The following is a 57,671-nucleotide window of genomic DNA, read 5'->3' on the forward strand; positions in this document are numbered from 1 at the left end:
TGGAGCGGTAGTTCAGTTGGTTAGAATACCGGCCTGTCACGCCGGGGGTCGCGGGTTCGAGTCCCGTCCGCTCCGCCATCATCTAAAATCCTTTTAATAAGTTGGCCTTCGCGAATTATCGCGATAACATGCCTTCCATTCATTCAATTATAATTAAAAGTTATCACATGGAAGACCTGCTAGTTTGTCAGGACATCAGTAAAACCTATCACGATGGTGAAAATGATACTGCTGTTTTAAGTAACGTCTCCTTCTCGGTCTCAACCGGCGAACATATTGCAATCCTGGGCAGCTCAGGCTCAGGCAAAAGTACATTGCTACATATAATGGGGGGGCTCGATACACCTTCTAACGGTAGAGTACTGTTTGATGGGAAAGCAATTGATTCGCTTAAATCAAAAGAACTTAACCAAATTCGCAATCAGCAAATGGGTTTCATATATCAATTTCACCATTTGTTGGGGGAGTTTTCAGCATTGGAAAACGTGGCGATGCCATTGTTGATAGGTGGCAGTTCTCGACGTAAGGCGAATTCAGCCGCTAAACATATGCTAGAACTTGTAGGTTTGGCGCATCGACTTGAACACAAACCTGCGGCCTTATCGGGGGGAGAAAGACAACGCGTGGCTATCGCCAGGGCGCTTGTATCGCAGCCTAAGTTGGTAATGGCAGATGAACCAACAGGAAATCTCGACCATAAAACAGGCTTAAGCGTTTATTCTTTATTAAAAGATATCAGCCGAAAATTAAACACCACCTTTATCGTTGTCACCCACGACAGAGAATTGGCAAACAAAATGGACCGCGTACTCACACTCCAAGATGGACATCTGCAGGCCGTGGAAAAAACACCGTCATGAAGCTCGCGTTATATTTTGCCGCACGTCTTCGTGGTGCTAAACAGTCGAACAGATATATTTCATTTATTTCACTTTCATCATCGGTGGGGGTTGGTCTTGGCTGTTTTGTACTCATTCTATTACTTAGCATAATGAATGGATTCGAGCGTGAGTTAACGCATAGGATCTTGTCGTTTATTCCCCATGGAGAATTGTTTGCAATTGATAGAAAAGGTATAGAAAACTGGCAGGCGCAGCAGGAAGAATTGAAAGCTGATCCGCGAATCAAAACGGTTACACCCTATACTAAAATTACCGGAATGGTGCAATTTAAAGGCAAACTGAAAGCAGCTGAAATAACAGGTATTGAAGTTGAAGAGCAACCGCGAGACTGGCCTACACAAGTGTCAGAGAAAACGTGGCAGGCTTTTCAGAATAACCCTTACAGTGTTCTTCTGGGTAAAGGGATCATGATGAAGCTGAATATTGTAAAAGGTGACAGTATACAGTTTTTAGTCCCTACACAAACCGCCGATCTTTCATTCAAGGCCCCGCAAACCGTATCTTTAGAAGTGGCGGGAAGTATTGCCATAGGCGGTGAACTGGATAATCTTATTGGTTTAATGCATCTGGATACTGCATCTTTAGAGTCAGGCATTGCTTCAGGTGCGCAAGGACTGCGTATAATGTTGCATGACCCGTTTGCCGCGAATTCAGTTATGCGCGAAATAGGGTATGCGTTTCCACAGGCTATTTACATGTCGGACTGGTCCCGCACTCAGGGACATCTCTATGAAGATATACAGTTAGTTCGCGTCGTGGTGTATATTGCGCTTACCCTCGTAATCGCAGTGGCTTGTTTTAACATTGTCTCAACGCTGGTCATGGCGGTAAGGGAAAAACGCAGTGCTATTGCCATTATGAAAACGATGGGCGCATCGGATACCTTGATAAAACAGATTTTCATGATCCAAGGACTATTGAATGGCTTGATGGGTATAGCCTTAGGTACTGGGGCCGCAGTGCTGGTGGCTCCAAAGCTTTCTACTATCGTAGGTTCAATTGAGAATGTGTTAGGTATAAAAGTGTTATCAGGGGATGTGTACTTTATTAACTTCCTCCCTTCAGAATTACACCTCACAGATGTGGTTTTGACTGTATTAGTCGCTACATTGCTATGTGTGCTGGCGACGTTGTATCCTGCCAGCAAGGCTGCTAAGGTTGCACCCGCTGCCGCCTTAAACGGGTAGGTAGGCCGCCAGCAGGAAAAACTGCTGGCGGTTGATCTCAGCTATTTTGATCAAAATGTTTTAAATCAACTTCCTCTTCTGCAATTCCGGCATTAGGATCGTAGAATATGGTTTCGTCTAATTCCCCCTCACTTTTTCCGACAATACACGCTACTGTGCAGTCGCCAGTGATATTTACCGCGGTCCGTGTCATATCGAGTAAACGGTCAACACCAATAATTAATGCAATCCCTTCAACAGGTAAATTCACCTGCTGTAAAACCATTGCGAGCATTATCAAGCCAACGCCTGGGACCCCTGCAGTTCCAATTGAAGCAAGTGTCGCGGTTAGCACCACCATTACATAGTCATTTAAAGCTAAGTCCACGCCGTAAACTTGTGCGATAAATACAGTTGCGACGCCCTGCATAATGGCAGTGCCATCCATATTAATGGTGGCGCCTAAAGGTAAACTGAATGAAGTCACAGATTTCCCCACACCCAATTTATTTCGTGCTGTTTCCATCGTCACGGGTAACGTAGCACTGCTCGATGAGGTACTAAAAGCGAATAATGCTGCTTCGCGCATTTTCTTAAATAGCATTAGCGGATTGAGGCCGGTAAATACTTTTAGCAACACGGGGTAAGTTACAAAAGCATGTATCGCCAATACAGCAAGTACCAACACAAAGTATTTAGCCAGACTGGCGATAGTTTCTAAACCGATAGTAGCGAATAGTTTTGCCATCAAAACGAATACGCCATAGGGCGCCAGGTTCATGATGATTGTAACTAAGCGCAAGATTACGGTATTGATATCTTCAAAAAATGAAGCCAGACGCTTTCCAGCATCGCCCACCATTGCCATCGCGATGCCAAAGAGTACGGCAAATACAATAATTTGCAGCATGTTGCCTTCAGCCATCGAATTGATGGGGTTGGTGGGAAACATATTTACAATCACCTGAGAAAACGAGGGAGCTTGCTTAGCTGTAAACTCGGCTTCAGTTGATAAATTCAGGTTTTCACCAGGGGAAACCATCAAGCCCAGACTGATAGCCAGTGTTACTGCGATGGCGGTAGTGAGAATATACAATCCAACTGATTTTATACCCAGACGGCCTAATTTGCTCGGTTCAGTCAGACTACTGGTGCCGCAAACAAGGGAGACAAAAACCAAAGGAACTACCAGCATCTTTAAACTAGCAATAAATATTTGGCCAACAGTAGAAAATATACCTTCTACAAGAATGTTATACGTGGATAGTTCGAATGAGAATATCGTAAAGCGTAAATCTCCGCTATCATCGAAAAGAGCCTGGAGGATGGCCCCGGTAATGATTCCGACGACCATGCCGATAAAGATTCTGGTAGTTAAACTATATTTATGTGAAGACTGAGACATGTATGTTCCCTGAGCATTCTGATTTTAGTTATTTGCTGATTATCAGATTCTATTGAGTTTTAAACACGAATACGACCCTAATGTGAACAAAAGAGGTCTGGGAAGACAATTATGAAAGCATTTGCCAAGTCGCTAACCTTCTTTAGTGTACTGTTTTTTCTTTTTGCATGTGGCGGTGGCGGTGAGCTAACGCGAGATAGTGACGGTGGAACAGCTACCCCGCCAGATGGTAGTGGAAATTCCAGTATTGCCCTTACTATGGTCGACCTAGCTGGGGAGACGAGTAACGAACTAGATTCCAGTAATCCGCTAAATGTACGTGCAACGGTCACAGATGCAGATGGCGCGGCAATGGAAGGAGAGTTGGTAACCTTTACATTGTCATCTGATACATTAGCGAGCTTCTCAAATGATACCGGAACCGCATTAACAAATAGTGATGGTGTAGCAACAATCGGCCTGGAAGTAGGCTCAGGTTCTGGTAGTGGAACGGTTACCGCAACCATCGACTCGGGTGAAACAGGTAATGTGGGTTTTACTTCCAGTGGTAGCGATGTTGCCCAAAATGATGCCGCATCATTAGACTTCTTTGCCAGCCAATCTCAATTGTCATCTGCGGGATCAGATACTATTGAATTATGGGCCGTGGTTAAAAATGAGCAAAACGTTTTATTACCTGATGTAAAAGTGAATTTTTCAGCTGATGCGAATGCATCTATTCAAGATGTCCAATCTACAACCGACGAAAATGGTGTGGCTCGAGTCAATTTAAGTACGGGCGGTGATTACGAAAATCGAATTATTACGGCTACCGCCTCTATATCGAGTTTGCCCGACCTAACAAAAACAATAGAAATTGCTGTAGTGGGCACTTCTGTCAATATTAATGGCTCTGATTCGGTAATTGTGAATGATAACGCCAGCTTGACGATTAGTTTAGCAGATTCCGATGGAAAAGGCGTGCGCGCGGAATCGGTCAGTCTTACTGCAACCGATTCTGTCGGAAATGATGTAACCGCAGAGTCACTAAGTTCATCTACTGTCACTACGGACAGCGACGGCCGAGCAACTGTTTTATTTAAATCTTCTTCCGCAGATGAATTTACTGTCTCTGCCTCAGCTTTGGGTACCATGGAGTCTTTTGTGGTTACCGTTCAACAAGATGAGTTCAGTTTCGTAAACCCACCCGATGTGGATAATGTCAATGACGATATCCCATTAGGAACCAGCGAAACGTTAACACTCCGTTGGTTGAAAGAAGGGCTTGCGTATGAAGGTGGTGCCGTGGCGTTAACGATTTCTCGTGGCACAATTACGCCCAACTCTGGTTTGACGAATGCAGAGGGTGAGCTTTCGGTTTCTGTCCAGTCAAGTAACGCCGGTGAAGCAACAATCGTCGCCACGGGCACGGATAGCGAGGGAGAACAGGTGTCAACGAGGTTAAACATTGCCTTTATTGCCACCGTGGCTGATACCATTGTAGTTGATGCTACGCCTGACTCGATAGGGCCAGATGGACAGACAAGTACAATCTCAGCGGTAGTCCGTGACAAAGATGGAAACCGTGTACGGAACAAGCTAGTTAATTTTAGCGTAAACGATGTATCTAATGGGTCATTAACGGATGCCCAGGCGCGCACTAACAAAAGCGGAATCGCCAGTACAGTGTATGTGTCTAACGCAATCACTGCTACAGAAGATGTCACGGTAACTGCAACAGTAAGTGATAACGCATCCGTTAGCGGTTCAACTATGCTAACCGTAGGTGACAGAGCGTTTGACATCACATTAGGTACGGGAAGTATCATAACTGCTCCAGATGATTCTTCGTACTTAAAAGAGTTTTCAGTGTTTGTTGTTGATGCGGATGGTAACCCCGTTTCTGATACGCAGATTACTTTATCAGCACTACCGCTAAGAACTAGCGAAGGTAACACCTTTTTTAAAGGGTTTTGGGACTGGGACGAGGTAGCTCGAATTTGGGAACAGCAGATCAATGAAAGCTGTACTAATGAAGATATTAACTATAACGGAATCTTAAACTTCACACCAGTGAATGAAGACACTAATGGCGATAATGAACTGACCCCGGGCATAATGACGTCTATTACGGATACCGTAACTACAGATGAAAATGGTCAAGCTAAAGTTTCATTGCGCTATGCGAAACAGTTTGGTGGCTGGGCAACGGTTAAGGTTACCGCAAGAAGTGAATCTGGAGGCTCTGAGTCAAGTGAAAGCATGTTCTTTCCGTTGGCGGTGGCGGCAGAAGATCTTACTAATGAAGCGGTGCGACCACCGAATAGCCCGTACGGATTGTTAGCAGACTGCGCGACTACAGATTAAATCCAATGATAAGAATAAAAAAACCGTGAATGTCGTGTTCACGGTTTTTTTATTAAAGTGTTTACCGACACAAGTTAATTTTGTGTGTATAACCCCAAAGCTAGAACTTAATCTTGTTGGAAGGGGTAAACAGAACCAAGTTTCATTAATTGTGTAAGCTCATCTAGGGCCGCACGCGATTCTTCAATAAGTTGAGGGTCACGTAAATCGTTTTCTGTTAGCGCGTCGCGGTAATGTTTATCAACCCATGCATTAAGTTTGCTGAATTGTTCATCATTCATCAAGGTATACGGGTTAACGGCGTCGAGTTCTTGCTCTGTCATCGCTACACGCAACCGTAAACATGCTGGTCCGCCACCATTACGCATACTCTGCTTCACATCAAAGTATTTCACTTCTTTAATAGGCGTACCAAGTGTGACTAATTCTTCAAGATATCGACTGACAGCAATGTTATCTTGACACTCTGTTGGCGCAATAATCGCCATGCTCTTATTGGGTAGAGTAATAATTTGGGTATTGAATAAATAGGTCTTAACTGCATCTTCAACCGAAACAGCATCCGTTTTCACTTCAATGAAATGTAACGGATGATCACCGAACTTCTGACGAATTTCATCAAAGGCAGACTGCGTATGTAAGAACGCCTGTTCATGGTAAAACAACACGTTTTGGTTACCAACAGCAATCACATCGTTATGGAATACCCCTTGGTCGATAACATCAGGGTTCTGTTGCATATATACCACCGATTCGTCACTTAAACCATGCAAACGGGCGATAGCCTGACACGCTTCCAATGTTTGTCTGGCAGGGAAGCGCTTAGGAGCCGGCTTAGAGGCGTCGAAAGCATGCCTACCGTAAACAAATAGTTCAAGCCCTGCATGGCCATAATCAGTACAAAGGCGCGTATGATTAGCTGCACCTTCATCACCAAAATGATCGTTGTCAGGTAAATGCGTGTGGTGGGCAAAATGTTTTTCATTAGCAAAGGTGGCTTTTAAAATATTGCCAGTCACCCTAGGCTCCAGCGAGCGGTGAAACTTGTTGGTTAAATTCGCTGGGGTAAAATGAACACGCCCGTCAGCCGTATCCGCACTGGGTGATACCGTTGCGGCATTAGCGGTCCACATACTGGAAGCTGAACAGCATGCCAAAAACACCTGTTTGGCCTGCTTGGCAGCGTTCTCTAAAACCGTGGCATCTGAGCCAGTAAACCCCAGACGTCGTAACATAGCGATGTCAGGACGCTCCTGTGGAGCCAAAATACCTTGTTGCATGCCCATGTCGGCTAACGCCTTCATCTTTGATAACCCTTGTTTGGCTGCTTCTTTAGGGTTACTGACCGCATTGGCATTATTAAGTGAGGCAACATTTCCGAATGACAGTCCGGCATAGTTGTGGGTAGGCCCAACCAGGCCATCAAAGTTAACTTCGTATTGCTTCATAAATCCCTCCGCGTAAATAAAGGTCGTATTGGCTGCCAAATGAGCAAACGGATACACGCATTTATTTTTGTCATTATTAACTATAATGGACGAGCGCAAACCTGCAATTTCAGCAATCAAATGTACATCAGTGGGCGGCATTATACGGGTTTTGCCGTGCTTGCCAATGTTAGTGGTTGATTTTCGGGCAGGAATTGGAGTGTATTACGATAAATGCGAGAATAAGTATGAAGAAGATCTTGTTTTCCATTCACTTTGTAGATATATGTTAAAAAAGCGCAGATACCCTACGGGTGTCCAATAACGATGAAAGTGGAACGGGTAAGAACGATTTACTCTAAATAAATCAACAGGCTAAGTTCACCTATATGACAAAATCATTGGTCATTGTCGAGTCCCCAGCGAAAGCGAAAACGATAAATAAATATCTCGGCAAAAATTTTATTGTGAAATCCTCTGTCGGACACGTTCGTGATCTACCCACCAAAGCATTGGGCAAAGTAGAAACGAAAAAAAGTGCCAAAGAGTTAAAACAATTGAGTGATGCTGAAAAACAAAATTACCTTCAGCATTATGAATATAAAAAGCTGGTCGACCGGATGGGGGTGGATCCGCAAGCGAATTGGAAAGCCCACTATCAGGTTCTTCAGGGCAAAGAGAAAGTTGTCAATGAGCTGAAAAAACTCGCCAAAGACGCTGACACTATCTATCTCGCAACCGATTTGGACCGCGAGGGGGAAGCCATTGCCTGGCATTTACGAGAATTACTGGATGCCAAAGATAAATCGTTTCAGCGTGTGGTGTTTAATGAAATTACCAAAAATGCGATACAAGACGCTTTCTCCCAACCGGGGGAACTGAATCTCGATCGGGTTAATGCCCAACAGGCTCGTCGTTTTCTTGATAGGGTGGTGGGCTTTATGGTTTCGCCGCTGCTATGGAAAAAAATTGCCAGAGGGTTATCAGCCGGACGCGTGCAGTCCGTGGCCGTTCGCTTGGTGGTTGAACGCGAACGCGAAATCAAGGCCTTTGTACCCGAAGAATTTTGGGACATTCATGCCGATTTGAATACGCAAAAGCAAGGTGTGCGTATGCTGGTCAATCGGTATCAGGAAAAACCATTTAAGCCTAACAATAAAGCGCAAACCGACGAAGCGCTTAAACGCCTTGAGTCGGCTAAATATATCGTTGCATCCAAAGAATCAAAGCCAACCCAAAGTCGTCCTTCGGCACCTTTTATCACCTCCACACTTCAACAGGCGGCCAGCACGCGACTAGGGTTTGGGGTCAAGAAAACTATGATGATGGCTCAGCGGCTTTACGAAGCGGGTCATATCACGTACATGCGTACCGATTCGACCAACCTGAGCAAAGAGGCTCTGGACAGTTGTCGGGAATATATCGACGATAATTTCGGTAATAAATATTTGCCGGACTCACCTAACCGATATGGCAGCAAAGAAGGCGCACAGGAAGCCCACGAAGCGATAAGGCCATCAAACGTTAATGTGCAGTCAAGTGCATTAGGTGATATGGAAAGGGACGCTCAGCGCCTGTACGAGCTCATATGGAGGCAGTTCGTGGCTTGCCAGATGACGCCTGCTAAATATGATTCGACCACCATTAAGGTGAATGCGGGTGATTATGAGTTGTCAGCAAAGGGTAGAGTGTTGCGATTTGATGGTTGGACAAAAGTTCAAACGCAAATTCGTAAGAAGGGCGATGAAGAGTTAACGTTACCGGATGTTAAGCAAGGCGAAGAGCTCACCTTGAAACAACTTGATCCGCAACAGCATTTCACGAAGCCGGTCGCTCGATTTAACGAAGCCTCTTTGGTAAAAGAGCTGGAAAAACGCGGCATTGGACGTCCTTCAACCTACGCTAGCATTATCTCGACCATTCAAGATCGTGGATACGTGCGTTTGGAAAATAAACGGTTTTACGCAGAAAAAATGGGTGAAATTGTTAACGACCGTTTACAAGAGAACTTTGAAGATTTAATGAGCTATGACTTTACGGCCAACATGGAACAACGGCTGGATGATATAGCTGAAGGCAAAAAAGATTGGAAGCAGGTTTTAGACGAGTTCTACCAGGATTTCTACAATAAATTGCTGACCGCGGAGAAAGACCTTGAAGAGGGAGGGATGCGGCCAAACCAAGCCATTCCAGCAGGGATCACTTGTGCTAAATGCGGGCGTGAAATGAATGTGAGAACCGCCAGTACGGGTGTATTCTTAGGGTGTTCTGGGTACAACTTACCGCCAAAAGAGCGTTGCACGAATACCATGAACCTTACCCCCGGGGATGAAGTGGTGAAGGTTGATGACGAAGAAGAATTAGAAACCGAAGCACTACGTGCAAAGCGCCGATGCCAAGTATGTGGTACGGCGATGGACAGTTATTTGGTCGATGAAACTCGTAAATTGCATGTATGCGGAAATGCGCCTGCTTGTTCAGGAACTTACGTTGAATCTGGAGCGTTCAAAATAAAAGGCTACGATGGCCCTATTATTGAATGTGACAAATGTGGCAGCGACATGGAGTTGAAAAATGGCCGCTTTGGTAAATATTTCGGTTGTACCAACGAAGAATGTAAAAATACGCGTAAGCTGTTACGTAACGGCGAAGCTGCGCCACCAAAAGAAGATCCGGTCGATTTGCCCGAATTAGAATGTGAAAAATCTGATGCCCACTTCGTTTTACGAGACGGTGCTTCGGGTATTTTCCTGGCTGCGCATAACTTTCCAAAATCGAGAGAAACCCGGGCGCCGAAAGTGACAGAGTTAGCCCGTTTTCGGGACCGAATTTCACAGAAATTCTATTATCTGGCCGATGCGCCACAGCAGGATCCTGATGGCAACCCGACAATTGTTCGCTACAGTCGTAAGACTAAGCAACAATATGTTATGTCAGAAAATGAAAATGGCAAAGCCACAGGGTGGTCAGCCTGGTATAAAGATAATAAGTGGGAGGTAAAAGACTCCCGTAAGAAGTCATAACAGAGGCAAAAATGGCATCGTTACAGGATCAATTGCTAAAAGCAGGCCTTGCAGATAAATCCAAGGCCAAACAAGTGCGCACTGAAAAGCGCAAAAAGCAGAAGCAAAAAAACAAACAGAAAGTTGAGCAAGTCGATGAAGCAACGGTAGCTGCGCGACAAGCGATTGAGGAAAAGAAAGCGAAAGACCGCGCTTTAAATGAAGCGCAGCAGCAGGAGCGTGAAAAACGCTCTATCGCTGCACAGGTGAAACAGCTTATCTCAATTAATATTCAGAAAAGAGGAAAGGATGAAACTGTTCTCAACTTTCCCCACGACAATGTAATTAAACGAATGCATGTGAGTAACGAGATTCACAAGCAAGTAACGAAAGGAAAGCTCGTTGTCGTTAAATTTGAAGATGGATACGAACTTATTCCTACACCGGTAGCGGATAAAATAGCCCAGCGCGATGAAGCCAGCATTGTTTATCGCGCAGATATCCAGGCAGCTACAGAGGAAACAACAAGCGAAGAAGAAGATTGGTACGCCGATTATCAAATTCCTGACGATTTGACTTGGTAATACTGTTCAACTTTAGTTTAAATAAGCCCGTGTCTCGCGGGCTTATTTATTTCGGCATTTCATAATGTAAAAAAATAGTGTTTTTAGGCTGACAAAAACGCCCGTTTTTCACTATGTATAAAATAATTGTAATGTTGGGGTGTTTAAACATGAGATCGAAAGCTTTTATAAATTTTCACTATAGAAATCGGGTAGATAGGACATACTCTACAAATACCAAAGGGGAATGCCCCCCAAAACTGGGAGTTTGTTTACCCCGCTTCTAATTCTAATAAATGTTAGGCATTTAAACACACCGCAATCACAGGATAATTATCAATGGGGAATAATGGTTCATCATTTAAGTTGTATGTTAAGCATTTAGGTACTGCGTACTTGATTTATATAATTTTAGGGATGTTTAATTCACTACTATTTAAGCAAGGTATATACAACTTTGGGGCCTTTGATGAGGTTGAGATAAAGTTCAGACTTGCTCAAACTATAGATATTATTATGTTTATAGCTGTTATTTGGGCTTCATGGGCACAGTACTTAGTTACTAAAACGATAAACAAAAATTTTGCTCTTGTGGCACTACTTTTCAGGTTTGGAGAAGGGCTTCTCGGCTTTGTCGCAACAATCATTACATTGGCAGTGATAGCAGTTTTAAAGAATCCAGAATTTTCAACTGTATTTCAAGATGAGCAGTTGCATACATTAGCTAGCATATTTGTGAAAATAAGTGGCTCGATGTGGGATGTTCTTTTAATTATCATGGGTATTGGTGCCACGATTTTCATGTATTTGTTCTACGTTTCCAATTACGTACCTAAGTGGTTGGTTCTTTGGGGACTATTCACTTATATTTCGATGGTGGTGTATGGTTTTTCAAATATTGTTCTACTTAATTCACCTCAAGTATTGAGTTACTTCATGATGCCGGGAGCTTTTTTTGAAATAACGTTTGGCCTTTGGTTGTTAATCAAAGGAATAGACACCCAACCTGATAAAAATCATGTCTAACAAGAGACTACGGTAAATGGGGTCAGGGTACTTTTAAGAGATAACGAGATAATAAATTCTGACCGCTTTAATCCTCTAGCCCTTAAATCTCAGTTTACCTCACTTGCCTATTGTCTAATTCAGTGAATGAAATTTTAAAGTTACTGATTATCATGAGTTTTTGTACATTTTATTATGAATTTGTGGAAAAATAGTTTTCACAGTTTGTATGGAAATACATTTAAAAGAAAAAGTAGGCACAAAATGATAAAAATTAAAAGTATGACTATTTTACTCACCGTTGTAGTGAGCTTGTTGTCTGGAGCTCTGGCAGAAAGTAGCGCTGAGAAGCCTGCCCAGGTGATGGTGTTTGGTGTATTTCACTTCTCAAATCCGGGTTTAGATGTAGTTAAATCCGAACAAATTGATGTTATGAGTGAGCATAATCAAACCTACCTGAGCGAATTGGTTAACCGTATTGCGAAATTTAAGCCGACCCATATTTTGATTGAGTGTGATCTTGAGTTAACGGCGCGATATCAAACTGACTATGCCGCTTATTTGAAAGATCAATTTACATTGTCACCTAACGAAAATCACCAGTTAGGATTTCGAATTGCTGAAGTGGCGGGCCTCACTGAACCTACAGCTATTGAATGTTATAACGAAAGTGAAATCGGATGGAACAATAAATTATTACTTGAATACATGCCCGAGCACGATAAAGCGAGCGATGAGGCTTACCGCGCGTTAATTGCCACAGTTACACAAAAGATCAGTCATGCCCACCAGACAAAATCCTTTGCTGAGCTATTAATGCAATCGAATTCTCCAGAATGGGATAGACTCAATAAAAGCTTATATCTTCTTACCAATAGCGTAGGGGCCGGCCAAAACTTCGCGGGAGCCGACGCCGCCGCTAGTTGGTGGCATCGCAATTTTAGAATGTATGCAAATATACAGAAAGTCGCGAAACCGGCTACCCGCGTTGTAGTCATCGGAGGGCAAGGCCACACTGCTATTTTTAGGGAGATGCTTGCCAATGATATGCATAGACAGGCTGTAGATGTGCGCCCTTACATAATGTAGCTTTTTCGCGCAAGCCCAGGTTAAATAAAGAATAAAGAATGGGGTCGGAGGATTTTTAAGAGATAATGTATTCTGACCCTGAGGTATCTTTAACCCCCGTAACCCACAAGTAAGGTAAGTACGGTTCCGAAACCTGTTAGCATTAGCCCGATGATTGTTAGCACTAGTCCGATGACTACATATTGAAGTTTAAGTATGTGCTTAACGTCCGATTCCAGTTTTGTTAACCGTTCGTTGGTTGCGATAAATGAATCATCATGTTCTTTGTGATTCATGTAGTTCGTCGCCGCCACTTCCGCGGCTTGTTCTTCGGGTAATTTTAAGGCGACCAATGCGCGGTATAGGTGTTGGTTCATCGCGTTTAACATATATCTACTATTCCTTGTCTACTTGCAATTATACACCAGTGCAATAAATCGTCCCGTTATTTCTGACCATGTTAGAATATCGGCGGGGTCGTGCGCTTTTGCGTTCTCATTGTAGATAACACGTTTCACCGACCCTTTTTTAACTTCAACCGTTAGCGGGGTGGACCTGGCGTTGTGTGAGCCTGTCAAAATGGGTTCCCATCCGAACGCCTTCACGTAACGCGTAAACTTTTGACGCGTGTCGTATTTTATTATATGAGGCCAGTGTATTTTTAATAGATAATGTAAACTGACCCTTTTACCTTTTTACGTGAAACAGGCAACCATGGAAGAACTTTTTAGAAATTATACCGCTGCTTTCGATGCATTAAATGGCAATGCTATCGCCAGCTTATACCGTCTCCCGTGTGCTATTTCGGACGCAGATGGCGTTCAAACATATACGGAGAAATCAGCATTAGTAGCGAAGTTTAGTGCTAACTGCAAAACCATGGAAAGTATTGGATATCAGAAAGCCTTGTTTAATATTTTAGACCGTCAGGAGCTTAGTTCTGAAGAAATGGTGGTTAATATCGCCTGGCGTGTTGTAACCGGCCGTTCAAACATCGATTTTCGTTCACTGTATCTATGCCACCAAATTAATCATGCATGGTTAATATTCAGTGCAAACGTCTATCAAGGGAGTTTCGGAAAAACAAAATAATGTAGCAATCCCATCGCGCACTAAGATTGTTGGGATTTCTTCACCAAGGGACGTTTCGCTATTTTATCCGGCGGACCGGTGCTCCCTATTCAAAAACCAGCCGAGCTTTTCCAAAGCCGTATTCTCGCTAATTATTACTATCCGAGTTTCAGCCGTAAATTTATCATTTCTCATGGGGGAGCCTCGTTAATTTAAGTACCTAAATAAAAGCTCCAAGTCAACCCGGAATATTAGGTAAGCGCACAATACTATGAAATCAGCAGGGAGCATTGCCAGCTGCAATCGTTGCGGTGAATGGTACAAACTAAGGTATAAACGTTATTTCAACTGCGGCTAAAGGCTATTATGATGAAATACTAATAAATACACTTGATACATGAAGATACTACCCCCGGTGCAGTGTCGGTGTGCTTATTAAAGACAAGGTTTGTGTTTAACTAGACTGACGTCTTTCAAAGGGCTCACAAAAAGCTCAAAATATGGGTAGGAAACCGCTGAAACAAACACATAGCGGCGCCTCGTGACTGTAACGCTTAGTTTTCACCCTTTATTTAAAAGTTATATTCTCTGCCGACTTATAGTTATCACAAAAACGGATTTGAATGATTTTACTTCGAGATTTCACAGAAAACGATTATGAACGTTTGGTTACTAATTTAAACGATGTTTCTATTACCCGCTTTCTATCCTCAAAAATCCCCTCACCTTACACGATGGAAGATGCTGAATGGTGGGTAAATACAGGGAGTAGAAACAACCTTATTAAAGCCATTTCATTTAATGGTATTTTGGTAGGCTGCATTGGTGTCAATGGAGGAGGATTCGAGTATCAAAGATCAGGTGAAATAGGGTACTGGCTAGCCAAAGAGTATTGGCGCAAAGGAATTGCTTCAGTGGCTATTAGACGAATGTCTGAATATGTATTTTCGAATACGAATATTGTACGTATATTTGGATCGGTATTCTCAGGCAACGAAGCGTCGATGCAATTGTTGCTAAAATCTGGCTTCAAGCAAGAGGCTATACTGGAAAACGCTATCTTCAAAAATGGGCGTTACTTTGACAACCATATATTCACAAAGCTCAAAGAGTGATTTTAAGATGCAAGTAAAATCGAACAGAGCGCTTTATGTGTGTTCTTCAGTAGCGCCGAGACAAATGCAATAGAGGGATGCTATTTTACAGCTACCTTTTCGCGCATCAATTTAAAACTATTCCCAAAACGGAGTTTACGTGAAAGTTCTACCTTACATATTTATTTTTCTTATCGTTGATTTGACTCAATTTGTAAAAGCGCATGATACAAAAGGATTTGAAATTCCGCGTAGTCATATTATCGAAATTAAAGACCCAGATTCTTATAGGGTTTACCCACTTTTTATAAAATTACCACGGTCATATGACAATCGAAAAGATAAGTCCTACCCCGTTATTTACTTAACTGACGCATGGTATAGTTTTCAAATTGTCTCTGGCGCTACGCGATTCCCAATGAATACTGGAAAAATGCAAGAGGCAATAATTGTGGGAATCTCGTACTCCCGGGGGGCGAGAGGTTCTGCAAGCAGGATTCGTGATTACACTCATACTGAAGATCCAAGCTGGAAGTTCCAAACAGGAAAAGCAAACCAGCATATTAGCTTTATTGAAAAATCAGTTTTCCCTTTCATCGAAAAAAAATACAGGGTAAATGGCTCTAGAACATTTGTTGGCAATTCACTTGGTGGGCTTCTTGGCGCATACATACTGTTTACTAAACCCGATATGTTCAATAATTATGTCTTAGGCAGCCCGTCGGTTTGGTATAAAGATAATGATATTCTCAAAATAAAGACCGAGCCTAATTTAAATAAACACAAGGTGTTTATTGCGGTTGGTGCTAATGAAACTATTGAGCTGGACTCACCCCACCACGATATGGTCAAAGGTGCTAAGAAACTTGAGTCGAAGCTTGTTGGTGGGTTATTTCCTAATACAGAAGTAAAGCTGTTAGTTATTCAGGAGGCAAACCATGAAACTGCGTTCCCGACCACTGCCATTCAAGGGCTATATTGGCTCTTCAAAAAGGCGTAATACGTGCTCATTACGGGTGAAATTAGCTGGTGTGCTGGAGCGGGCTGGGATTAAAACAGGCAGAGACATTTCGCTGTAATGCTTTATCAGCTTGCGTGCATTATTCTACAGCTTTCTTTACGGTTAAACCATTGAAACGCCGTAGGCTTTAAGAAGTTGCCATCGCGCTATTGGGTCTCGCAACACACACGCTTTTCGCTTGTTATGTTATTGTTTTTGTGGCTTTCCGTTGAAGAAGTTGCGGGGGCGTAGTGCAAACGTCATTCACTACAATAGTGAAGCGTCGTTGTCATCTGGTTCCCGGTTTGGACAACTGAGGGCATGGATAGTTTTTCTCTTCCTCGCCACTCCCTCGTTTGTCTTTCCATCCGGCGAAATTGGTTACTTTAATTTTCATTTCATCTAGTCTGCATGGGGCTGGTATTGACGGGCGTATTGATGTAAAACAGAACAAGTTGATTAAAACAGGCCAGGTGCGAGCGGGCGAAAAACGTTGTGCAGTTAAGCGCTTACTGTATTGGATCTGTGTCTGATAAAGAAAAATTATGTGTAGGGAAGTCATGCACAGATCGATAGAACGCATTAGCCAAAAGTTCTTTAACCACTCTAATTTACAGCAAACAGAGCTGGATAGTTGGCATTTTTGCGATAATGAAATAGATGCAAATGAGTGCGTTAAGTTGGTTTTGGAAGGTTTAAAAAAAGCGACTTCACCCTCCCTGTGGTGGTTCCAAGCGAATAATGCAGCGCTACCAAAAGTTGGAGACTTTAATATTGTGACCAATTGGGCAGGTGAGGCTCAATGTATAATTGAAACTACGAATGTGGTTATTGTTCCTTTCAACGAAATTACAGAAGAATATGCCGAACTTGAAGGCGAGGGAGATAAAAGCTTGGAATACTGGAAGCGGGTTCATTGGGACTATTATCATCGGGAGCTCGCAGGCACACAATTTACTCCGAGTGAAGACATGCCAATCGTATGTGAAACCTTTAAAGTGGTATTTAAAAATACGTAAAAAATGATATAGGTAGCGGCTGACAATAATCACAAAATGAGGTTTGCTATCGGCACTGCGCTGCGTATTTTAGCTCATATTGTTAGGACCTTATGGTGGCATTGTTAACTAATAAGAAGGGACTAGGAGGCTCTCTGTGTCTTCGCTGAAATTGTTAAATCAAATAGAAGTCGTTGGCGTATATTTACGGCATTGAAACGTGCGTAAGTTGATCTGGGTTCAACGCGCAGCGATCCCTGCCATTATTGCATGATGTTATATCTCGGTAAGTACTCGTTAGAACGTATACAAGGAAGAAATTATGATTAAAAAGTCTTTATTAATAACCCTTTTACTTTCCACATCAACATTCGCAAAAACATTTGATGCGAAAGACTTCACCATTGAATACGATGAGGATGTACCAATTTCAATCGTAGAGAAACTTGCCTTAAGGGTTGAAGAGAACAAAAATGTGGTGAAGGCTTACCTTAATCAATCTAGTGAATATTATGGCACCCCGATAAAGGAAAGCTTAGTTGTATATATTTCGAAGCAACGTCGCACTCCTTATCAAGATTGGAATACCATACATATTCCAGAAAAAAGGGTGCTGTCAGCTTTTTCAGCAGAAAAGTCAGAAGATAGTGGCATGGCCGTCATTCATGAACTAACACATGTATATGCCGTAAGCTCTTTTCGGAAAAACAAAAAAAACGGATTCGAAGATCGCTTTTACGACGATGGTTTAGCAGTGTTTTTACAACATCGATTCGGCGAAACTCCTGAATACCCAAATTTTGGTCAAGATTTGTATAGGGCAGTGGCAGAAACTTCTGCTAGTTATGGGGGCCTAATTGATCTCGGCGAATCGGAAACTGTTAGGCACTCAGCAAAGACTGGCGTGGGTAGAAGACTCGCGTATTTACAAGAAGGTGCATTTACCCAGTTTTTAATTGAAAATTATGGTTTAGATAAGTATTTACAAATTTATGCTGGGGCAGACATCCAAAAAGTTACCGGTAAAACGTTTGGTCAGCTGGAAAAAGCCTGGGCAAACTTAATTGGTACTTTTATGCCTTAACATCCGCGTTATCGCTCATTGCATTCGCGAGTGTCAAATACACACTGGTTGTCTTCATTACGTTCGTCATTATGGCGCCCAAACGTAAGCCTTTAAGGCGGGCATTAAATGGACTTAACCCGCTCCCTGTTCATATGGTGAAAATATTCCATACCTGTGTCGATGTATGCACTATGTTCTCGAACCCCACGATTGAGAGGATACCGAATGACTTCACGAGCGAGGTCCCCCAGCAATACTGACTCTGAAGAACCAGGAAGGCTATTAACGTGATAAATTTAGCGTTTCGAAAACAGTAACGATTTCAACGTGGGAGAGGGGTAAGTTGCGGGTATCGAAAAATAACGTGTGCGCGTTTTGGAGCGACATGCATCCCAAAATAGAACGTATAAATACATAAACTTTTTCAGTAGGATGGTCAATGCAGTTAGTTTCAGGGAAGTATAATTTCAGAAGTATGGGAAGTGTAAAAAGTCATTAGTAAACAAAACACTACTTCAGCGAATAACTAACCCTACGCGCCAACTGTGCTTGAGCTGGGACAACCGAAATAAAATAAGGCATTTACGCGATTTTTCAATTCAGTTTTATCTTTACCTTAACATATTGATTTTTAGTTGAATAAAAAATAGCTTTGTACGATCGTGAAAGGTTATACTTTTGGGTAACAGAATGAGTTGTACAATTAATAATAATATACATGAAAGCTGCCGTTATTTTTTTCCTCACGATACTGCTTTCTTCTTTTGCTTATGCAGAAAAAGAACGGCTAAATATTGCCGTTAACTTAGGCCCGCCATGGGCTTATTATGATGCTACTGGTAAAGCTACAGGGATAGATGTTGAGACCATCCGCGCTGTTTTTAACGAATTAGGCTATACCACTCACTTTTGGATCTTGCCTTATAATCGACTCATTAAAGAATTCAATGACGAAAAATTTGATTTTGCCAGCCCAGCAGCGTTTCACTCGGTAGTAGGTTTTCGCACGACTAGATATCTCCCCTATCGTGATGTGGCTATTACCCGCAAGGCGGATGGAATTAGATTGCACAAATGGGAAGATTTAAAAAGTATGCGAATTGTTGCCTATCAACACGCACTACATGTTCTGGGCCCAGAGTTTGAGAAGGCTGTCTCTTTTTCACATTATATAGAGTTAGCTGAACGAGATGTTCAGTTGAAACTACTCGCTTTTGAGCGCACAGACGTGGTGGTTGGAGAAAAGCGGTTACTGCATTATATTTTAAAGGAAAACCACGCTGAGCTAGAAGTAACCACACACAACATTTTTCCTGTACAACATTATGGCGGTATAGGTTTAGATGAGGCTTTGGTGCAGCAATTTAACCGCGGGGTAAATAGGTTCATAAATAACGGGCATTTTGAAAAACTGTTAAACAAATGGGAGCAGAACGTAGACTCCCCCTAGCTTTTGCAGGTCTCTACTCGATAAGCTTTAAGGCTTCGGCTGTTTGCTCTATTAGATGTTGATTAATCTTAGCGTGCTCCGGGCTCCAGCCCGAGAGAAAGCGATGAAAATCAGCACAGGCTATCGGATACAACTCTCTCCACTTACTTTCCAGCGCCAGCGGATTAAGCGTTGTTGGCAAGGCATCTTTAAGGGTAGCAAAATAGCGTTGTAGGCAGTCTTCCCAGTAGTTAAGCTGGTCTTCTTCATGTAGCGCACTTCCAAGAAAATAGGCCACATCAACAATTCCAGGTGCACGACCCGTATACTGAAAATCTACGGCCGCACATGACATGAAATCAGGTGAAAAACAAAAGTTAGCAACTTTAGCATCGCCGTGAATGACGGTTTGGTAGGGGCACGTGGCTAGAAGATTATCGAACGTATTGGCGGCAGCCTTTAATACAGGGTTTTGCGTTTTTGTCAGCTCATCTTGCCGTGTGTTTAGATGCCAATAACTGCCTTGTTCCCACAATTGTGTTCCGTGCTGATTAAAAAAAACAGCGTGAAAGCGGGCTAACCAATCTAATACACAGTAGCTTTGCGTGACCGTTAAATGTCCGGTTGTCTGCGTATAACCCTCTTCAGCCAAATCACTCAGCGCAAATAACCAGCCATTTTCCAATTTGGTTAACTTATGCGGACGTGGTAAGGGGGGAAGGGAGGGGTGTGTCGAAAACAGCTGATAAAAACTCATCTCAACATCGAATGACCGAATTTTTCGACGATGACTGGTTTTAGTTGACCATCCTTTTGGGTGGCTACTTAATGAATCTGGGAGTGTCACGATTTTTACGACGACCTTGTCGCCATCTTTTAAGGTGCAGCGAACACAATAACCATAGTCGTTCCACAGGGGCTGTATTAACTCAATTCCGCTTGGATTCGCTATAGGTAGTTGTTCAGTTAGGATCTTAAGAAAGGGTTGGGAAAGAGACATAAAAAGAGGCCGCACTAATTGCGCGGCCAATATATTTGCTATTGACTCGGTGGAAGTGTCATCGGTGCAGTTGCGCCCGATTTCTTGTATTCCATGCTCGCCTGTCTGCCCGACACATCGACTGCGGGCCGCGAGGAATCGTCACGCGCGGTGAGTGGCACTTCACCAAACGTAGCGTCTACTTCAGCAGGCAGTGCAGTGGGGTGTGATACGTTCACCTTGCCTTTACCGCTGGCAATCAAAGCAGCTGTAACTACAACTGTATTTGCTTTAGTTGACGTAGGTGCTTTTTCTTCCTCAGGCTTCGTTTCCGTCATCATGACAACGCCGGTCTCAGCGTCTTTAGATAAAAGTTCGTTTGTTTCTGTGTCTTTAGACACATCTTCAGACGGTGTGTCCTCTTCATCTGCTCCTTCAGCAAGGTCAATTTCAACCTGCTTAGGTTCACTGTCTTGGTTAGAAGCTTCTGCTTTCGAACTATCTTCCGCTGACGTCTCTTCAGGTAAATCAAACTGCAATTCATCTTGCTTGATTTGAGACGTTGCTTCGTCCTCTGCAACAACACTATCCACATTTTCCGGCTTATCATTCGATTTCTTACGACGCTGACCAGCAGCTCTTACATGTCTAGGAGATCGTCTGCTTCTACTGCGAGAAGAGGTGTTTTCATTTTCACTCTGCTCGTCGGCAGAAGATGTTGACTCAATTATTGGTTCAACTTTATCTTCAGCAATAGTTTCGACAGAAACGCTAGGTTTATCTTCAACTGGCTTAGATGGCTGCTTCTTTATCTCGGGTTTGTCAGCAGGTTTTTGTGTTTGTTTCAGAGGCTGAGCGTCTGCTTTCGGCGCTGAGTCCTGAGATTTGTTTACCTGTTGCTTTGGTGCTGAAGCGTCTGAATCCTGTAGACGTACACTACGTCTACCATCGCGGCGCTTACGCCGTTCTGTAACCTGCTTCTTTTTATGGGAGGTCGATTTATCCTGACCTTCCTTCTGCACGACATTCTCTTGCGACTTTACATTATCGTCCTGAGTACTTTTACGATTGCGGTTTTTGTTTCGTGAGCGTTTATCATCCGGACGTTGATTTGTGTCGTCTTTGTTATCTTGCGAACCACGGTCATTACGCTTGTTCTTATTGTGTGAGCGACGAGGCTTTCTGTCGTCATCTCGGCGAGAACGAGAAGGTTGTTTTTTCCGAACATCTGGGGTGGGTTTAGCTTCTTCTTCTTTTTCACTACTTGTGAATAAGCTTTTTATCCATCCTGAAATCTTTTTAACAAATGAATCTGAAGGCGTATCAGCTTTTTCTACTTGCTGCACCACTGGTGCCTGGGTAGGAGCAACCAGGCCTTGTAAAGCAGGTTCTTCCCGCTTGCCGATTTCCGCAGCAGGCTTACTGGTTTCCACTTCACTTAGCTCTGTCAGTTCAATGTTATAGCTTACGTCGGTTACTTTTTCTTCAGGACGTCTGCGTGTGACCTGGTAATGCGGTGTTTGTAAGTTAGCATTAGGGATAAGCACCAGCTCAACGTTATAGCGTTTTTCTATGGTTCGCACAGCACGGCGCTTTTCGTTGAGTAAATAGGTTGCGACTGAAACAGGAAGTTGCGCTTCAATCTGACCTGTATTGTCTTTGATCGCTTCTTCTTCAATAATGCGTAAAATCGACAATGCCAGAGACTCGGTACCGCGTATGGTGCCATGGCCCGAACAGCGTGGGCATACATGGTGCGCTGACTCGCCAAGAGAAGGGCGCAAACGCTGACGTGACATTTCTAATAAACCAAAACGAGAAATACGGCCAAGTTGAACCCGGGCACGATCATTTCTGACCGCCTCTTTCATACGGTTCTCAACTTCGCGCTGGTGGCGCACGGGTGTCATATCGATAAAGTCGATTACTACCAGCCCACCAAGGTCACGTAAGCGTAACTGACGTGCAATTTCATCTGCTGCTTCTAGATTGGTATTAAACGCAGTTTCTTCAATATCGCCGCCCTTTGTAGCACGAGCTGAGTTGATATCAATTGAAGTTAGTGCTTCAGTAGGATCGATTACAATAGACCCTCCTGACGGCAAGCGAACCTCACGTTGGAATGCGGATTCAATCTGGCTTTCAATTTGGAAGTGACTGAATAAAGGAACATCACCACTGTATTGTTTAACGCGATTAGCAAAATCAGGACGTACCAGACGAATGTGCTGCAGGGCCTGTTCATAAACACTTGTTTTATCAATGAGGATTTCGCCGATATCACGACGTAAATAGTCGCGAATCGCTCTGACGATAACGTTGCTTTCCTGATGTATCAGGAATGGGGCAGGGCGTTCTTTGGCGACACTAGATACGGCTTCCCAATGGGTGAGTAGGACTTTTAAATCCCATTCCAGCTCTTCGTAGGACTTGCCTACGCCTGCGGTACGTACTATTAAGCCCATTCCGTCGGGTAAATTTAATTTATTTAAGGATTCTTTAAGTTCAGTGCGCTCGTCACCCTCTATCCGGCGAGAGATCCCTCCAGCACGAGGGTTGTTAGGCATCAGAACTAAATAACTGCCAGCGAGTGAAAGAAAGGTCGTTAATGCGGCACCTTTTTGGCCACGCTCTTCCTTGTCTATTTGAATAATAACTTCCTGACCTTCTTTGATCACATCTTTGATATTTGGTCGGCCATCAAATCTATAGCCATCAGGGAAGTAAGTACGTGCAATTTCTTTGAGGGGTAGGAAGCCATGGCGTTCAGCGCCATAGTCAACAAAGGCTGCCTCTAAACTGGGTTCAACTCGCGTGATTTTACCTTTGTATATGTTGGCTTTTTTCTGCTCGTGTCCAGGGCTTTCTATATCAAGATCATACAACCGTTGCCCATCTACAAGGGCTACGCGCAACTCTTCTTGTTGAGTTGCATTAATTAACATTCTTTTCATTGTATCTAACTCTGCATAAACAGCCATTTAGACACAAAATTAAAGTGACATGTGCAAACCCTCACCGCGCAACCTCACGGCTGGACGGGGACCTTGTTGTAATGTCGTATTACCCAATAAATAACTTGTTTAGCGCTGAGATTCTCATGTAAGCGCGTCACTGGGTGTCGGGAACGACGGCCCTGATAACTATTCAAATGTAATCTTCCACACCGACTTTTCGCCAGCGCAGCTGTCAATTCAATTCTGTAATTCTAAACGGCGAACTTCATTGTTTGTTACGTCATATCGCAGGGTGTTCAAAAATGCTTTAGTACTGCATTTTTTACTACTTTGGCGCTTACATTTTTTAGGCTGGCCAACGCGAAAGAGCATGGTTTAACTTTTTTACAGTTTGTTCAACCGATTTTATCTTCTTTTTAACTTCTGAAAATAAAACAAGGAGATTATGGCATCAAACCTAGTAATTTAGCAAGAAAACACTTTTATCTTTCCACTATTTAACTTAATTAAGGGGCTCTATTCGCATTTCCACTAGCATTTTTTCCATTAGAACCAGAAAATATGACGCAATCCCATTTAATTTTTTATTTTCAATAGTGTTGTATTGACCGAATGCAGTATACTGCGCGACATGAATACAGAAGTGAATAATTCCGTTCGATTTATTGAGGTTGACGAAGAGTACGCCGGTCAACGTATTGATAATTTTTTGAAAACGCAGCTTAAAGGTGTACCTAAAAGCCTGATTTACCGCATCCTGCGTAAAGGAGAGGTGCGGGTAAATAAAGGGCGTGTCAAGCCAGAATATAAATTGTGTCCGCAAGATGTGGTGCGTGTACCGCCTGTCAGAGTTTCAGAAGGCACGCCAACGCCCTCTCCGAAATTGCAAAAAGTAGCAGAGTTAGAATCGCAAATTTTGTTTGAAGATGATCGCTTATTGGTTATTAATAAAGCTTCAGGTACTGCTGTACACGGTGGGAGTGGCTTAAGCTTTGGCTTGATTGAAGGCTTGCGGGCTTTACGTCCACAAGCGAAATTTTTAGAGTTGGTTCACCGTTTGGACCGAGATACTTCAGGTTGTATCCTGATTGCGAAACGACGGTCAGCACTACGTCATATGCATGAACAGTTACGCAATGGACAAATGGATAAGCGTTATCAGGCACTTGTGATGGGGAGTTGGCCTGCGTCCCGCTTTAAAGTTAAAGCACCATTGCAAAAAAATGTTTTGCAATCGGGTGAGCGAATGGTCAATGTCAGTGAACAGGGAAAACCTTCAGAAACGCGCTATCGCATTTTGCAGCAATTCGATAACGCGACACTAGTTGAAGCCTCACCGATAACAGGTCGTACACACCAAATCAGGGTTCACTGCCAACATGCTGGCCACCCTATAGCGTGCGATCCTAAATATGGTGACGCACAATTTGATGCTTTTGTTCAAGCAAAAGGATTACGTCGACTATTTTTGCACGCAGCAAAGATAAGTCTATTTCACCCCAAAACAGAACAGCCTATTTCCTTTGAAGCACCTTTAGACGATCAACTAAAAAATATTTTAAGGCAGTTAGCATGAAGCAGTACGAACTTATAATTTTCGATTGGGATGGAACCCTGATGGACTCTGCTGCCAAAATTGTCAGCTGTATGCAAATTGCCGCCAAGCAGTGCGATATGCCAGTGCCTAGTTTTGAACAAGTTAGTCATATTATAGGAATTAGTTTAAAACCTGCAATTAAGCAACTGTTCCAAATTAACGATGATGGGTTGGTCGAAAGCTTAAAACAAGCTTATAAAGTGGCGTATCTTCAACAGGATACTACCCCGTGTCCCTTATTTAATGGAACCGAAGCGATGCTTACCCAATTAAAAGCGAGCGATATAATGTTGGGAGTGGCGACGGGTAAAGCCCGCCGAGGACTGGAAAGAGCTTGGAAAAATACAGGTACAGGACATTTTTTTACCGTCTCCCGGTGTGCTGATGAAGCAGACTCTAAACCCTCACCTGATATGTTAATGCAAATACTCGAAGAAACTGCGATTGGTGCGGATAGGGCGCTGATGGTAGGTGATACCACTTACGATATGGCTATGGCCCAAGCCATAGGTATGGATCGGGTAGGGGTCTCTTATGGGGTGCATGCACCGGTTAATTTACAAGCCCACAACCCCCTTAAAATTGTACACAATATTGCCGAGCTTAACGCGTTTATATTACCTCATACTCAGGCTTTTGTCTGAGTAGCGAGCGCAAGTAAATCAATATCAAACTCTGCCAACATCTCCCGCAGCAAAATTAGAGGCATACCAATAAGCGCATTTGGATCGCGTGAGCTGAGACGTTCAAACAATAATATCCCTCTGCCTTCTGCTTTGAAGCTACCAGCACAATCATAGGGCTGTTCACTTCGAAGATAACTGACTATATCTTTTTCATCTAACCGCCTGAACTTTACCTTGGTAACTTCAGTTCTCACAATGCTTCTATTGATTTCAGCGCAATATAGGCAGACGGCACTGAAAAACGTCACCGTTTTTCCCTGACAATAGGTAAGTTGCTGTTTAGCCTTATCAAAATTTCCAGCTTTACCAAGTATAAGTTGATTGCCATTAATATCCACAGACGCGGTTTGGTCGCTTCCTATAATTATTGAGCTAGGGTATTGGTCAGCCACTTTTTGTGCTTTAGCTTTAGCCAGCCTTTCAGCTAACGATTTTGCTGATTCAGATGATGAAGACGATTCATCGATATCAGGAGCGGCTGATTTTATGCGTAGCCCCAACGCAGACAGTTGTTGTTGTCGATAAGCTGAAGAGCTTGCTAATATAATTGGTTGAGACATAAAATTTATTTATTTTTAACAAGTTATGGGTGTTAAAGGGGCAAACGTAATGCGTTTGTAGTCAATTTGCAAAACTATACGCCGAATTGCTGTTCAAAAAATGATTCGTAAACGTCAACAAACCTTTGACATAAAACGGTTGACTCTATATTATGCGCGCCCTATGCAGAAAGTGAAATTACCGCAATCAGTCGATCCGTTCAAGAGTGCAATGAAACGCTCTGATTATCAGGGTATTCTTGCATCCAAAGATATGGCGAGGCTGCTCGATGCAGTTGTTTCGTGTGAAGATGCAATTGAAGTGGATGTACAGTTCGAAAAAGACGCGCAGGGTCTTACTGTTTTTCACGGCAATTTATCAACACAGGTATCACTTATCTGTCAGCGGTGTAATGGTGAGTTTACTTACCCGCTTCATGTGAAATTCTGTTTTAGCCCAGTGCAGGGGCCAGAAGATACTGAAGTATTACCCGAAGCTTACGATCCGGTAGAGGTCAACGACCACGGAGAAGTTAATTTACTTCAATTATTTGAAGACGAATTGATTTTATCATTACCCTTAGTAGCCCTTCATGCAGAGAAGGATTGCCCGGTGGGTGAAGATGATATGCAATTTGGCAAACTTTCACCGGAACAAGAGCGCCCAAACCCTTTCGCGGTTTTGAAAGAACTTAAGCGAGACCAGGAGTAAGTTATGGCAGTACAACAAAATCGTAAAACGCGTGCTAAGCGCGGCATGCGTCGCTCACACGATGCATTGACAGGCGCGACTTTGTCTGTCGATTCAACGTCGGGTGAAACACACCGTCGTCACCACGTAACCGTTGATGGTTACTATAAAGGCAAAAAGGTCATCGATCGCTAAGCGACCGGTATACAATTTTGTCTAAACTAACCATTGCGTTAGATATCATGGGGGGCGATCATGGTCCCCCAGTTACTCTACCTGCAGCCATCAAGGCTATTCAGCAGCATCCTGATTTTTATTTTATCCTATGTGGCAAAGAATCTGTCATTACACCTTCGTTGCACGCACTTACGCCTAAACAACGCCAACGGTTGACTGTTGAGCACTGCGAGCAAGTAGTTGAAATGGGTGAGTCGCCTACTTCAGCTTTGCGTACAAAAAAAAGCTCATCTATGCGCAAGATTATCGAATTGGTTAATGAAGGTGTGGCTGATGCTTGCGTAAGCGCGGGCAATACAGGAGCCTTGTTAACGTTAGCTTTCTATATATTAAAAACATTACCAGGGATAGACAGGCCCGCGTTGATTTCGATGATGCCCACCGCTGAACATCACAAAGTCTTTTTGCTCGACTTAGGTGCTAATGTTAACTGTACATCTGAAACATTGTTTCAATATGGCGTGATGGGTTCTGTGCTTGCCGAACAAATTAGTGGTATAGCCAGACCTAGAGTGGCCTTGTTAAATGTAGGTGAAGAAGATATAAAGGGTAATGCCCAGGTCAAACACGCAGACCAGTTATTTAAGGACGCAGCCGAACTTAACTATATTGGTTATGTCGAAGGTGATGATATTTTCACCGATAATGCTGATGTGGTGGTCACTGATGGCTTTACCGGAAACGTAGCATTGAAATCCAGTGAAGGGTTAGCGAAACTTGTTATAAGCGAGCTACGGCAACAGTCTCAGGCTAATGTGTTCACACGCTTAATGGCGAAAATTGCCTTACCGTTACTAAAATCTATCTATAATAGGGTGAACCCCGACCAGTATAACGGCGCCAGTTTGATAGGATTGCGCGGAATTGTTGTAAAGAGTCACGGTAATGCCTCTTCAGACGCTTTCTACTATGCGATTTTAGAAGCAATGCAGGAAGCCAGAATGGGTGTTCCAGAAAAAATAAAAAACAAAATAGAAACCGTTTTGTTGGAGCAGCTTTGAGCAAATTTTCCCGATTTATTGGAACCGGTAGTTATTATCCCAGCAACGTAAGAACTAATGCTGATCTTGAATTAATGGTAGATACCAGCGACAAGTGGATAACTGACCGTACCGGCATTAAAGAACGTCGTATCATTAGTGCAGATGAAACTGCTGCAACTATGGGTGCCGAGGCCAGCAAAAAGGCCATAGAGGCAGCTGATATCGATCCAAAATCGATTGATATGATTGTTTGTGCTACTACGAGTGGCCGCTATGCGCTACCTTCGAGCGCATGCGAAATTCAGCAAATCCTAGGACTTGATGGAATTCCGGCGTTTGACGTTGCCGCCGCTTGTGCGGGTTATTGCTATGCACTGAGTGTCGCAGATCAATATATCAAATCCGGGATGGCTAAGCGCATTTTAGTGGTGGGTACAGATTGTCTGAGCCGTTTGGTGGATCCCTCTGACCGCACAATGGTGATTTTATTTGGTGATGCCGCAGGGGCGACAATTATTGAGGCCAGCGACCAACCAGGTATTTTATCAACGCATATTCATGCCGCCGGCTCTTATGGCAACCTATTGTATGTTGGCAACCCTACTCGTGGCGATGAAAAATCTATCCATGAAAACTGGGGGGTAATGAAAGGCAATGAAGTATTTAAGGTGGCTGTCAACAAATTGTCTGAAGTAGTTGAAGAGACGTTGGCCGCGAACAATATGGCAAAGTCTGATTTAGACTGGCTCGTACCGCATCAAGCCAACTTTAGAATCATAAAAGCGACCGCTAAAAAGTTGGATATGTCTTTAGATCAAGTTGTTCTTACTCTGGAAAAGTATGGCAATACTTCCGCTGCAACTGTTCCTACAGCGCTAGATACGGCAATTAGAGACGGCCGCATAAAGCGTGGGCAACATCTGTTACTTGAAGCATTTGGCGGAGGTTTCGCCTGGGCTTCTGCACTTGTACGGTATTAATTTATCAGTTTTCGGTAAGGAATAATTATGACCATGACCGCATGCGTGTTCCCCGGACAGGGATCGCAATCAAAAGGTATGCTTAGTGATCTGGCCCAAGCACATTCTGTTGTAAAGGATACATTTAATCAAGCGTCTGAAGTGCTTGGTTACGATTTATGGGCAACGGTTCAGGAAGACGCAGAACATAAACTTGATGAAACACAAGTCACTCAGCCTGCTATTCTGACGGCAAGTGTTGCCGTATGGCGGACAATAAATCCAGATTTATCTCAGTTTAAATTTTTAGCCGGACATAGTTTAGGCGAATATTCTGCATTGGTTTGTTCTGGGGCGATGGAATTTGAAGATGCAGTTAAACTTGTTGAAATGCGTGGAAACTACATGCAACAAGCCGTTCCGGCTGGGACCGGAGCTATGTACGCCATTATTGGACTGGACGATGACAAGATTGCACAGATATGTCAGCAGATCGCTTCTGAGACGGGCAATATTATATCGCCAGTTAATTTTAACTCACCTGGTCAGGTAGTGATAGCCGGTGAAAAAAGCGCCGCTGAACTCGCCGGAAATGCCTGTAAAGAAGCTGGCGCCAAACGCGCTTTACCCTTAGCCGTAAGCGTGCCTTCTCATTGTGATTTGATGCGTCCGGCTGCTGAAAAACTTGAACAGGCGCTGCAAACCACTGAGATTAAAACGCCCAAAATTGCGGTTATCAATAATGTAGATGTAGTTATAGAGACGCAACCAGATGCTATTAAAAATGCCTTAGTTCGACAATTGTATTGCCCAGTCCAGTGGACACGTACGGTGAAGTACATGGCATCAAATGGGGTGGCTAAGCTGTTGGAAGTAGGGCCAGGCAAAGTGCTAACTGGTTTAACTAAGCGTATCGATAAATCTTTGGAAGCTACGGCTATCAATACACCTGAATTAATTGCAGAACTGTAAATTAAAAGGTTAATAAACACTTATGCATAATCAACTTAATGATAAAGTAGTGCTCGTGACTGGGGCATCCCGGGGAATTGGCAAAGCGATTGCTCAGCAGCTTGCGAATGACGGTGCTAAGGTAATTGGCACGGCCACTTCACAGTCTGGCGCAGACGCAATTTCAGATTATTTAGGCGCGTCCGGTGGTAAAGGTATAATGCTAAACGTGACTGACAAATCTTCAATCAATGATGGATTAAAAGCTATCAATGATGAATTTGGCAGTATTGATATTTTAGTTAATAATGCAGGCATCACCCGCGATAATCTTTTAATGCGTATGAAAGATGAAGAGTGGAGTGATATTCTAGATACCAACCTGACTTCTATCTTTTTACTGTCAAAAGCGGTACTACGTGGCATGATGAAAAAACGCTTTGGACGTATCGTTAACGTGGGTTCAGTAGTGGGCAGTACGGGTAATCCTGGGCAAGCTAATTATGCTGCAGCAAAAGCTGGCGTGGTGGGTTTTACAAAATCTATGGCACGTGAGGTGGCTTCTCGTGGTATTACTATTAATGTGGTCGCTCCGGGATTTATTGACACGGATATGACGAAATCATTGACAGATGAGCAAAGAGAAGCGATCTTTAAGGACATTCCTGCAAATAGGCTAGGGAAGCCAGAAGAAATTGCTGCGACAGTTGCTTTTTTAGTGAGCGAAGGTGCAGCATATATATCAGGTGAAACTATTCATGTGAATGGTGGCATGTTTATGAGTTAATTGCGTTATTACGCAAGTAATTCCTATTGTGAACAATTACTTAAGGCGCTTGCGCATTAATTAGTTGTTTATTAGACTTTGGTAGATCGCTGGTTTGACCAGAAAAGAAGTTTCAACTGGGACTTGCAAGCTGATACCTTGCAAAATAAACTAGCGAAAATTTTATATCTAGTGACGTTAAGGGAAACCTAGAATTATGAGTAACATTGAAGAGCGCGTTAAAAAGATCATCGTTGAGCAGCTTGGCGTGAAAGAAGAAGAAGTAAAACCTGAAGCCTCATTTGTAGATGACTTGGGCGCAGATTCACTTGACACTGTAGAGCTGGTAATGGCGCTGGAAGAAGAGTTTGATACTGAGATTCCAGATGAAGAAGCTGAGAAAATAACTACAGTTCAGTCTGCAATAGATTACATTAACGCGAATAAAGACGCGTAAAGCGATCTAGAAAAGCGGCTCTTTCGAGCCGTTTTCTGTTTTTACCTACCTTAGTTCCAATGCGAGGGCTTTTTGTGACAAAACGTCGCGTAGTGGTTACTGGTCTTGGCATGTTATCTCCACTGGGTCAGTCTGTTGACGAGACTTGGCAGCGTTTGCTTGCGGGCGAAAGTGGTATTGGAGATATCACTCTTTTTGATTGTAGTAACTATTCAACCCGATTTGCCGGTGAGGTCAATAACTTTGACCCGCAGGATTATATCGATAAGAAAGACACAAAGAAGATGGACCGGTTTATTCAGTTTGGCGTAGCTGCAGGCAAGCAAGCGTTAGCTCATTCTGGGTTGGTCGTGAATGAAAAAAATGCTCACCGTGTCGGTGTGGCTATTGGTTCAGGTATTGGTGGTTTGGAAATGATCGAAGCGAATCATGCTAAGTTGCTTAATAGCGGACCAAAGCGCGTTTCACCCTTCTTTGTACCATCAACTATTACCAATATGATTTCAGGCTTTTTGTCTATAATAGAAGGCTTGAAAGGTCCAAACCTTAATATTGTTACCGCCTGTACAACGGGTGTCCATAATATTGGTGTGGCCGCACGTACCATCGCCTATGGGGATGCTGATGCAATGTTAGCTGGAGGTGCAGAAGCGTCCATTACACCTTTAGGAATATCTGGTTTCGCAGCCGCACGGGCATTGTCCGATCGTAACGATAACCCGCAAGCGGCAAGTCGGCCTTGGGATAAAGATCGCGATGGTTTCGTTATGGGTGAAGGCGCTGGCGTAGTCATGTTAGAAGAATATGAAGCGGCAGTGGAACGAGGTGCAACCATTTATGCAGAGCTTGTTGGCTTTGGTATGAGTGGCGATGCTCACCATATGACCTCTCCACCAGAAAATGGCGAAGGTGCCGCCGCATCAATGGAAAATGCAATAAAAGACGCAGCAATATCCGTTGATAAAATTGGCTATATCAATGCGCATGGCACCTCTACACCGGCTGGAGACATTGCTGAAGTAGCGGCAGTTAAACGCGTGTTTGGGGATGCTGCAAAGCAGTTGTTAGTCAGTTCAACAAAATCGATGACAGGGCATTTGCTCGGTGCTGCTGGGGCAGTAGAAGCTATATTCACCGTGGCTGCATTGAAAGATAAAATGGCACCACCTACTATCAATCTTGATAGCCCGGATGAAGGTTGTGACTTGGATTTTGTAGCCCATAAAGCGAAGCCGTTCACTCAAGATTATGCGTTATGTAATTCTTTTGGGTTTGGTGGCACTAACGGCTCACTGATATTCCGTCGCATTGACTGATCTGCTTAAGAGATAGCGTTTGCTATCTCTTTCCTATTTATTCACATGAAAAATAAGCAAACTTCGCTATCGCGCTGATTTGTTCCCTCATCCTTGATATACTGCAGAGCTGATTTTCACGCATCTGAATTAACCTAATTTCATGTTTACTATTAATGACCGAGCCAGTAACTATGGTGATGGTATATTTACTACTATGTTGGTCGAAAATGGCGCCATCGCGTTGTTTGAGCGACACATTTCGCGATTATTGATGGATAGTGAAAGATTAAGTATTTGTGTCGATGAGCAACTATTACGCAATGCAATAGCGCATGAAGTTCAGGTAGGTAAGAGCGGGGTCCTTAAGCTGTTAATAAGTAGTGGTGAAGGTGGGCGTGGCTATACCCGTGATAAAAATAAACACCCAAAACTTTATTTCTCATGGCACGACGTTCCTGACCGTTATGCAAGTTGGCAGCGCAAAGGCGTTGATATTGGCGTAAGCCACGTACAATTAGCCCGTCAGCCGCTTTTGGCCGGATGTAAGCATCTAAATCGATTAGAACAAGTAATGATAAAACAATCGCTCGCTGCCTCGCCTTTCGACGATGTGGTGGTTTGCGATTCTGATGAGATGGTAGTTGAGGCGAGCGCCGCCAATATTTTTTGGTTTTCTACTGGGTCGTGGTACACGCCCTCCGTAGAATCAAGTGGTGTAGCGGGAGTAATGAGAGGTTTTATGTTGGACTACTTTGCTCAGCACACTAGAAGCGTTTCGATATGCCAGCTACCAATCAGTAAGATAATTGATGCAGAAGCAGTTTTTATATGCAATGCGTTAATGAAGCTCGTTCCTGTGAACAAGCTTACGGTGGCTTCTGGGTCAACAGAATATGATTGTGCCCATGTCATTAATCTTCAACAAGCCATAGCTTTACCGTTTAAGGATGAATATGTCTCATTTGGTTAAAATAGTAGTCGGATTAATACTAATGACTGTTGCCACTGTATATTGGTGGCAACATGATTTAGAGAAAACGTTGAATGTTAGCGGTCCTGTATTGTATTCGGTAGAGCAAGGAAGTAGCGGTCATGCGCTATTACGTGACCTCGAACAGCGAGGTTGGCTATTATCTCATCCCATTTCAGTCAAATTATGGTTAAAATTTGTTTATGACGGCCATTCGGCAAAAGCTGGCACCTACCAGCTAGATAGTCAAATGACCGTAGCGGAGGTATTCAAACTGTTTGCCAGTGGAGATGAATATCAGTTTTCCGTTCGTTTGGTAGAAGGGTTGACCTTTTCTCAGTGGTTGATGTCGCTCGAAACGCACGACCAAATTGAATATGACATAGACGAAAATACTGAACAAGCCTTAATTTCTAAGTGGCCCTGGCCACCTACAGGAGGGCTTGACAATCTTGAGGGGTTACTACTCGCAGACACATACTATTTTACCGCAGGTACGAAAGCGAGCGATATATTGATGCGGGCCATGATAGCAATGCAGTCGTATCTTGATAATGCCTGGAATAATAGAGCGCCGGGCTTGCCCTATAATACAGCTTACGAAGCGTTAATAATGGCTTCGATTGTAGAAAAAGAAACGGCAGTCGAATCGGAGCGTAAAGAAATTGCAGGTGTGTTTGTCAATAGGCTAGAAACAAACATGCGTTTGCAGACAGACCCAACCGTTATTTATGGTATTGGTCCTACCTTTGATGGTAACTTGACACGCAAACATCTTAAACAGCGGACTCCTTACAACACATACCGAATAAAAGGATTGCCGCCAACACCCATTGCTATGGCTGGAAAGCCGGCAATAGAAGCTGCACTGCATCCGAGGAAAACGAAAAACCTTTATTTTGTGGCAAAAGGGGATGGCTCACATCATTTCTCGGCAACGTTAGAAGAGCATAACGATGCCGTTTTTAAATACCAGATAAAAAGAAAAAAGCAGTAAATTATGATAGGTAAATTCATTGTAATAGAAGGGCTGGAAGGTGCAGGTAAGTCATCTGTCATCCGCTTGATAAGAAAAACATTAGCTGCACATAATATTGAGTCAATCAGTACCCGGGAGCCGGGGGGGACTCCTATGGCAGAAGCGATCCGAGACTGCGTCAAGCATGATTGGGAAGAAAATGTTGTCGTAGAAACTGAATTACTATTGATGTACGCCGCCCGTCTTCAACTGCTAATTAACACGATTAAGCCTGCTTTAGAGAAAAATGTATGGGTGGTCGGTGACCGTCATGATCTCTCTACCCAGGCATATCAAGGGGGCGGAAGGGGTGTTAGCGACGATGTCTTAGCATCGCTTCGTGAGATGACGCTTAAAAACTTCAATCCCGATTTAACCATATATATGGATGTTGAGCCTGAAGTGGGGTTAAAACGCGCGCGAGGTCGAGGCGAGTTGGACCGAATCGAAAAAGAAGGAATGGAATTCTTCAAACGTACCCGCAAGCGTTATCTAGATTTAGCTGGGAACGATCCCGCTATAATTATGGTTGATGCTAATCAAGAAATTGAGCTGGTGCACAAAAAAGTTAAAAACGTACTGTTGAGATATTTAAGCTGATGTTAGCCTGGTTGCTGCCCTATTATCATTCCATAGTGAGTAGACTTCGCACAAATAAGTTGCACCACGCTTTACTTTTGACAGGGGCCGAAGGTATTGGAAAACTGCAGTTGGCTCAGCAACTCGCCAACGTTATGCTATGCAAATCACCTGACAATATGCAACCATGCCAGGTATGCCAAAGTTGTAAGCTATTTGCAGCGAACACACATCCTGACTTTCATCTGCTTTCAAGTGAAAAACAAATTGGCGTAGATTCAGTGCGAGAGGCAATAAATAAGTTGAGTCGTACCTCGCAATTAAGTGGCAACAAAGTTCTTATTATTCCTGCCGCTGATACTATGACTGAGGCGGCAGCTAACGCGTTACTTAAAACGCTGGAAGAGCCCACAGCCAACACATATTTAGTTCTGGTCACGCATCAGTTATCCAGAATATTACCCACAATTTTAAGCCGTTGTGAAAAACATCCGCTTCCAAATCCCACAGTCGGTCAGAGTTTAGGATGGCTAAAACAACAAGGTATGGAAGAGGTCACAGTTGACCAATTACAAGCTTATGGCAATGCCCCGTTGAAAGTACATGCTAGCTTGTCGGAAGGGAAGGGAATTAACTACCCAAGCTTTGTAGCGGATTTAAAAAATATAATTGCGGGCGAGGCAGATGAAACTAAACTTGCGGCTGACTGGCAAGATGAAGCGAAACGTATTGTGGGATGGTGCCAGCACTATGTTCATCAGCAATATATTCAAAACCAAAATCAGTCTGCGCTATCAGTTTATAATGAATGCATTAAAGCGCACGTACATTTGCAAAATCCTGGCGTGAATAAAAAGTTAGTTTTAAGTAATTTGTTGGCTCAGTTTTCCTATTTAGATTTAAATTAAGTTTGGAGTTATTTTGTTCGTTGATTCACATTGTCATCTAGACAGATTAAAAGCCTCTAATACTACTCTACAAGAAACGGTAGAGTTTGCCCGACAGCGGGGTGTGCAGCATTTTCTATGCGTCTCAGTGTCGGTGCGAGAGTTTGATGAAATGCTGGCAAAGGTTCAGCAATTTGATGATGTATCTGTTTCATGTGGCGTGCATCCGCTACATCAAGAAGATGCCTGTACATATGAAGACCTTCTGACCAAAGCAAGTGACGCACGCGTGGTCGCGGTGGGAGAAACCGGCCTGGATTATTTTTATAGTGCCGACACACAGGAAGTACAGCGTGAATCATTTGTTACTCATATTAAAGTTGCTAATGAACTGAAAAAGCCTCTAATTATCCATACCCGTGATGCCAGAGAAGATACAATCCAATTATTGAAAGAGCATAAAGCGGAGCACACGCAAGGCGTTCTCCATTGCTTTACCGAGTCATTAGATATGGCCCAAGCGGCAATTGACCTCGGTTTTTACATTTCAATTTCGGGTATTGTCACGTTTAACTCCGCGACAGAATTACGTGAAGTTGTTAAACAGTTGCCACTAGACAAACTGCTAATTGAAACCGATTCGCCCTGGCTTGCACCTGTTCCGCACCGTGGCAAAGAAAATCAACCTGGATATGTGGTAGAGGTGGCAGAGTTTATTGCGCAGTTAAAAGGGGTGGATGTAGCAGAAGTGGCCCGGGCGACAACTGATAATTTTTATACTTTATTTTCATTAATTACCCGTGACCAAACACGATAGTTGGCAAGACAAACTCAATCATTCGATCGATAAAACGAAGAATGACCCGAGTTCTCGTTTTTTCCAATTAGCCACGGTAGATAAATTTGGCTGTCCGCATAATCGCACAGTAGTAATGCGTCATTTCCATTCAGAAAAGGGATTAATTGAAATAGTAAGTGACCGCCGTAGTGAAAAATTCGAACAGCTAAAATTTAATTCGTCCGTAGCAATTTGTTGGTATTTCTCCGAGACGCGAGAGCAATATCGTATGCAATGTCGAACTACTCTAACATGCGCTACTGCTGATAAAAGTAAACTTGCGCGAGAATGGAGCCTGCTGTCCCACGATTTGCAGGTTCAGTTTTTTGGTCCTCCACCTGGGTCTCCGCTTTCCTCCTACGGTGAATGGCGGAACCAAGATCGTGCTAATCCCCCAGCGAATTTTGCTATCGTAAATTTTTTCATTGAAACAGTTGATTATCTCAATGTCGCAGAAAGTCCCCACTTGCGAATGAAATTTTTTTCTGATCCACAAGCGCGGTGGCAAACAGAACAAATCACGCCTTAACCATCCTTTTGTTACCAGGTCTTAATGGGACTAAACGAGGTGAAAAACGTATGTATAATAAAGTTCGAGTATTATGGTAAATACGTTAGCGGACGCTTAAAATCCTATGAGATGCTTCGCTGGTTGAGACTTTTTAAAAGTAAATCAAATGTGCTAATTAGCTTTCATTAAGTATACACATCGACCTCAGACACTTTAGGAATAGGGCACGTCGTAGACTTCATCATTAACATACCCATTAGAACGAATCTGTAAAACCCCGTTAGAAGCTGTTGTTTTTTTTAGAACAAAAAGGAAATTTTTTAATTCAAAAACAACCCTTTATTTTGAAAATGGTGAGGAAACTCCATAATTGCTAACGCCCCGTTTACATGATTTAATGCGCGCCGTTACTTTGTAACATAATTATTAGAATAATGTAGTCTTGAGGAGTGGTATATGCAGTTAAGGACTTTTTTCGGGGTGGTGATAAGTGCTTCCTTTCTTTCAGCATGTGGTGGTGGTAGTGACGGCAATGACCCACAACCCATTGAAGCTCCACCACCAAACAATGCGCCTACGCTTGTGGTTGCAGACACGTCGGTGGCGGAAGGTGAATCAGTAGTAGTAGAAGCATCTGCAACCGATAGTGATGGCAGTATCGCATCATTTGAGTGGACCCAAAAATCAGGCCCAACGGTTGCTTTCGACAACGGCGATTCGACTATTACGTTTACCGCACCTGCTGTCCAGGAAGATACGGAGCTTACTTTTGAAGTGGTAGTCACTGATGATGATGGTGATTCAACCGAAGAGACAGTCACTGTCACAATCACAGCGAACATGCGCGAGATGGCAATATCTGGAAAAGTCACAGACGGCCCCATTGCCAATGCGAAGGTAGAAGTTACTATCAACGGTGAAACCTATACGACTACAGCCGACGCTAATGGCGACTACACCATCAATATTTCTGCCGATGATTCTTTGGACGATGCCCTTGTTACTATCATTGCAAAGGGGCCAGGCGAGAACAGTCCAGTGAAACTGGTTTCTCATTTAGATTCACTTACCAATCTGGTTAACGCTGCTGGGGATGACGGAACGCTTACTAAGGACGATTTATTCTCAGTGAATGTAACGAATGTGACAACTGCGCAAGCCGCTTTGATGGAGCAAGCTCATGGTGGGAAAATTACTGATGTTGCATCATTAGAGGACGCGCTAAAAGATTATGACGATAGTTTGCTACTGACTTATGCGACAGCAATCAAACTCGTTATCGATTATTCAACTGCTTACCCTGAGCTGACTCTCCCCAGTGAATTAAGCGATACGCTTGCGCTAGTCACCGATCCGCAGGCTGCAGCTAACTACTTCAATAATGCCAAAAAAAGTGCTGCGGAAATTGTTGACCAAGCTCAAGATGAGATTATTGATGATCCAGAGTTGGTGAGTGCCGGCAATGATCGTATTCCGCTTGCTGATACTTATTATATCATTATGCCTGACGGCCAATTTGGCAAAGCACGTATTAGCCTAGATGAGAGCGGAACTGGCCACTTTTTAACCCATCAACACGAAATCGAGCTTTCATGGACACAATCGAGCACGGGGGTAGACGTTACATTCAGTAATAGCCCGGTACATGATTACTCTTCTCACGATGAGACATCCGGCAAAATGATTGAGACTCAGGAACAGCTTGTCAGTGCTAACATCAAATGGCTTAAGCAAACGGAAAAAGCGGACACAATAGTCTGGAATGAGACGTATCAGGTTGTTTACCCCAATGGTGAAAAAGCCCCTGAAACCAGAGAGTCTGAGCTTGTATTAAAAACCGTTAAATCTCGCGGCGTGCTAAACGCCAACGAAACCTTAAACGTAGGTACCTATTTCGTAGAATACTATAAGTATGCATCCATTGAGGTACGTAATGCATTTACCGGTGAAATTGCTTCAGAGCCAGCTTACGGTAGTTACGGAATAGCAGAGGTAGAGTTAAACGGGACGCTCAGTGATGGCGGAACTGCTAACATTATCATCAGTAATGTTGATGGTACCGGTCAAATTACTAAACAAAACCTGGCAGGCTCCTGGTCTATTTCTGAAGCGGGTTTCATTAATATTGCAACTAACGCAGATGACTATGTTTTTGATTTGGCGGTATTAAAAAGAAATGATGACGGTTTATTGTTTGTCAATAATAAACACAGTATTGACCGAGCTGGCAGCATTGGCGGTACATCGTCCACCGCGCTGGAAAAAAGCAGCATGTCACCATGGACCGAATCGCTGGCCCCGGGCATCTACAGCTTAAGTTGGGACCATTTTGCGCCTAATGACTATTATTGGGTAGAGGTTAATGCGGATGGGACTGCCCTTACCGTTGATGTATTTGACGAAAATGATAATGGTTCCATTGAGCCTGATGAAATAACAAAAATGCCAGGATTTTGGGCAATCCTGGATAATGGTGCGCAATTAAATATACGCCGATATAAAGACTGGACAGATTATTGTAAGCCGAGTCAGTACACGCCAGGTTTCAATGAAGAGTGTCAATTGCAACACGAACGTACCTGGTCATCTCCCCTCATCAGCGAAAATGCTGACGGGGAAACTGAGTACCACGTGGCCCACCTACATCGTTTTTATAAGAATTACTTCGCTGATTACGCAAACTGGACAGAGACAGCGGAAAATGTTTTATGGTCTGCCTCTTTTGACAATCGCCGCTTTATAAAGGTATCTGAGCGTCCGTTCGATATCGACGCGGTGCTAAATCCTTAAAGGAATATACCAGTTTGAAGCGTGTTGCAAAGGGAGTGGGTTGACATAACCGCTCCCTTTTTTCTTGGGCATGAAAGCTGACTCACAAATGGATCTATACAGTTATTGCTTGTATCTTTATTGCTGCCTCATTATTAGATATTCGTAACGCAACAATTCTAGGCAGTCACCTCACCGTTTTAATCCCGCAATCCACACAACCAAACGCGTAATAAAGTAATACCCGTTTAAGGTAAACGTAGTTTACGTTAAAAATATCGGACAAACACTTTACCTTAACCTTGGTTTAGGTTTTAGCATGTCTTCGAACTAGCTATCATTCGGAGAATAAAATGGTAAAACTTGAGCACCTTAATTTAATTGTAAAGGACATGGATAAAACACTTTCATTTTATCAAGCCGCTTTTCCGCACTGGAAAGTAAGAGGAGAAGGTGTGGGTGAATGGTATGGTACTGGTCGACGATGGTTGCACTTTGGCGACGACTATACGTATCTAACCTTCAACAATAACGGGCGTGGCATTAACAGAAATCTGCAAAGTAACGATATGGGCTTAGCTCATTTTGCATTTGTCACGGATAATATTGATGCGGTTATTAATCGATTACAAAAGTCAGGCTATTCGGTGGATAAAGCGGGTGCAAACGCCCGCTTTCGAAAGAATTGCTACTTCATCGATCCAAATGGGTATGAAGTCGAATTTGTAGAATACCTTTCGGACCTTCCCAATGAACGAAATTTGTATGAGAACAACTGATGAAGACTGCCATAATTCTGGGTTCAAGTCGTTCGAATGGAAACACCAATGCCTTTGCACGACAGGTTGAAAAACGAATTGGCGCCGATTTTTTTGACTTGGCAGACTATCAAATCGCGCCATTTGATTACCATAACAGCTATGAAGATGATTTTGCTGGTCTAATAGCCCAACTACTCAGGTACAAACAACTTATTTTTGCATCACCCGTTTACTGGTACGCTGCCAGTGCGCAAATGAAGGTGTTTCTGGATCGTCTGACTGATTTACTTAATTTTCACAAAGACGAAGGGAGGCAGCTTCGCGGCAAGCGGGTCGGCTTGTTAGCCACCGGGATAAAACCCATTGCGCCAAACTGTTTTGAACAAATGTTCAAGCTGACCTTCGAATATTTAGGAATGGAGTATAAAGGTATGGGGTATTGCTGTACGCGCGACACATTTGAACTAACAACTCATGGTGCCACAGTGAATGGTTTCGTGGATTCTATAGGGTACTAAACATCAAGACTGTGTTAGCTGGTACTGTATAAGCAGGAGCGTTGTCGGTTAATATTTGAAATAGTAAATTTCTGTTTTTCGCTGACCTAGCCAATTGTTTAGTTGGTTAGATAGGTTCCCACTTTCGTGAGAATGACAAAGAGAGGAATAGTTCGTTTTATAGGTTCCCACTTTCGTGAGAATGACGAAGAGAGGAATAGTTCGGTTTATCGGTTCCCACTTTCGTGAGAATGACGAAGAGAGGAATAGTTCGGTTTATCGGTTCCCACTTTCGTGAAAATGGCGAAGAGGGGAATAGTTCGGTTTATCGGTTCCCACTTTCGTGAGGATGACAAAGAGAGGAATAGTTCGTTTTATAGGTTCCCACTTTCGTGAGAATGACGAAGAGAGGAATAGTTCGGTTTATCGGTTCCCACTTTCGTGAAAATGGCGAAGAGGGGAATGGTTCCTTTTTAAAGGTTCCCACTTTCGTGAGAATGACAAAGAAAGGTACGGCCCGTTTGAAAGGTTCCCACTTTCGTGAGAATGACAAAGAGAGGAATGGTTCGGTTTATAGTTTCCCACTTTCGTGAGAATGACGGAGGATGAAGGAAGTGACAGACGACAAGAGGAATGAGCCAGGCAGGAAACGTGTTCCTCCCAATAGGCAGAGAACCTCTTCATAAGACTTAAAAAAGCACCAGATAAAACTCTGGTGCTTTTTTATCACTTAGCTGAATGAACCTACCAGCCGCACTGGCGTCCCTGGTTTTGTTCATCTAACCATTTTTTCAAAGGGGCGAAGTAAGTCTGAATTGTACTTGCGTCCATTTGCTTGGTACCCGTCAGTTTCTCAAGCGCATTCTGCCATGGCTCGCTCATGCCCATTTCAAGCATCTGGTTCAGCGCCTTACCTGCTTCTTTACTTCCATAGATAGAACAGCGGTGGAGTGGACCTTCATCCTGCGCGATATCACACAAGGCTTTATGGAACTGGAACTGCAAAATATGCGCTAAGAAATATCGCGTATAAGGAACGTTGGCAGGAACGTGGTATTTAGCACCTGGATCGAAAGCGTTTGCGTCACGCTCAACAGGAGCCATTACTCCTTGATATTTATTCCGTAATTCCCACCAAGCTTCATTATAGTTCTCAGGTGTAACTTCGCCAGAAAGCACTTTCCAACGCCATTGGTCTACCATCAGGCCAAACGGAATAAAAGCGATTTTATCTAAGGCAACCTGCATTAACATACCAATGTCATTTGATGCATCTGGGATGGTGTCAATCAGACCGATTTGTTTTAAATACTTGGGTGTAATAGAAAGGGCAATCGTATCCCCAATCGCTTCATGAAAGCCATCATTCGCCGAGTTGCGGTAAAGTAAGGGTTGGTCTTTGTAAGCGCGTTGATAGTAATTGTGCCCTAGCTCGTGGTGAATCACGTTGAATTCTTCACCCGTTTTCTGGATGCACATTTTGATTCGTAAATCATCTTTGTCATCCAGGTTCCAGGCGGAAGCATGACACTGTACATCACGTCCTTCTGGTTTCTGGAACATTGAACGCTCCCAGAATGTCTCTGGTAATTCTTCAAAACCCAATGATGAAAAGAATGATTCTGCCTGTTTCACCATTTTGATTTCATCATACTGCTGTGTTTTTAAAGCTTTTGTTACGTCGGGAACCTTCATCTCCTGCTCTGGCTTCACTAGCTCATAAACATTTCCCCACGTCTGTGCCCACATATTACCCAATAGATGAGCAGGGATAGGTTTATCTTGCGGCACGACATCTGTTCCATAATGCTCACCTAATTTAGCCCGCACGTGGCAATGCAGTGACTCATAGAACGGTTGAACCTGTCCCCATAAACGATCAAGCTCTTTTGGAAATTCGTCAGCAGGCATGTCATATTTACCTCGCCACAATTCACTAACGTTTTCAAAGCCCAGTTCTTTAGCACCTTCGTTAGCTATCGAAACTTGCTCGGCATAAAGCTCTTTCATGGTGACAGATACTTCACGCCAGCCTTTCCAGTATTCCAATAAAAGATCTTGATCCCGCGAGGTAGCCATTTCAGCAGTCATATCGACTAAGCTTTTACATTCTTTTTCACTCCGGCAGTATTCGCCCGCACCATACATTCCTTCTAATTTAGAATTTATTTCTGCCAGTCGTTCCGACTTTTTATCATCGGCTGGTGGGGGCATGGTTAAGCTATTTTTTAATAAGTTCAGCTTACGACGGGTATCAGCATCAACCTTTACATCGTTGAACTTTGCCGCTTCTTTGGCTAACTTAGCTACCTTGTTTGAAATCACTTCATTTAAATATGCACTGACCGCAGCGGTATCCATATTTATGTTGGTTGCGTAGCTCCACTGTGCATGTGCTGCGGGTGTTTGTATTTTCTCAATTTCAGCTTGGGCATTTTCTAAAAAACTGATGGCATCTGCGGGGGTAAGCTTTTTAGTGCTTGAATCACCCTGTGAAAAAACGCTAGCGGAAAATAAGCTTGCACCTGCCATTGCCGCAACGAGAGTCTTCTTACGAAAGATTTCCATAGACATTCCTTGAGTGTCGACTGTTATTTTTTAATTGAGTTGTTAGCAGCGGGTAAGCTGCCATAAGTCTTAACGTGATCGTCATTGCCTGTGAGGGCATCATATAGTGATTGATACTTTAATTGAATTGTTAGATTTTGGTAAGCAAAATAAGACGAAATGCTAATATCGACGCATGCAGCACTGTTTATATTTTTTTCCACTTTTGCAAACACATGAATCGTTTCTACCGATAGAGACTTTTCCACAATCCTGATGCAATTGCCCATCCAGATAGCGCCATTGACTTTTTTCTTGAATAAAACGAGAAGTTTCATGCAATAAAAATACAGTATTACGTTCTTTATACCAGGCTTTAAATTCCACCTGATCCACTTCTAAACCTGCGTGTGGAATGACATCAAGATATAACCAAGTTGTTAACTTTGCGGTTTCTGCTAAGTCATCTTCTGTTAAATCTGCACGTTTCGATTCGACGTAGGTATTCAGTACATAGTAATAGTTTTTTGTGCAATAAGCGGAATAGCGCGACCGCATAAGTGCTTCAGCTGTACTGGCAACCTGTTTACCTTCTAATAGGGGTTGGCAACACTGATTAAAATTTTTTCTACTGTTGCAATAACAGTCAGTAGCCATACTCATCTCCTACAAATCAGGTCAGGAGTTTAGCTGGACATTCTAATTAATCCAAGGCCCAACGCATACGTTCTGCAAACTTGGCGCCGTGAGCGCTTTTTCATTCTTAACATTCACTAACGTTACCGAATGCAAACTACACAGTTCTATTATTTGCTGCTGTTCGCTAAGGGGGAGCTGGAGATCTTCAACAAAAATAGTATTACACTGTCCGGCCACTATAAGCTTCTTTATCCAACTAGGTACCATCTCGCTATGGGGTTGCTGGATCCGAATTGCATGCGTGGCATCTTTCGTAAATGCCAGAGTTTTAGCTAATAAATATGACCATCCTTTAGGTTTACCACTACTAGGAACTTTCTTCGGTTGCGGTTGATAATCAATAGGCAAAGGCATTTGAAAAACGTTAGCAGTCATGGCAATTTCCTTGTTTATTTGTACAGTGTATGTATATACAGTATTTTAAAAAGAGTTCCTCTGCAAGCGTAATTTGAATTTTTTTACCTGACCGAATTGAAAAAGAAAACCTGAATGGTCTACTGCGGAAACGCCAACTCACTCACATGGTTAACGTATCAGTTTACTCTTCCTGAACAGGAGCAAGATAACGCTACTGATAGCCTATATTAACTCAGAATAGTCAATGGCCTTTAGCGACCCCCAGTGATGAATGAGTACCAGCAAAAGACAAAGATAAATAAAGCTGTTTAGTATTTGCCGCGTCTACCCATTTTGGGGGGCAGTGTCTCTCCTTAAAGGCCTACGGTCATCATGGTGAGCAGATGCATAACTTCATCAAGTCGCAATCCTTCTACGTATGGGTAATCTATGCCGCCCCCAACTAAGCGACTAAGCGACTCCCTCATTTGTGCCGGTCATTCAACGGTTTTAAATGCCAATTACTTAGCTTTAAACAAAGGGGAGCTTCTTTAAGCAAGGTGTTGAGTTCAAGCCCACCCCAAGGAATAACCATCGACCACGCTTCAACACAACGTTGTCGATAGATTCGTACTTCCAGCAGAAATTTGTGCAAGAGTTGCTGACGATCTCACTTTAACGGTTTTTCAACCAGGCCATTTACCGTTAATGACCACGTCGCGGTTTTAATTTAACAGCATATTCAGCAGGGGCGCTTTTCCCAGTGCCAAATTCAAAAAAATTATTGTATGAGGTGACTTTTTCGTAGGGTGTTATGGTCTCATGAGGGTGATAAATTTTGTTAGACGAAAAGTCGAGAGGTTGTCCTTTAAAACTACCCTCGTCATCGTCGTCAAACCAGCCAAAAACATTTGTCTAGTTTTATAACAAGCTATTTACGCCCACAAACTCCATGGCTTTAAGGTAGCGACGCAGATCCAGATATATAGATTCATCGGTCACATCATGCCCTGTTAGCCCCACCGATGGTCAAACCTTTTTGGCCATAAAAATCCTCGCATAGGGCTGGTTTTCGTATTAATAACTACGAATCAGACTCGGAGTAGGAGATCATTCTTTCACTTTATGGCGTTAATATCTCTTTCCCGCTTCCATGCTTAGGAATGAATAAGGTGGTATATAAGCGCGCAGCGAACTCGTCTGTCATTCCAGAAATGTAATCCGCAATGATGCGTTGTCCATTGTCGTGTTTTGCAGCCTCTCGCCAGCGTTGCCTGGTATTTTCGGGAAGTAGCCTTTCCGGATCTGAAGAAAAAGCTTCGAACAGTTCCATTACAATTTGCTGGCCTTTATATTCAAGTAACTGTACTTCGGGTTTTCGAATGACTTTTTCAAATACGAAGCGTTTGAACTGTCCCAGTGCTTTCAAATACGTTTCAGGCAGGTGGGCATTGTAAGCGAGTAACGGGTGCTCAAATTGTTCATTCTGGTGGACCTTAATGGCAGTAATAAAACAATTTACTAAGGCACCAATGGCGTTCTTACGTTCGTATTGATAGTTGCTAAAAAGTTTTTCAGCGAGAGCATGAATTTCAGTTGAAAGCCACGGAACGTGAAGGTCTTTTACTGGCTCAGCTATGCCTTCTATGAAGTCACGTAGGGTAATCATTTGCATTGCAATAGCATCTTCTAAGTCATGGATTCCATAGGCAATGTCATCGGCTAATTCCATGATCGAACAATCAAACGACTTAAAGCGGGTTTTGTGGTGACGATCTTCAAATTGGCTGTAACTCATAAAGGCCGTTTTATCTGCCTCGCTTATTGGTTCCAGTAACCACGTGAACAACTTTTCATCGCATCGGTATAAGCCTTTGGGGGGCATGCCATGTTCGGCCTTTACCTGACGTAAGGACGTCGGGCGCGCGGCTGACTGATGATGGGTCAGGTTGTCGATGAAATTCGGATATTTTATTAATCCTAATATACTGCGGCGACAAAGATTCATTCCGTGATGTTCGGTATAGGGTTCAAGACGCGTTACGATTCGAAATGTCTGTCCATTACCCTCAAATCCACCATGTTCCTGCATCATAAAATGAAGCGCAATTTCTCCGCCATGACCAAAAGGAGGGTGGCCGATATCATGTGCAAGGCATAGCGTTTCAATTAAATTACTATCAAGTTGGAGTTGTGTGGTTTCCGTGGGAAATTTTTTCTGTAACTGTGCAGCGATCCCGGTGCCGATTTGAGCAGCTTCAAGAGAGTGAGTAAGACGGGTACGATAAAAATCGCTAATCCCAACCCCCAAAACCTGCGTTTTTGCCTGTAGTCGTCGAAACGCAGCCGAATGAAGCACTCTGGCTTTATCGCGCTGAAATGGGTTGCGATGATCACCATCTCTATTTTGGCTGCGTGGTAGATGACGTTCTAACCAAGGGGACGCCCAATTATTATTTTCATCTTCGTCTATAAACATAGTTACAGCATCCTTTATTTTTCTTGATTAGTCGTATCGGCACTACGTTTCATAAATTCACTTTCATTCAGTGTAATTTCATCCAAACTTAGGGAAAAGCTCGGTACGTATTGGGTCAGAAAATAGTCCACCTCGGGTGAGTGATATTCCTTTAGCATTTTATCGAGCCGTTTCTTGGCCACCATAAACTCGCGGTTGCCCGCCGCCAACTCTTCCAACGTTTTTAAATAAGCACAAATTACATCGGCAGCTTTAACAACAAATGCTTCTTCTTCACTGTGATGCGCGCCATCAATCAGGCGCGCATAATCTTCTTTAAATGCTTCAGGTGCCATATCTATCAAGGCTTGCTCGGCAGCAGATTCAATTTTTTTGTATTCTTCTTTAATTGCTGGGTTAAAGTATTTAACTGGCGTGGGTAAATCACCTGTAAGCACTTCCGATACGTCATGAAACATTGCCAGTGTCGCAATTCGCTCAGGGTTTAGCTGACCTTCAAAAAAGCGGTTTTTAATTAACGCTAATGCATGGGCAACCATGGCAACTTGAAGGCTGTGTTCCTGTACGTTTTCAATCCTAACATTGCGCATTAATGGCCAGCGATGAATTAGTTTCATACGCGCCAGATGGGCAAAAAAATGACTGCCTTGTTCCAATGCTCTACACTCCAATTTGTTTGTAATGTCTAAAAAAATGCTGAATGCGCGTAAGTGCGGGAATCAGAATATCGCTGTGAGGTAAAAATACTAAGCGAAAGTAGGTACCCTGATGTAAGTTGAATGCTCGTCCATGTACTAGCAGAATTTTTTCTGAACTTAACAAATCTAACACCATTTGCTCGTCATTTTTGATAGAAAACTTTTTTTCATCTACTCGAGCGAAACAATACATCGCACCCATTGGTTTTACGCAGTGAACGCCGTCAATTTCATTTAACATGGTGCTAGCTAAATCCCGTTGGACCTTAAGCCTGCCTCCATCAATAATCAAATCATTGATACTTTGGTATCCACCTAATGCTGTCTGAATAGCAGTCTGGCAGGGGACATTGGCACACATCCTCATTGAACAAAGCATGTTGATACCGTCGATATAGTCTTTTGCTACGCGTTTATTTCCACTGACCACTAACCAACCTGCTCGGAAGCCTGCAACGCGATAGTTTTTAGACAAGCCGCCTAAGGTCACACAGAATATTTCATCTGATAATGAGGCGATACAGGTATGCTTAGCGTGGTCATAAAGAATCTTATCGTAAATTTCATCGCTGAAAACGATTAAATTATGTTGCTTTGCAAGTTCGACAACCTCTTCCAGTAACGTTCGGTCATATACTGCGCCAGTGGGGTTATTGGGGTTGATCAGTACAATTGCACGGGTTTTCTTGGTGAGCTTGCTTTTTATGTCTTCAATATCTGGAAACCAGTTTGCCTGCTCATCACAGACATAGTGGACAGGCGTGCCTGAAGATAGGCTTACGGCTGCCGTCCAAAGGGGGTAGTCAGGACTCGGTAACAATACTTCATCACCAGTGTTTAACAATGCTTGCATGGCAATCATGATCATTTCTGAAACGCCGTTGCCAATAAATACATCATCTACCCGTATGTCTTGAATGTCCATTTGCTGATAGTACTGCATCACAGCAACCCGGGCGGCATAAATACCTGCAGAATCCGAATAGCCCTGGGAGGTAGGCAGATTATGGATGACATCTCGTAAAATATCGTCGGGAGCGTCAAAACCAAAGGGGGCGGGGTTGCCGATATTCAACTTTAGAATACGATGACCTTCATCTTCCATTTTTCTAGCTTGAGCAGCAATGGGCCCACGAATGTCATAACAAACATTATCCAATTTATGAGAGCGAGCTACAGGTTTCATATTGTCCACTGATGAAGAAAAGTGATATCAGAGTATCGTAACGCACGGTGTAGTGTTAAGAACTATTTTTAAATGAAATAGTAATAATTCAACGCGTTTTCACCAAATTTATAAGAATTAAAACCTGGCATTCACCTCGTTAGCTTCACGTGAACATAGCCTACTGCAATAGTAGAAAAAATAGCGCCTTCTGCATCCGAATTATTTTTAAAAAGTTTATCTTTCATCACTCAAAATTTGGTATTTACAGCACCAACGAAATAATTGTTTACTCAATAAACATTCGGTTACAAAGTCGTTTTGTACTCAGCCTGAACTACGCTTATAAATATAGAAAGAGTGGGTGATAAAACTAAAATACTGTTTATAGAGAGGTGGTATGCCATTACCATTGATTTGGCTAGGAGCCGGTTTGGTTGCCGCTGCCGCAGGTGTGGAATTTGCCCGCGAGCAACAAAAAGCGTCCGGTGACGTGGGTGTTTTTCCTGGAGAGTGCGATAAAAAAGTCCTCCCCATAGACGGTGCCATTGTGTGTTGTGGTATCTATGGCGTTTTCCAACATACTGGCATATGGCTAGATGATAAAGTCGTGGAGTTAGCTGGTACAGGGTTAATTCGGGCGATTTCTCCTGCGCGTTTTTTAGCTAACCGTAGTGGGGACAAAATTTTCGTTGCCTGCGATGAAAGGCGCAATGTGCTGGCAAGTCCAGATATTATAACTCGTACAAGCGAAACGATTTTCCAGTATTCTAAATACGATTTGGTGGAAAATAACTGTCATCGCTATGTGAATAGATGTTTAACGGGTAAAAACCCGCCAATAGCACGGTTTGCGCAACTCAATGCAGCGATAGCGAGACATTATAAATCCCCTGTTAGATGGCAACAAACGGTAACAAGCACCTAAATTGATAATTAATCAATGTAAAAAGTTGAGAAGCCTGCGATCTCTGCCTATCGTAAATATAGGTTAGATGTGAATCGACACGTCCGAAATACCTAGTCACCATCATTTGGGGGAAATATGTCGCAGCACTTTAAAGAAACACCTCGGAACGCTATTACTGAAAGTGGAATAGCACGCGTTATTCCGTGTAAGGAATTAGATGTCAGCGATCCAATCAAATGGCTATCGCTTGGATTTCAGGATATTAAACGAGCGCCGGGAATCTCATTATTTTACGGAATAATGTTTGCTATTATTCCGTGGGCCATTACCGGGCTAGTAGCAATGACCGGGTGGCATCTAGTCATCTTACCCGCCCTTATATGTTTTATGTTGCTTGGCCCGTACTTAGCCGCAGGTTTGTATGATGTAAGCTGGGAGATGGAAAAACAGCATACACCCAGTTTAAGACATTCTTTAAATGCGATGAAACGTAATGCGGTGCACGAATGGGGCTTCGCTGTACTGTTAATTGTACTTATGATCTTTTGGTTACGGGTCGCATCGCTGATCCATGCAATTTACCCACCCACTTATGATGAAACATATCAAAGCTTTATCCCCTTTTTAGCAGTAGGGACTTTTGTCGGCATGATATTTACTGTGGTGTTGTTATTTATAAGCGCATTTACCCAGCCAATATTAATGGAACGCAAAGTCGACTTAGCTACGGCGGTTCTAACCAGTGTGAATGCAGTGTGGGAAAACAAGGTGCCTATGTTTATCTGGGGAGGTATTATTTTTTCTTGCGTGGCGCTAGGATTCCTTACCGCGTTTATCGGTTTTGTTTTTCTCATGCCTTTGCTAGGTTACGCCTCTTGGCACGCTTACATTGACGCGATTACTACTAAAAAGCCCCGTAATTACGTATAAAATGTTAAAAGTTTACTCTCCTTTGGCTTTTCGACATCATCTTCGTGTCGAAAAGCCCACTTCTTTTATATTAATTCCTAACTAAAACTCATTCTTTAGTACTTTTCTTACTAACTAACATTGACAAGCTCAATACGATCAGAGGCTTATTAATATAAGGTTCTGGTTATTTGTCGATTTACAATAATTTTACTTTCAGACTAAAAAAATACAACAGAACTTATCGTTGTTTTCAGCCATTAATAATGAGTGGAAAGCTGAACCCACAGCCAAAATCGTTACGCCATATGGTTGGTTCAATACAGTGAAACGTGAAACGTGAAACGTGAAAAGTGAAAAGTGAAAAGTGGAAGGTGAAAAGTGTAAGGGGAAAACTATGCAAGTATTACTTTTAACAACAACGTTTGGCGCATATTTATTGAGCGCGACCCTTTCTACAGCATTTGTTAGGTCGATTGATACGTCGGCCGCTGAGCAGGTACGATTTATCGGTGAAACAAAAGTACCGGATTTTGTTAGGCCATTGTGCGGGGTGATATCGGGCTACTTCGAAAAATATCTTCCGGCAGGTGGGCTAAATAGCCTCATTACCAGAAACGATACTTAATTTAGCCATTGCAACAGGCGGGTTACATTGTAACGGCGAAAACCTATTCTATTTGCACAAAGGAGGGGTGCGCGAACAGAACATAATTTTCTTGCTAGCGCACCCAATTTACGAATGAAATTAATGGAAATTGGTAAGAGACTGCTAAATTTCACAGCCTCTAAATCGGAGGTTAATTATTGTTGGTATGTGTTGCTTAATTCATATCCGTATCCAGCGGGATATCCTTGCGTGACTTTCAAGGAAAAGCCTTTGGGTATGACATCTAAGCTTAAGCAACGAAACGTACGTCAGGGGTACCAAGAACAAACTTGTGAACGTTGAAAACAACAATCCACCAATAATGGCGATGGCCATAGGTGAATAAGGCGGACCGTCGCCGCCTATCCGCGTTGCGCCTATGGCAAGTGGTACCAGCCCCAATACGGTGGTGGCGACAGTCATCAATATGGGGCGTATTCGCGAAGCGCAACCCTCTAGAACTGCGTTATAGAGGGACTTGCCCTCGGCAATTAGTTGATTGATTCTATGGACCAAGACTATGCCATTGTTTACCACGATGCCCATTAAAATTAACATGCCTATCATCGCCATTATCGACATAGAGGTGCCGGTTACCATAAATGCCCAGAAAACGCCCGTAAATGAAAATAGCAGCGAAGTAATGACAGCGGAAGGTAACAATAGCGACTCGAATAGTGCCGCCATGACAATATAAATCATGCACACTGCTAGCACTAAATTGAGTTGCATTACGCCGCTGGCTTCATCCTGTCTGCGGAAGCTTCCATCGAAAGTCCATGAATACCCATTTGGAAGTGCTACGTACGCCAGGGCGCCCTCTATTCGCTCGCGAGCCTGCTCTATGGTGACGTCTTTCTCAAGATTCGCGCCAATGGTAATAGCGTTTTGCCTAAAGTTACGCGTAATCATAGAGGGTTGAGGTTTTATCGAAATGTCAGCAATCATGTTCAACGTCAGCGTTTTACCTTCAAGGTAGGTTAAATGCAGTTTTTTTAAGTTTTCGACAGATTCTTGAATGTCTTTTCCGTATAGTAAACTCACATTAACTTCGCCTGCATCACCGTAGCGAAATGTACGCAAATTTCTTCCTCTAAGTGCAGTAGAAATTAGCTGTGCTACATCCGCTGTATTGAGATGAAAGCGGTTGATTTTTTCTCTATCTAATCGAATTTGAATTTCCTGGCGTTCGCCACCAAAGTCAGGTCGTACATCGGCTAAACCATCAATTCCAGCAATTATCGGCGTAATTTGCGTGGCTATCTTTCGTAAATGTTCTGACGTTTCCCCAAGCAGCGTAAGTCTAACACCACCACCATTGCCTTCTTCCCATTGAAATGAAGGACGCGCCCGTGCAAAAGCAGGCATCGCTTCACGAATTTGTTTTTTCAGTTCGTTGACATCAACAGGGAGATCTTCTGTTAAAGTAAGACCAGAAACAGCGTACCCCGCCGTAAAATACGAATACACTTGCTTAATATGAAATTTTTCCTGATTGGTGTATAAAAACGCTTCCATCTTATTGACTGTTTGTTCGACTTCTTCAAGGCTGTAATTGTGAGTGATATGGTAGTTAAGCCACACTCTTTCTGGGTCATTATTACCTTCCTCATCGCTGGTAACTACCTGCATCGGAATAACCGTACTGATCAAAATCAGCACAGCTACAATGGCGGTTTTGCCTTGATGCTTCATAGTCCAATCCAGAACGTTACGATATTTTCTGATGTAGTATGGCTGGCTGTTCATCCTTTTACGCGGCACAGGCAATTTGCTGGTCAGTAATGGGATCAGGGTTTGGGAAATAACGAGAGATGCGAACAAAGATATGCAGATAGCTATGGCTACATGTTCAAGAAATATCGTTACATCAATTTTTACCCCCACAATATTGGGTAAAAACACAATCGCTGTGGTTGCGGTGCCAGCTATAACCGCCAGACTGACCTTACTGACCCCCGTCTGGATGGCGGTGGCGGTATCTGAATGATGTTCCCGCTCTTGAAAGATACTTTCGGTAATAACCACCGCATTATCAACCAACATCCCAACAGCAAGTAATAATCCCATCAACGATAAAACATTCAGGGTGTAGCCCATCATGTACATCACACCAAGAGTAATGCAGATAGAGAATGGTACGGACAATACAACAATTAACGTCGTAGTAAGTTGGCGAAGAAATAAAAACAATACAATAATGGATAGCGCTGCGCCAAGTAGTCCTGCTTTAACCAAATCGGAAAGCGAAGAAGTCACACTTCTGGCAATATCATCCATCACAAACAAACTTATGCCATTGAAAGCCGGATCTTGTTTGGCTTGTTCGACAACCTTCATTACTGCATCCGATACTTCCACTAAGTTGCTACTGGATTCACGAAACACGTTAAAGCCGACCGCAAAGGTTCTGTCCAGATGGCGGCCCTCATTTCTACGTGGGGTTTCATAAGTGACAGTAGCGATGTCTTGTAATTGAAGGCCTGGTTGGATAATAAGCTCCTTATAGTCATTTAAATCGGTAAACTGGCCCACTGGGTTGACTAGAATTTTCTGATTTTCTCCATGCAGATGCCCGGCCGTTAATGAAAAGTTTGCTTTACCTAATGCATCATAAAGCTTTGCGGTGTCAACATGCATAGATGCTATACGCTCAGGAATGAGGCGAATAGCGACCTGTTTTTGTAGTACACCATACAACTCAACTTTAGATACTCCGGGCACACGTTCCATCTGACGTTTTAAGTTACGATCCAGTAAATCGTACGCGTTAGATAAATCACGTTCGCTGGAAACTCGCAACTGAAAGATAGGCATGTCATTGGTATTGAACTTAAATACCAAGACACGTTCAACATCGTTGGGTAACAGATGACGGATAGCGTCAACTTTTTCTCTTGCTTCGATGCTTTTAGCCTTTATATTTTCGTCCCAGGCAAATTCCACCATTATCTCGGCGCGATCTTCAAATGATGTGGCCTGAAGACGTTTAATGCCGGACATAGTCGCTATAGCTTCTTCTACCGGCCTGGTAATCAAACGTTCAATTTCCATTGGCGTTGCATTCTGATAAGGAACCTGAATGACCATTTGAGGAATATCAATACCAGGAAACTTTTCTAGGGGGAGCAACTTCCCAGCTGCAATACCAAAAAGCAATAACGAGAAAAATACCATACATATCGTTACCGGACGTTTCATTGCAAATCGCGCTAATCCGGCACCTGTAACGGTAAACTTATCCATAAGTGCGCTCCTCATTAGGGTTGGGTTGTGCAAGCTTGTTGCTCGTCTGTTCGGTAAAGCGTTTTACGTCGAATAAACTGTATAGCACGGGTATTAAAACCAGTGTCAGCAGTGTTGCGAACAACAACCCCGATATAACCGTGATCGCCATTGGTGCGCGTACTTCGGCGCCGTCACCAAACCCAATGGCTAATGGCATCAGACCTAAAATAGTCGTCATTGATGTCATAACAATAGGTCTTAAACGACTTTTGGCCGCATCGATAATGGCATAGTGCTTTTCTACTCCCTTGCTACGTAGCTGATTAATACGATCAACAAGTACAATTGCATTATTCACTACAATGCCGCTAAGCATAATTAAGCCGATGAACACAACAACACTGACGGTAGTCCCCGTTAGCCATAGGCCATATATCGATCCGGCGGCGGCAAGAGGCATAGAAAATAAGATAAGAAGCGGGTGCAGTAAGGATTCAAATTGTGAGGCCATGACTAAATAGACCAGGAAAACTGCTAGTACCAACGCAAACTGTAAGGAACTGAAGCTATGCTGCATATCTTCGCTCTGTCCCGCAATGGTTGCTTTTAATGTGACTGGCAATGTAATGGAATTGAGTATATTTTGTGCTTCAGCAACCCCTTCGTTTAAATCACCATAGGCGAGGTTAGCTTCGATTAACACTACTCGTTGCTGTCCGACGCGGGTGATTTCACTTGGGCCAGAACTCATAAAAACCTCGGCCACAGCGCCAAGCGGTATAGGCTGCGAACTTTCGGGGTTGATAATAATGGCCCTGATATCTTGCACATTTTTACGCTGATTCTCACTGGTGCGTACGAGTACATCAATTTTTCGATCGTCATAGCTGAATTGGGTCGCGACACTGCCACCTATTTGTGTAGCGATCAGTTCTGAAATGTCCGCCGCATTTAGGTTTAACTGCGCGAGACGCGGATGGTCGAATACGACTTTTAATTCAGGGGTACCCTCCCGTAAACTACGGGTGACATCGGCGAAACGTGAACTTTCGCTTAAACGTTGTTGGATGAGCTTACTATTGATTTGTAGTTGATTCAGGTCATATCCCTGTAATTCAATTTGTATAGGCGCGGAAAATGAGAATAATTCTGGTTCACCGAAGGTGCTTTGTACACCAGGTTCGCGGGCCAAATAATTACGCATAGCTTTTTTTACCGTGATAATACCATCGGCTTCGACACCCGATTTCATCACGACATTTAGTCGTCCCCAGTGGTCCCCCCCCTGAGTGGGGGATGCGCTTAATAAACTGCCCGTACCTGCAAGTGAATACGTTCGCGAAACCTGGTCTAAGGCTTCCGTTTGACGCGCTAAATTAGCTAACATTTGATCGGTTTGCCGCACGGTTGAGCCAGTAGGTAACGTAAGATCGACGAAAAACTCCCCTTGAGACATTGTCGGGATAAGCTCCGTGCCCAGTTTAGGAATAAGCAAAAACGCGCCAGCAGTGATAGCTAATGTTAGTGCCAGTACTATACCTCTAGTCTTGAGAGCTATTCTAAGTAAACCGTCATAGCACTTTTCAATACCTTTAAAACAAAGATTAAATGATGAAGCTACGGGTATGAAAATAAAGTGTAGGGCGCGACTAACGATACGCCATAGCCCCACAGCCAAAGTAATTAGCGATGCAGGTAAATAAACAAAAACGAAACGCAAGAGAAATGTGATAGGGAAAAACGTCCAATACAATACTTTTGCAAAAGTCGTTTTAGGCTTATTGTTTTTTTCGTTATTCAAAAATAAATCTGCGTGCGCTGGTGTGTTGCTTTTTTTTCTACTAGCTAGGCAAGGTATCAGGGTTATTGCGATTACCAGAGATGCCAGTAGAGCGAAAGAAACGGTCATGGCTTGATCGCGGAATAGCTGACCTGCAATACCTTCCACAAATATAAGAGGAACAAACACAGCCAACGTGGTAAGAGTGGAAGCGACAATCGCAGAGGATACTTCTTTAGTTCCTTCAGCCGCAGCAGTTTTATCGTCTGCGTTTTCTAAAGCACGCTGCTTTTGTTTATGTCGGTCAATATTTTCTAAAACTACAATACTGTTATCAACTAATAGCCCAACCGCCAGCGCGATACCACCTAAACTCATTATATTCAGGCTGATATCATTAGCATACATCAGATTAAAGGTGGCAATAACGGAAACAGGGATAGAAATTGAAATGATTAAGGTGGGCCAGAAGTCACGTAGAAAAAGATACAACACCAGCATGGCGAGCATTCCTCCCACTATGGCTGCCGCTTTTACATCTTCAATCGCTTGGTTAATAAATACGCTTTGGTCGTAGGTAGTTTGCAGCCCATACAGTTTAGGCATAGACTCTTTGATGCTATCCACACGCGCTTGGACGCGTTTGGATACATCCACTGCATTGGCGTCGCCTTCTTTGTAGATAGCAATTTCGATTCCTTCGATACCATCAAATCGAGTGACCGCATCACGCTCCTTATAGCCTGGAACGACAAAAGCAATATCTTTAAGCTGGATTGCGCGGCCTTCAATATTACCT

49 protein-coding genes and 1 tRNA gene (1 of these 50 only partly in view) are annotated in these 57,671 nt (G+C 43.2%); 36 read left to right on the plus strand and 14 right to left on the minus strand.

The annotated features are described in order from the left end of the window. The first annotated feature begins 1 nt into the window (after position 1). From OPS28_RS09235 to OPS28_RS09245, 3 genes are all read left to right on the plus strand, one after another. Positions 2-78, plus strand: a tRNA-Asp gene (locus OPS28_RS09235). A gap of 89 nt (positions 79-167) precedes the next feature. Further along, positions 168-860 (plus strand): lipoprotein-releasing ABC transporter ATP-binding protein LolD, encoded by a 693-nt coding sequence (lolD, locus tag OPS28_RS09240; RefSeq protein ID WP_265609169.1) that lies wholly within the window; start codon positions 168-170, stop codon positions 858-860. Then, on the plus strand, positions 857-2,089 hold the full coding sequence (locus OPS28_RS09245) for a lipoprotein-releasing ABC transporter permease subunit (RefSeq protein WP_265609170.1): 1,233 nt from the start codon (positions 857-859) through the stop codon (positions 2,087-2,089). The genes lolD and OPS28_RS09245 overlap by 4 nt, the downstream gene beginning before the upstream one ends. A 37-nt stretch (positions 2,090-2,126) precedes the next feature. Here OPS28_RS09245 and OPS28_RS09250 read toward each other — a convergent pair whose 3' ends face one another. Continuing rightward, positions 2,127-3,473, minus strand: coding sequence for a dicarboxylate/amino acid:cation symporter (locus OPS28_RS09250; RefSeq protein ID WP_265609171.1), 1,347 nt, complete (start codon positions 3,471-3,473; stop codon positions 2,127-2,129). 111 nt (positions 3,474-3,584) lie between these two features. Between OPS28_RS09250 and OPS28_RS09255 the strand changes: the two genes are divergently transcribed. Next, positions 3,585-5,819: an Ig-like domain-containing protein gene (locus OPS28_RS09255; protein ID WP_265609172.1), complete on the plus strand. Its 2,235-nt coding sequence runs from the start codon at positions 3,585-3,587 to the stop codon at positions 5,817-5,819. Positions 5,820-5,926: 107 nt separating this feature from the next. Here the strand turns inward: OPS28_RS09255 and astB are convergent, their stop codons facing one another. Then, entirely contained in the window at positions 5,927-7,267 is a 1,341-nt protein-coding gene (gene astB, locus OPS28_RS09260) for an N-succinylarginine dihydrolase (RefSeq protein WP_265609635.1), read from the minus strand. A 368-nt stretch (positions 7,268-7,635) separates the two neighbouring features. On the opposite strand from astB, the gene topA reads away from it, so the two are divergent. From topA to OPS28_RS09280, 4 genes are all read left to right on the plus strand, one after another. Continuing rightward, a complete protein-coding gene (gene topA / locus OPS28_RS09265; protein WP_265609173.1) occupies positions 7,636-10,269 on the plus strand; it encodes a type I DNA topoisomerase in 2,634 nt (877 codons plus the stop codon). An 11-nt stretch (positions 10,270-10,280) separates the two neighbouring features. After that, complete coding sequence (locus tag OPS28_RS09270; RefSeq protein WP_265609174.1) at positions 10,281-10,832, plus strand: DUF2058 domain-containing protein; 552 nt, start codon at positions 10,281-10,283, stop codon at positions 10,830-10,832. A 318-nt stretch (positions 10,833-11,150) separates the two neighbouring features. Then, positions 11,151-11,837 (plus strand): DUF4386 domain-containing protein, encoded by a 687-nt coding sequence (locus tag OPS28_RS09275; RefSeq protein WP_265609175.1) that lies wholly within the window; start codon positions 11,151-11,153, stop codon positions 11,835-11,837. Positions 11,838-12,080: 243 nt separating this feature from the next. Next, positions 12,081-12,905: a DUF5694 domain-containing protein gene (locus OPS28_RS09280; protein ID WP_265609176.1), complete on the plus strand. Its 825-nt coding sequence runs from the start codon at positions 12,081-12,083 to the stop codon at positions 12,903-12,905. Between the two features lie 89 nt (positions 12,906-12,994). Here OPS28_RS09280 and OPS28_RS09285 read toward each other — a convergent pair whose 3' ends face one another. After that, positions 12,995-13,273 carry a hypothetical protein gene (locus OPS28_RS09285; protein WP_265609177.1) on the minus strand — a complete coding sequence of 93 codons (279 nt, stop codon included), beginning with the start codon at positions 13,271-13,273 and terminating at the stop codon, positions 12,995-12,997. 325 nt (positions 13,274-13,598) lie between these two features. Here OPS28_RS09285 and OPS28_RS09290 point away from each other — a divergent pair, with 325 nt between their 5' ends. The 6 genes from OPS28_RS09290 (at position 13,599) to OPS28_RS09315 (ending at position 19,563) form a co-directional block, all read left to right on the plus strand. Next, positions 13,599-13,976: a hypothetical protein gene (locus tag OPS28_RS09290; RefSeq protein ID WP_265609178.1), complete on the plus strand. Its 378-nt coding sequence runs from the start codon at positions 13,599-13,601 to the stop codon at positions 13,974-13,976. 602 nt (positions 13,977-14,578) lie between these two features. Beyond that, positions 14,579-15,070: a GNAT family N-acetyltransferase gene (locus tag OPS28_RS09295; RefSeq protein WP_265609179.1), complete on the plus strand. Its 492-nt coding sequence runs from the start codon at positions 14,579-14,581 to the stop codon at positions 15,068-15,070. A 139-nt stretch (positions 15,071-15,209) separates the two neighbouring features. Continuing rightward, positions 15,210-16,049: an alpha/beta hydrolase gene (locus OPS28_RS09300; protein ID WP_265609180.1), complete on the plus strand. Its 840-nt coding sequence runs from the start codon at positions 15,210-15,212 to the stop codon at positions 16,047-16,049. 560 nt (positions 16,050-16,609) lie between these two features. Further along, positions 16,610-17,068, plus strand: coding sequence for an ASCH domain-containing protein (locus tag OPS28_RS09305; RefSeq protein ID WP_265609181.1), 459 nt, complete (start codon positions 16,610-16,612; stop codon positions 17,066-17,068). A 301-nt stretch (positions 17,069-17,369) separates the two neighbouring features. Then, on the plus strand, positions 17,370-18,131 hold the full coding sequence (locus tag OPS28_RS09310) for a hypothetical protein (protein WP_265609182.1): 762 nt from the start codon (positions 17,370-17,372) through the stop codon (positions 18,129-18,131). Between the two features lie 700 nt (positions 18,132-18,831). After that, a complete protein-coding gene (locus OPS28_RS09315; RefSeq protein ID WP_265609183.1) occupies positions 18,832-19,563 on the plus strand; it encodes a substrate-binding periplasmic protein in 732 nt (243 codons plus the stop codon). A gap of 13 nt (positions 19,564-19,576) precedes the next feature. On the opposite strand, the gene OPS28_RS09320 is transcribed toward OPS28_RS09315, so the two are convergent. Both OPS28_RS09320 and rne read right to left on the minus strand, forming a co-directional pair. Then, positions 19,577-20,572: a phosphotransferase gene (locus OPS28_RS09320; protein ID WP_265609184.1), complete on the minus strand. Its 996-nt coding sequence runs from the start codon at positions 20,570-20,572 to the stop codon at positions 19,577-19,579. 8 nt (positions 20,573-20,580) lie between these two features. After that, on the minus strand, positions 20,581-23,475 hold the full coding sequence (rne, locus tag OPS28_RS09325; protein ID WP_265609185.1) for a ribonuclease E: 2,895 nt from the start codon (positions 23,473-23,475) through the stop codon (positions 20,581-20,583). 634 nt (positions 23,476-24,109) lie between these two features. Here rne and rluC point away from each other — a divergent pair. Together rluC and OPS28_RS09335 are read left to right on the plus strand one after the other, a co-directional pair. After that, on the plus strand, positions 24,110-25,054 hold the full coding sequence (gene rluC / locus OPS28_RS09330) for a 23S rRNA pseudouridine(955/2504/2580) synthase RluC (RefSeq protein ID WP_265609186.1): 945 nt from the start codon (positions 24,110-24,112) through the stop codon (positions 25,052-25,054). Further along, complete coding sequence (locus tag OPS28_RS09335; protein ID WP_265609187.1) at positions 25,051-25,719, plus strand: HAD-IA family hydrolase; 669 nt, start codon at positions 25,051-25,053, stop codon at positions 25,717-25,719. Before rluC ends, OPS28_RS09335 begins: the two co-directional genes overlap by 4 nt. Here OPS28_RS09335 and OPS28_RS09340 read toward each other — a convergent pair. Continuing rightward, entirely contained in the window at positions 25,704-26,321 is a 618-nt protein-coding gene (locus tag OPS28_RS09340) for a Maf family protein (protein WP_265609188.1), read from the minus strand. The two genes, OPS28_RS09335 and OPS28_RS09340, sit on opposite strands and share 16 nt — an antisense overlap. 163 nt (positions 26,322-26,484) lie before the next feature. On the opposite strand from OPS28_RS09340, the gene yceD reads away from it, so the two are divergent. The 17 genes from yceD to OPS28_RS09425 all read left to right on the plus strand — a co-directional run bounded on the left by yceD (position 26,485) and on the right by OPS28_RS09425 (position 41,493). Further along, positions 26,485-27,012, plus strand: coding sequence for a 23S rRNA accumulation protein YceD (yceD, locus tag OPS28_RS09345; protein WP_265609189.1), 528 nt, complete (start codon positions 26,485-26,487; stop codon positions 27,010-27,012). Between the two features lie 3 nt (positions 27,013-27,015). Continuing rightward, complete coding sequence (gene rpmF, locus OPS28_RS09350; RefSeq protein WP_265609190.1) at positions 27,016-27,186, plus strand: 50S ribosomal protein L32; 171 nt, start codon at positions 27,016-27,018, stop codon at positions 27,184-27,186. Between the two features lie 17 nt (positions 27,187-27,203). Then, positions 27,204-28,229: a phosphate acyltransferase PlsX gene (plsX, locus tag OPS28_RS09355; RefSeq protein WP_265609191.1), complete on the plus strand. Its 1,026-nt coding sequence runs from the start codon at positions 27,204-27,206 to the stop codon at positions 28,227-28,229. After that, entirely contained in the window at positions 28,226-29,191 is a 966-nt protein-coding gene (locus tag OPS28_RS09360; protein WP_265609192.1) for a beta-ketoacyl-ACP synthase III, read from the plus strand. The genes plsX and OPS28_RS09360 overlap by 4 nt, the downstream gene beginning before the upstream one ends. A gap of 27 nt (positions 29,192-29,218) precedes the next feature. Continuing rightward, the gene (fabD, locus tag OPS28_RS09365; RefSeq protein ID WP_265609193.1) at positions 29,219-30,142 is read left to right on the plus strand and encodes an ACP S-malonyltransferase; all 924 of its coding nucleotides are present in this window, start codon (positions 29,219-29,221) and stop codon (positions 30,140-30,142) included. A 22-nt stretch (positions 30,143-30,164) separates the two neighbouring features. Then, positions 30,165-30,908 (plus strand): 3-oxoacyl-ACP reductase FabG, encoded by a 744-nt coding sequence (gene fabG, locus OPS28_RS09370; protein ID WP_265609194.1) that lies wholly within the window; start codon positions 30,165-30,167, stop codon positions 30,906-30,908. A gap of 196 nt (positions 30,909-31,104) precedes the next feature. Then, positions 31,105-31,344 carry an acyl carrier protein gene (acpP, locus tag OPS28_RS09375; protein WP_044056889.1) on the plus strand — a complete coding sequence of 80 codons (240 nt, stop codon included), beginning with the start codon at positions 31,105-31,107 and terminating at the stop codon, positions 31,342-31,344. Between the two features lie 74 nt (positions 31,345-31,418). After that, a complete protein-coding gene (fabF, locus tag OPS28_RS09380) occupies positions 31,419-32,660 on the plus strand; it encodes a beta-ketoacyl-ACP synthase II (RefSeq protein WP_265609195.1) in 1,242 nt (413 codons plus the stop codon). 142 nt (positions 32,661-32,802) lie between these two features. Continuing rightward, a complete protein-coding gene (gene pabC, locus OPS28_RS09385) occupies positions 32,803-33,612 on the plus strand; it encodes an aminodeoxychorismate lyase (protein ID WP_265609196.1) in 810 nt (269 codons plus the stop codon). Beyond that, the gene (mltG, locus tag OPS28_RS09390) at positions 33,596-34,609 is read left to right on the plus strand and encodes an endolytic transglycosylase MltG (RefSeq protein WP_265609197.1); all 1,014 of its coding nucleotides are present in this window, start codon (positions 33,596-33,598) and stop codon (positions 34,607-34,609) included. Before pabC ends, mltG begins: the two co-directional genes overlap by 17 nt. A gap of 3 nt (positions 34,610-34,612) precedes the next feature. Continuing rightward, a complete protein-coding gene (gene tmk / locus OPS28_RS09395; RefSeq protein ID WP_265609198.1) occupies positions 34,613-35,230 on the plus strand; it encodes a dTMP kinase in 618 nt (205 codons plus the stop codon). A gap of 35 nt (positions 35,231-35,265) precedes the next feature. Further along, a complete protein-coding gene (gene holB, locus OPS28_RS09400; RefSeq protein WP_332017724.1) occupies positions 35,266-36,117 on the plus strand; it encodes a DNA polymerase III subunit delta' in 852 nt (283 codons plus the stop codon). Positions 36,118-36,130: 13 nt separating this feature from the next. Then, entirely contained in the window at positions 36,131-36,913 is a 783-nt protein-coding gene (locus OPS28_RS09405) for a TatD family hydrolase (RefSeq protein ID WP_265609200.1), read from the plus strand. Continuing rightward, positions 36,897-37,463, plus strand: coding sequence for a pyridoxamine 5'-phosphate oxidase family protein (locus tag OPS28_RS09410; RefSeq protein ID WP_265609201.1), 567 nt, complete (start codon positions 36,897-36,899; stop codon positions 37,461-37,463). Before OPS28_RS09405 ends, OPS28_RS09410 begins: the two co-directional genes overlap by 17 nt. A gap of 438 nt (positions 37,464-37,901) precedes the next feature. After that, entirely contained in the window at positions 37,902-40,235 is a 2,334-nt protein-coding gene (locus OPS28_RS09415; protein WP_265609202.1) for a PKD domain-containing protein, read from the plus strand. A gap of 332 nt (positions 40,236-40,567) precedes the next feature. Further along, entirely contained in the window at positions 40,568-40,993 is a 426-nt protein-coding gene (locus OPS28_RS09420; RefSeq protein WP_265609203.1) for a VOC family protein, read from the plus strand. After that, positions 40,993-41,493, plus strand: a complete 501-nt coding sequence (locus OPS28_RS09425; RefSeq protein ID WP_265609204.1) for a flavodoxin family protein — start codon at positions 40,993-40,995, stop codon at positions 41,491-41,493. The genes OPS28_RS09420 and OPS28_RS09425 overlap by 1 nt, the downstream gene beginning before the upstream one ends. A 723-nt stretch (positions 41,494-42,216) precedes the next feature. Here OPS28_RS09425 and OPS28_RS09430 read toward each other — a convergent pair. The 6 genes from OPS28_RS09430 to OPS28_RS09455 all read right to left on the minus strand — a co-directional run bounded on the left by OPS28_RS09430 (position 42,217) and on the right by OPS28_RS09455 (position 49,417). Further along, positions 42,217-44,046 (minus strand): M2 family metallopeptidase, encoded by a 1,830-nt coding sequence (locus OPS28_RS09430; RefSeq protein ID WP_442863982.1) that lies wholly within the window; start codon positions 44,044-44,046, stop codon positions 42,217-42,219. Between the two features lie 156 nt (positions 44,047-44,202). Beyond that, positions 44,203-44,676 carry a YchJ family protein gene (locus OPS28_RS09435; RefSeq protein ID WP_265609205.1) on the minus strand — a complete coding sequence of 158 codons (474 nt, stop codon included), beginning with the start codon at positions 44,674-44,676 and terminating at the stop codon, positions 44,203-44,205. Between the two features lie 42 nt (positions 44,677-44,718). After that, complete coding sequence (locus OPS28_RS09440; protein WP_265609206.1) at positions 44,719-45,093, minus strand: deoxyguanosinetriphosphate triphosphohydrolase; 375 nt, start codon at positions 45,091-45,093, stop codon at positions 44,719-44,721. Positions 45,094-46,177: 1,084 nt separating this feature from the next. Further along, the gene (locus OPS28_RS09445; RefSeq protein WP_265609207.1) at positions 46,178-47,533 is read right to left on the minus strand and encodes an anti-phage deoxyguanosine triphosphatase; all 1,356 of its coding nucleotides are present in this window, start codon (positions 47,531-47,533) and stop codon (positions 46,178-46,180) included. 14 nt (positions 47,534-47,547) lie between these two features. Beyond that, on the minus strand, positions 47,548-48,189 hold the full coding sequence (gene yfbR, locus OPS28_RS09450; RefSeq protein WP_265609208.1) for a 5'-deoxynucleotidase: 642 nt from the start codon (positions 48,187-48,189) through the stop codon (positions 47,548-47,550). Positions 48,190-48,193: 4 nt separating this feature from the next. After that, positions 48,194-49,417 (minus strand): pyridoxal phosphate-dependent aminotransferase, encoded by a 1,224-nt coding sequence (locus OPS28_RS09455; protein ID WP_265609209.1) that lies wholly within the window; start codon positions 49,415-49,417, stop codon positions 48,194-48,196. A gap of 379 nt (positions 49,418-49,796) precedes the next feature. On the opposite strand from OPS28_RS09455, the gene OPS28_RS09460 reads away from it, so the two are divergent. The 3 genes from OPS28_RS09460 to OPS28_RS09470 all read left to right on the plus strand — a co-directional run bounded on the left by OPS28_RS09460 (position 49,797) and on the right by OPS28_RS09470 (position 51,843). Further along, positions 49,797-50,324, plus strand: coding sequence for a lecithin retinol acyltransferase family protein (locus tag OPS28_RS09460; protein ID WP_265609210.1), 528 nt, complete (start codon positions 49,797-49,799; stop codon positions 50,322-50,324). Between the two features lie 117 nt (positions 50,325-50,441). Further along, a complete protein-coding gene (locus OPS28_RS09465) occupies positions 50,442-51,236 on the plus strand; it encodes a DUF2189 domain-containing protein (RefSeq protein ID WP_265609211.1) in 795 nt (264 codons plus the stop codon). A 376-nt stretch (positions 51,237-51,612) separates the two neighbouring features. Continuing rightward, positions 51,613-51,843 (plus strand): hypothetical protein, encoded by a 231-nt coding sequence (locus OPS28_RS09470; protein WP_265609212.1) that lies wholly within the window; start codon positions 51,613-51,615, stop codon positions 51,841-51,843. 201 nt (positions 51,844-52,044) lie between these two features. Here the strand turns inward: OPS28_RS09470 and OPS28_RS09475 are convergent, their stop codons facing one another. Together OPS28_RS09475 and OPS28_RS09480 are read right to left on the minus strand one after the other, a co-directional pair. Next, positions 52,045-55,110, minus strand: a complete 3,066-nt coding sequence (locus tag OPS28_RS09475) for an efflux RND transporter permease subunit (RefSeq protein WP_265609213.1) — start codon at positions 55,108-55,110, stop codon at positions 52,045-52,047. Continuing rightward, a protein-coding gene (locus OPS28_RS09480) for an efflux RND transporter permease subunit (RefSeq protein WP_265609214.1) crosses the window boundary here: on the minus strand, positions 55,103-57,671 show its 3' portion. The gene runs 761 nt beyond the window's last position; the window shows 2,569 of its 3,330 coding nt (coding positions 762-3,330); the start codon falls outside the window, past its right edge; the stop codon is at positions 55,103-55,105. The genes OPS28_RS09475 and OPS28_RS09480 overlap by 8 nt, the downstream gene beginning before the upstream one ends.

It is taken from the genome of Alteromonas sp. ASW11-130, from assembly GCF_026183735.1.
In the GTDB taxonomy this organism is placed as follows: domain Bacteria; phylum Pseudomonadota; class Gammaproteobacteria; order Enterobacterales; family Alteromonadaceae; genus Alteromonas.

Bases quoted from the DNA above. Each gene is read 5' to 3' on its own strand.
- OPS28_RS09290 (WP_265609178.1), top strand. From the start codon at position 13,599: ATGGAAGAACTTTTTAGAAATTATACCGCTGCTTTCGATGCATTAAAT.
- OPS28_RS09445 (WP_265609207.1), bottom strand. From the start codon at position 47,533: ATGTTTATAGACGAAGATGAAAATAATAATTGGGCGTCCCCTTGGTTA.
- OPS28_RS09340 (WP_265609188.1), bottom strand. From the start codon at position 26,321: ATGTCTCAACCAATTATATTAGCAAGCTCTTCAGCTTATCGACAACAA.
- OPS28_RS09470 (WP_265609212.1), top strand. From the start codon at position 51,613: ATGCAAGTATTACTTTTAACAACAACGTTTGGCGCATATTTATTGAGC.
- OPS28_RS09315 (WP_265609183.1), top strand. From the start codon at position 18,832: ATGAAAGCTGCCGTTATTTTTTTCCTCACGATACTGCTTTCTTCTTTT.
- OPS28_RS09465 (WP_265609211.1), top strand. From the start codon at position 50,442: ATGTCGCAGCACTTTAAAGAAACACCTCGGAACGCTATTACTGAAAGT.
- OPS28_RS09440 (WP_265609206.1), bottom strand. From the start codon at position 45,093: ATGACTGCTAACGTTTTTCAAATGCCTTTGCCTATTGATTATCAACCG.
- acpP (WP_044056889.1), top strand. From the start codon at position 31,105: ATGAGTAACATTGAAGAGCGCGTTAAAAAGATCATCGTTGAGCAGCTT.
- topA (WP_265609173.1), top strand. From the start codon at position 7,636: ATGACAAAATCATTGGTCATTGTCGAGTCCCCAGCGAAAGCGAAAACG.
- OPS28_RS09255 (WP_265609172.1), top strand. From the start codon at position 3,585: ATGAAAGCATTTGCCAAGTCGCTAACCTTCTTTAGTGTACTGTTTTTT.
- rne (WP_265609185.1), bottom strand. From the start codon at position 23,475: ATGAAAAGAATGTTAATTAATGCAACTCAACAAGAAGAGTTGCGCGTA.
- OPS28_RS09420 (WP_265609203.1), top strand. From the start codon at position 40,568: ATGGTAAAACTTGAGCACCTTAATTTAATTGTAAAGGACATGGATAAA.
- OPS28_RS09310 (WP_265609182.1), top strand. From the start codon at position 17,370: ATGATTAAAAAGTCTTTATTAATAACCCTTTTACTTTCCACATCAACA.
- mltG (WP_265609197.1), top strand. From the start codon at position 33,596: ATGTCTCATTTGGTTAAAATAGTAGTCGGATTAATACTAATGACTGTT.
- OPS28_RS09335 (WP_265609187.1), top strand. From the start codon at position 25,051: ATGAAGCAGTACGAACTTATAATTTTCGATTGGGATGGAACCCTGATG.
- astB (WP_265609635.1), bottom strand. From the start codon at position 7,267: ATGAAGCAATACGAAGTTAACTTTGATGGCCTGGTTGGGCCTACCCAC.
- OPS28_RS09245 (WP_265609170.1), top strand. From the start codon at position 857: ATGAAGCTCGCGTTATATTTTGCCGCACGTCTTCGTGGTGCTAAACAG.
- OPS28_RS09415 (WP_265609202.1), top strand. From the start codon at position 37,902: ATGCAGTTAAGGACTTTTTTCGGGGTGGTGATAAGTGCTTCCTTTCTT.
- OPS28_RS09455 (WP_265609209.1), bottom strand. From the start codon at position 49,417: ATGAAACCTGTAGCTCGCTCTCATAAATTGGATAATGTTTGTTATGAC.
- rluC (WP_265609186.1), top strand. From the start codon at position 24,110: ATGAATACAGAAGTGAATAATTCCGTTCGATTTATTGAGGTTGACGAA.
- fabG (WP_265609194.1), top strand. From the start codon at position 30,165: ATGCATAATCAACTTAATGATAAAGTAGTGCTCGTGACTGGGGCATCC.
- OPS28_RS09430 (WP_442863982.1), bottom strand. From the start codon at position 44,046: ATGTCTATGGAAATCTTTCGTAAGAAGACTCTCGTTGCGGCAATGGCA.
- OPS28_RS09460 (WP_265609210.1), top strand. From the start codon at position 49,797: ATGCCATTACCATTGATTTGGCTAGGAGCCGGTTTGGTTGCCGCTGCC.
- OPS28_RS09475 (WP_265609213.1), bottom strand. From the start codon at position 55,110: ATGGATAAGTTTACCGTTACAGGTGCCGGATTAGCGCGATTTGCAATG.
- lolD (WP_265609169.1), top strand. From the start codon at position 168: ATGGAAGACCTGCTAGTTTGTCAGGACATCAGTAAAACCTATCACGAT.
- OPS28_RS09285 (WP_265609177.1), bottom strand. From the start codon at position 13,273: ATGTTAAACGCGATGAACCAACACCTATACCGCGCATTGGTCGCCTTA.
- OPS28_RS09250 (WP_265609171.1), bottom strand. From the start codon at position 3,473: ATGTCTCAGTCTTCACATAAATATAGTTTAACTACCAGAATCTTTATC.
- OPS28_RS09425 (WP_265609204.1), top strand. From the start codon at position 40,993: ATGAAGACTGCCATAATTCTGGGTTCAAGTCGTTCGAATGGAAACACC.
- pabC (WP_265609196.1), top strand. From the start codon at position 32,803: ATGTTTACTATTAATGACCGAGCCAGTAACTATGGTGATGGTATATTT.
- OPS28_RS09295 (WP_265609179.1), top strand. From the start codon at position 14,579: ATGATTTTACTTCGAGATTTCACAGAAAACGATTATGAACGTTTGGTT.
- OPS28_RS09275 (WP_265609175.1), top strand. From the start codon at position 11,151: ATGGGGAATAATGGTTCATCATTTAAGTTGTATGTTAAGCATTTAGGT.
- rpmF (WP_265609190.1), top strand. From the start codon at position 27,016: ATGGCAGTACAACAAAATCGTAAAACGCGTGCTAAGCGCGGCATGCGT.
- OPS28_RS09280 (WP_265609176.1), top strand. From the start codon at position 12,081: ATGATAAAAATTAAAAGTATGACTATTTTACTCACCGTTGTAGTGAGC.
- OPS28_RS09435 (WP_265609205.1), bottom strand. From the start codon at position 44,676: ATGGCTACTGACTGTTATTGCAACAGTAGAAAAAATTTTAATCAGTGT.
- fabD (WP_265609193.1), top strand. From the start codon at position 29,219: ATGACCATGACCGCATGCGTGTTCCCCGGACAGGGATCGCAATCAAAA.
- OPS28_RS09270 (WP_265609174.1), top strand. From the start codon at position 10,281: ATGGCATCGTTACAGGATCAATTGCTAAAAGCAGGCCTTGCAGATAAA.
- yceD (WP_265609189.1), top strand. From the start codon at position 26,485: ATGCAGAAAGTGAAATTACCGCAATCAGTCGATCCGTTCAAGAGTGCA.
- OPS28_RS09305 (WP_265609181.1), top strand. From the start codon at position 16,610: ATGCACAGATCGATAGAACGCATTAGCCAAAAGTTCTTTAACCACTCT.
- tmk (WP_265609198.1), top strand. From the start codon at position 34,613: ATGATAGGTAAATTCATTGTAATAGAAGGGCTGGAAGGTGCAGGTAAG.